The 57,671-nt window shown below is 35.0% G+C and carries 62 protein-coding genes (2 of these 62 cut by a window edge); 43 read left to right on the top strand and 19 right to left on the bottom strand.

Going from position 1 to position 57,671, the window contains the following annotated elements:
• A protein-coding gene (locus tag G7081_RS07240) for a hypothetical protein (protein WP_166008269.1) crosses the window boundary here: on the top strand, positions 1-220 show its end. Its footprint begins 236 nt before the window's first position; the window shows 220 of its 456 coding nt (coding positions 237-456); the start codon falls outside the window, past its left edge; its stop codon occupies positions 218-220.
• A gap of 343 nt (positions 221-563) precedes the next feature.
• Positions 564-3,170, top strand: coding sequence for an ATP-dependent chaperone ClpB (clpB, locus tag G7081_RS07235; RefSeq protein ID WP_166008268.1), 2,607 nt, complete (start codon positions 564-566; stop codon positions 3,168-3,170).
• A gap of 226 nt (positions 3,171-3,396) precedes the next feature.
• Here the strand turns inward: clpB and G7081_RS07230 are convergent, their stop codons facing one another.
• The 4 genes from G7081_RS07230 to G7081_RS07215 all read right to left on the bottom strand — a co-directional run bounded on the left by G7081_RS07230 (position 3,397) and on the right by G7081_RS07215 (position 5,724).
• Positions 3,397-3,486, bottom strand: coding sequence for a type I toxin-antitoxin system Fst family toxin (locus G7081_RS07230; RefSeq protein WP_166008267.1), 90 nt, complete (start codon positions 3,484-3,486; stop codon positions 3,397-3,399).
• Between the two features lie 347 nt (positions 3,487-3,833).
• The gene (locus G7081_RS07225; protein ID WP_166008266.1) at positions 3,834-3,932 is read right to left on the bottom strand and encodes a type I toxin-antitoxin system Fst family toxin; all 99 of its coding nucleotides are present in this window, start codon (positions 3,930-3,932) and stop codon (positions 3,834-3,836) included.
• A gap of 322 nt (positions 3,933-4,254) precedes the next feature.
• Complete coding sequence (locus tag G7081_RS07220) at positions 4,255-4,350, bottom strand: type I toxin-antitoxin system Fst family toxin (protein WP_166008265.1); 96 nt, start codon at positions 4,348-4,350, stop codon at positions 4,255-4,257.
• A gap of 150 nt (positions 4,351-4,500) precedes the next feature.
• Positions 4,501-5,724: a GNAT family N-acetyltransferase gene (locus G7081_RS07215; RefSeq protein WP_166008264.1), complete on the bottom strand. Its 1,224-nt coding sequence runs from the start codon at positions 5,722-5,724 to the stop codon at positions 4,501-4,503.
• 168 nt (positions 5,725-5,892) lie between these two features.
• Here G7081_RS07215 and lepA point away from each other — a divergent pair, with 168 nt between their 5' ends.
• The 9 genes from lepA to G7081_RS07170 all read left to right on the top strand — a co-directional run bounded on the left by lepA (position 5,893) and on the right by G7081_RS07170 (position 15,015).
• A complete protein-coding gene (gene lepA / locus G7081_RS07210; protein WP_166008263.1) occupies positions 5,893-7,728 on the top strand; it encodes a translation elongation factor 4 in 1,836 nt (611 codons plus the stop codon).
• Between the two features lie 257 nt (positions 7,729-7,985).
• Entirely contained in the window at positions 7,986-8,630 is a 645-nt protein-coding gene (locus G7081_RS07205) for a FusB/FusC family EF-G-binding protein (RefSeq protein WP_166008262.1), read from the top strand.
• Positions 8,631-8,746: 116 nt separating this feature from the next.
• Entirely contained in the window at positions 8,747-9,616 is an 870-nt protein-coding gene (locus G7081_RS07200) for a D-alanyl-D-alanine carboxypeptidase family protein (RefSeq protein WP_166008261.1), read from the top strand.
• 12 nt (positions 9,617-9,628) lie between these two features.
• The gene (locus G7081_RS07195) at positions 9,629-10,330 is read left to right on the top strand and encodes a response regulator transcription factor (RefSeq protein WP_166008260.1); all 702 of its coding nucleotides are present in this window, start codon (positions 9,629-9,631) and stop codon (positions 10,328-10,330) included.
• Positions 10,323-11,429 carry a sensor histidine kinase gene (locus G7081_RS07190; protein WP_166008259.1) on the top strand — a complete coding sequence of 369 codons (1,107 nt, stop codon included), beginning with the start codon at positions 10,323-10,325 and terminating at the stop codon, positions 11,427-11,429. Before G7081_RS07195 ends, G7081_RS07190 begins: the two co-directional genes overlap by 8 nt.
• A gap of 93 nt (positions 11,430-11,522) precedes the next feature.
• On the top strand, positions 11,523-12,128 hold the full coding sequence (locus G7081_RS07185) for a VanZ family protein (RefSeq protein WP_166008258.1): 606 nt from the start codon (positions 11,523-11,525) through the stop codon (positions 12,126-12,128).
• Positions 12,129-12,339: 211 nt separating this feature from the next.
• Positions 12,340-13,869 carry an LPXTG cell wall anchor domain-containing protein gene (locus G7081_RS07180; protein ID WP_166008257.1) on the top strand — a complete coding sequence of 510 codons (1,530 nt, stop codon included), beginning with the start codon at positions 12,340-12,342 and terminating at the stop codon, positions 13,867-13,869.
• Positions 13,870-13,941: 72 nt separating this feature from the next.
• On the top strand, positions 13,942-14,475 hold the full coding sequence (locus G7081_RS07175) for a GNAT family N-acetyltransferase (protein WP_166008256.1): 534 nt from the start codon (positions 13,942-13,944) through the stop codon (positions 14,473-14,475).
• A gap of 3 nt (positions 14,476-14,478) precedes the next feature.
• Positions 14,479-15,015 (top strand): GNAT family N-acetyltransferase, encoded by a 537-nt coding sequence (locus G7081_RS07170; RefSeq protein ID WP_166008255.1) that lies wholly within the window; start codon positions 14,479-14,481, stop codon positions 15,013-15,015.
• Between the two features lie 13 nt (positions 15,016-15,028).
• On the opposite strand, the gene G7081_RS07165 is transcribed toward G7081_RS07170, so the two are convergent.
• Positions 15,029-16,336 carry a helix-turn-helix domain-containing protein gene (locus G7081_RS07165; protein WP_166008254.1) on the bottom strand — a complete coding sequence of 436 codons (1,308 nt, stop codon included), beginning with the start codon at positions 16,334-16,336 and terminating at the stop codon, positions 15,029-15,031.
• A 201-nt stretch (positions 16,337-16,537) separates the two neighbouring features.
• On the opposite strand from G7081_RS07165, the gene G7081_RS07160 reads away from it, so the two are divergent.
• The 4 genes from G7081_RS07160 to G7081_RS07145 all read left to right on the top strand — a co-directional run bounded on the left by G7081_RS07160 (position 16,538) and on the right by G7081_RS07145 (position 19,097).
• A complete protein-coding gene (locus G7081_RS07160; protein ID WP_166008253.1) occupies positions 16,538-16,789 on the top strand; it encodes a hypothetical protein in 252 nt (83 codons plus the stop codon).
• 1 nt (position 16,790) lies between these two features.
• Positions 16,791-17,714: a LacI family DNA-binding transcriptional regulator gene (locus G7081_RS07155; RefSeq protein ID WP_166008252.1), complete on the top strand. Its 924-nt coding sequence runs from the start codon at positions 16,791-16,793 to the stop codon at positions 17,712-17,714.
• A 95-nt stretch (positions 17,715-17,809) separates the two neighbouring features.
• A complete protein-coding gene (locus G7081_RS07150) occupies positions 17,810-18,535 on the top strand; it encodes a MerR family transcriptional regulator (protein ID WP_166008251.1) in 726 nt (241 codons plus the stop codon).
• Positions 18,528-19,097, top strand: a complete 570-nt coding sequence (locus G7081_RS07145; RefSeq protein ID WP_166008250.1) for a GNAT family N-acetyltransferase — start codon at positions 18,528-18,530, stop codon at positions 19,095-19,097. Before G7081_RS07150 ends, G7081_RS07145 begins: the two co-directional genes overlap by 8 nt.
• A gap of 29 nt (positions 19,098-19,126) precedes the next feature.
• Here the strand turns inward: G7081_RS07145 and G7081_RS07140 are convergent, their stop codons facing one another.
• A complete protein-coding gene (locus G7081_RS07140) occupies positions 19,127-19,897 on the bottom strand; it encodes an SDR family oxidoreductase (protein WP_202982290.1) in 771 nt (256 codons plus the stop codon).
• A 35-nt stretch (positions 19,898-19,932) separates the two neighbouring features.
• On the opposite strand from G7081_RS07140, the gene G7081_RS07135 reads away from it, so the two are divergent.
• Entirely contained in the window at positions 19,933-20,397 is a 465-nt protein-coding gene (locus tag G7081_RS07135) for a MerR family transcriptional regulator (protein ID WP_166008248.1), read from the top strand.
• 8 nt (positions 20,398-20,405) lie between these two features.
• Here G7081_RS07135 and G7081_RS07130 read toward each other — a convergent pair whose 3' ends face one another.
• Positions 20,406-21,029, bottom strand: coding sequence for a GNAT family N-acetyltransferase (locus G7081_RS07130; protein ID WP_166008247.1), 624 nt, complete (start codon positions 21,027-21,029; stop codon positions 20,406-20,408).
• A 189-nt stretch (positions 21,030-21,218) separates the two neighbouring features.
• Between G7081_RS07130 and G7081_RS07125 the strand changes: the two genes are divergently transcribed.
• On the top strand, positions 21,219-21,695 hold the full coding sequence (locus tag G7081_RS07125; RefSeq protein WP_166008246.1) for a helix-turn-helix transcriptional regulator: 477 nt from the start codon (positions 21,219-21,221) through the stop codon (positions 21,693-21,695).
• Positions 21,696-21,719: 24 nt separating this feature from the next.
• Here G7081_RS07125 and G7081_RS07120 read toward each other — a convergent pair whose 3' ends face one another.
• Together G7081_RS07120 and G7081_RS07115 are read right to left on the bottom strand one after the other, a co-directional pair.
• On the bottom strand, positions 21,720-22,082 hold the full coding sequence (locus G7081_RS07120; protein ID WP_166008245.1) for a hypothetical protein: 363 nt from the start codon (positions 22,080-22,082) through the stop codon (positions 21,720-21,722).
• A gap of 66 nt (positions 22,083-22,148) precedes the next feature.
• Entirely contained in the window at positions 22,149-22,679 is a 531-nt protein-coding gene (locus G7081_RS07115) for a dihydrofolate reductase family protein (protein ID WP_166008244.1), read from the bottom strand.
• A 100-nt stretch (positions 22,680-22,779) separates the two neighbouring features.
• Between G7081_RS07115 and G7081_RS07110 the strand changes: the two genes are divergently transcribed.
• The 4 genes from G7081_RS07110 (at position 22,780) to G7081_RS07095 (ending at position 24,351) form a co-directional block, all read left to right on the top strand.
• Positions 22,780-23,289: a TetR/AcrR family transcriptional regulator gene (locus G7081_RS07110; protein ID WP_166008243.1), complete on the top strand. Its 510-nt coding sequence runs from the start codon at positions 22,780-22,782 to the stop codon at positions 23,287-23,289.
• Between the two features lie 119 nt (positions 23,290-23,408).
• Positions 23,409-23,696, top strand: coding sequence for a DUF2178 domain-containing protein (locus G7081_RS07105; protein WP_166008242.1), 288 nt, complete (start codon positions 23,409-23,411; stop codon positions 23,694-23,696).
• Complete coding sequence (locus G7081_RS07100; protein ID WP_166008241.1) at positions 23,697-23,891, top strand: helix-turn-helix transcriptional regulator; 195 nt, start codon at positions 23,697-23,699, stop codon at positions 23,889-23,891.
• 22 nt (positions 23,892-23,913) lie between these two features.
• Positions 23,914-24,351: a hypothetical protein gene (locus G7081_RS07095; RefSeq protein WP_166008240.1), complete on the top strand. Its 438-nt coding sequence runs from the start codon at positions 23,914-23,916 to the stop codon at positions 24,349-24,351.
• A gap of 25 nt (positions 24,352-24,376) precedes the next feature.
• Here the strand turns inward: G7081_RS07095 and G7081_RS07090 are convergent, their stop codons facing one another.
• Together G7081_RS07090 and G7081_RS07085 are read right to left on the bottom strand one after the other, a co-directional pair.
• Positions 24,377-24,925: a ClbS/DfsB family four-helix bundle protein gene (locus G7081_RS07090; RefSeq protein WP_166008239.1), complete on the bottom strand. Its 549-nt coding sequence runs from the start codon at positions 24,923-24,925 to the stop codon at positions 24,377-24,379.
• A gap of 20 nt (positions 24,926-24,945) precedes the next feature.
• Positions 24,946-25,305 (bottom strand): DUF3784 domain-containing protein, encoded by a 360-nt coding sequence (locus G7081_RS07085; RefSeq protein ID WP_166008238.1) that lies wholly within the window; start codon positions 25,303-25,305, stop codon positions 24,946-24,948.
• A gap of 295 nt (positions 25,306-25,600) precedes the next feature.
• On the opposite strand from G7081_RS07085, the gene G7081_RS07080 reads away from it, so the two are divergent.
• Positions 25,601-26,401 carry an LPXTG cell wall anchor domain-containing protein gene (locus G7081_RS07080; protein WP_166008237.1) on the top strand — a complete coding sequence of 267 codons (801 nt, stop codon included), beginning with the start codon at positions 25,601-25,603 and terminating at the stop codon, positions 26,399-26,401.
• 51 nt (positions 26,402-26,452) lie between these two features.
• On the opposite strand, the gene G7081_RS07075 is transcribed toward G7081_RS07080, so the two are convergent.
• Together G7081_RS07075 and G7081_RS07070 are read right to left on the bottom strand one after the other, a co-directional pair.
• Positions 26,453-27,973 (bottom strand): helix-turn-helix domain-containing protein, encoded by a 1,521-nt coding sequence (locus tag G7081_RS07075; protein WP_166008236.1) that lies wholly within the window; start codon positions 27,971-27,973, stop codon positions 26,453-26,455.
• A 100-nt stretch (positions 27,974-28,073) separates the two neighbouring features.
• On the bottom strand, positions 28,074-29,540 hold the full coding sequence (locus G7081_RS07070; RefSeq protein ID WP_166008235.1) for a helix-turn-helix domain-containing protein: 1,467 nt from the start codon (positions 29,538-29,540) through the stop codon (positions 28,074-28,076).
• A 169-nt stretch (positions 29,541-29,709) separates the two neighbouring features.
• Between G7081_RS07070 and G7081_RS07065 the strand changes: the two genes are divergently transcribed.
• Complete coding sequence (locus G7081_RS07065; protein ID WP_166008234.1) at positions 29,710-29,919, top strand: hypothetical protein; 210 nt, start codon at positions 29,710-29,712, stop codon at positions 29,917-29,919.
• A 35-nt stretch (positions 29,920-29,954) separates the two neighbouring features.
• Here G7081_RS07065 and G7081_RS07060 read toward each other — a convergent pair whose 3' ends face one another.
• Together G7081_RS07060 and G7081_RS07055 are read right to left on the bottom strand one after the other, a co-directional pair.
• Positions 29,955-30,314, bottom strand: a complete 360-nt coding sequence (locus tag G7081_RS07060; RefSeq protein ID WP_166008233.1) for a hypothetical protein — start codon at positions 30,312-30,314, stop codon at positions 29,955-29,957.
• A 257-nt stretch (positions 30,315-30,571) separates the two neighbouring features.
• Positions 30,572-31,876: a hypothetical protein gene (locus tag G7081_RS07055; protein WP_166008232.1), complete on the bottom strand. Its 1,305-nt coding sequence runs from the start codon at positions 31,874-31,876 to the stop codon at positions 30,572-30,574.
• 229 nt (positions 31,877-32,105) lie between these two features.
• Here G7081_RS07055 and G7081_RS07050 point away from each other — a divergent pair, with 229 nt between their 5' ends.
• Positions 32,106-33,770 carry a collagen-binding domain-containing protein gene (locus G7081_RS07050; protein ID WP_166008231.1) on the top strand — a complete coding sequence of 555 codons (1,665 nt, stop codon included), beginning with the start codon at positions 32,106-32,108 and terminating at the stop codon, positions 33,768-33,770.
• A 110-nt stretch (positions 33,771-33,880) separates the two neighbouring features.
• The gene (locus G7081_RS07045) at positions 33,881-34,864 is read left to right on the top strand and encodes an alpha/beta hydrolase family protein (RefSeq protein ID WP_166008230.1); all 984 of its coding nucleotides are present in this window, start codon (positions 33,881-33,883) and stop codon (positions 34,862-34,864) included.
• A gap of 30 nt (positions 34,865-34,894) precedes the next feature.
• Here G7081_RS07045 and G7081_RS07040 read toward each other — a convergent pair whose 3' ends face one another.
• Positions 34,895-35,767, bottom strand: coding sequence for a MurR/RpiR family transcriptional regulator (locus G7081_RS07040; RefSeq protein ID WP_166008229.1), 873 nt, complete (start codon positions 35,765-35,767; stop codon positions 34,895-34,897).
• Between the two features lie 173 nt (positions 35,768-35,940).
• On the opposite strand from G7081_RS07040, the gene G7081_RS07035 reads away from it, so the two are divergent.
• The 5 genes from G7081_RS07035 to G7081_RS07015 are packed head-to-tail and all read left to right on the top strand — an operon-like array spanning position 35,941 to position 40,216.
• A complete protein-coding gene (locus G7081_RS07035; protein WP_166008228.1) occupies positions 35,941-37,233 on the top strand; it encodes a PTS sugar transporter subunit IIC in 1,293 nt (430 codons plus the stop codon).
• A gap of 1 nt (position 37,234) precedes the next feature.
• On the top strand, positions 37,235-38,614 hold the full coding sequence (locus G7081_RS07030) for a 6-phospho-beta-glucosidase (RefSeq protein WP_166008227.1): 1,380 nt from the start codon (positions 37,235-37,237) through the stop codon (positions 38,612-38,614).
• Between the two features lie 14 nt (positions 38,615-38,628).
• The gene (locus G7081_RS07025; RefSeq protein ID WP_166008226.1) at positions 38,629-39,519 is read left to right on the top strand and encodes an ROK family protein; all 891 of its coding nucleotides are present in this window, start codon (positions 38,629-38,631) and stop codon (positions 39,517-39,519) included.
• 36 nt (positions 39,520-39,555) lie between these two features.
• A complete protein-coding gene (locus G7081_RS07020; RefSeq protein ID WP_166008225.1) occupies positions 39,556-39,876 on the top strand; it encodes a PTS sugar transporter subunit IIB in 321 nt (106 codons plus the stop codon).
• A 19-nt stretch (positions 39,877-39,895) separates the two neighbouring features.
• The gene (locus G7081_RS07015) at positions 39,896-40,216 is read left to right on the top strand and encodes a PTS lactose/cellobiose transporter subunit IIA (RefSeq protein ID WP_166008224.1); all 321 of its coding nucleotides are present in this window, start codon (positions 39,896-39,898) and stop codon (positions 40,214-40,216) included.
• Positions 40,217-40,241: 25 nt separating this feature from the next.
• Here G7081_RS07015 and G7081_RS07010 read toward each other — a convergent pair whose 3' ends face one another.
• The gene (locus G7081_RS07010; protein WP_166008223.1) at positions 40,242-40,418 is read right to left on the bottom strand and encodes a hypothetical protein; all 177 of its coding nucleotides are present in this window, start codon (positions 40,416-40,418) and stop codon (positions 40,242-40,244) included.
• A 134-nt stretch (positions 40,419-40,552) separates the two neighbouring features.
• On the opposite strand from G7081_RS07010, the gene G7081_RS07005 reads away from it, so the two are divergent.
• The 7 genes from G7081_RS07005 to G7081_RS06975 all read left to right on the top strand — a co-directional run bounded on the left by G7081_RS07005 (position 40,553) and on the right by G7081_RS06975 (position 48,869).
• The gene (locus tag G7081_RS07005; RefSeq protein WP_166008222.1) at positions 40,553-41,977 is read left to right on the top strand and encodes a HEPN domain-containing protein; all 1,425 of its coding nucleotides are present in this window, start codon (positions 40,553-40,555) and stop codon (positions 41,975-41,977) included.
• Positions 41,978-42,405: 428 nt separating this feature from the next.
• Positions 42,406-42,693: a PTS sugar transporter subunit IIA gene (locus G7081_RS07000; protein WP_420824514.1), complete on the top strand. Its 288-nt coding sequence runs from the start codon at positions 42,406-42,408 to the stop codon at positions 42,691-42,693.
• Between the two features lie 10 nt (positions 42,694-42,703).
• Positions 42,704-43,006, top strand: a complete 303-nt coding sequence (locus G7081_RS06995; RefSeq protein ID WP_166008220.1) for a PTS sugar transporter subunit IIB — start codon at positions 42,704-42,706, stop codon at positions 43,004-43,006.
• A 44-nt stretch (positions 43,007-43,050) separates the two neighbouring features.
• Positions 43,051-44,340 carry a PTS sugar transporter subunit IIC gene (locus G7081_RS06990; protein ID WP_166008219.1) on the top strand — a complete coding sequence of 430 codons (1,290 nt, stop codon included), beginning with the start codon at positions 43,051-43,053 and terminating at the stop codon, positions 44,338-44,340.
• A 222-nt stretch (positions 44,341-44,562) separates the two neighbouring features.
• Entirely contained in the window at positions 44,563-45,408 is an 846-nt protein-coding gene (licT, locus tag G7081_RS06985; protein ID WP_166008218.1) for a BglG family transcription antiterminator LicT, read from the top strand.
• A gap of 142 nt (positions 45,409-45,550) precedes the next feature.
• Positions 45,551-47,389 carry a beta-glucoside-specific PTS transporter subunit IIABC gene (locus tag G7081_RS06980; RefSeq protein ID WP_166008217.1) on the top strand — a complete coding sequence of 613 codons (1,839 nt, stop codon included), beginning with the start codon at positions 45,551-45,553 and terminating at the stop codon, positions 47,387-47,389.
• Between the two features lie 43 nt (positions 47,390-47,432).
• The gene (locus G7081_RS06975; protein ID WP_420824500.1) at positions 47,433-48,869 is read left to right on the top strand and encodes a glycoside hydrolase family 1 protein; all 1,437 of its coding nucleotides are present in this window, start codon (positions 47,433-47,435) and stop codon (positions 48,867-48,869) included.
• A gap of 36 nt (positions 48,870-48,905) precedes the next feature.
• Here the strand turns inward: G7081_RS06975 and G7081_RS06970 are convergent, their stop codons facing one another.
• Positions 48,906-49,781: a MurR/RpiR family transcriptional regulator gene (locus G7081_RS06970; protein WP_166008215.1), complete on the bottom strand. Its 876-nt coding sequence runs from the start codon at positions 49,779-49,781 to the stop codon at positions 48,906-48,908.
• Positions 49,782-50,018: 237 nt separating this feature from the next.
• Here G7081_RS06970 and G7081_RS06965 point away from each other — a divergent pair, with 237 nt between their 5' ends.
• Both G7081_RS06965 and G7081_RS06960 read left to right on the top strand, forming a co-directional pair.
• On the top strand, positions 50,019-51,407 hold the full coding sequence (locus G7081_RS06965) for a 6-phospho-beta-glucosidase (RefSeq protein WP_166008214.1): 1,389 nt from the start codon (positions 50,019-50,021) through the stop codon (positions 51,405-51,407).
• Between the two features lie 372 nt (positions 51,408-51,779).
• Complete coding sequence (locus G7081_RS06960; protein WP_275115408.1) at positions 51,780-53,288, top strand: thiol-activated cytolysin family protein; 1,509 nt, start codon at positions 51,780-51,782, stop codon at positions 53,286-53,288.
• 209 nt (positions 53,289-53,497) lie between these two features.
• Here G7081_RS06960 and G7081_RS06955 read toward each other — a convergent pair whose 3' ends face one another.
• Positions 53,498-54,268: a DeoR/GlpR family DNA-binding transcription regulator gene (locus G7081_RS06955; protein WP_166008213.1), complete on the bottom strand. Its 771-nt coding sequence runs from the start codon at positions 54,266-54,268 to the stop codon at positions 53,498-53,500.
• 180 nt (positions 54,269-54,448) lie between these two features.
• Between G7081_RS06955 and ulaG the strand changes: the two genes are divergently transcribed.
• The 4 genes in view from ulaG to G7081_RS06935 are tightly spaced (at most 17 nt apart) and all read left to right on the top strand, a layout consistent with a single transcriptional unit that may run on beyond the window.
• On the top strand, positions 54,449-55,477 hold the full coding sequence (gene ulaG / locus G7081_RS06950) for an L-ascorbate 6-phosphate lactonase (RefSeq protein WP_238786676.1): 1,029 nt from the start codon (positions 54,449-54,451) through the stop codon (positions 55,475-55,477).
• Between the two features lie 12 nt (positions 55,478-55,489).
• Positions 55,490-55,933 (top strand): PTS sugar transporter subunit IIA, encoded by a 444-nt coding sequence (locus G7081_RS06945; protein WP_166008211.1) that lies wholly within the window; start codon positions 55,490-55,492, stop codon positions 55,931-55,933.
• Positions 55,934-55,946: 13 nt separating this feature from the next.
• Positions 55,947-57,440: a PTS ascorbate transporter subunit IIC gene (locus tag G7081_RS06940; protein ID WP_420824499.1), complete on the top strand. Its 1,494-nt coding sequence runs from the start codon at positions 55,947-55,949 to the stop codon at positions 57,438-57,440.
• 17 nt (positions 57,441-57,457) lie between these two features.
• Positions 57,458-57,671, top strand: partial view of a PTS sugar transporter subunit IIB gene (locus G7081_RS06935; protein WP_166008210.1) — the 5' portion only. It continues 89 nt past the right edge of the window; 214 of the gene's 303 nt are visible here — the first part of the coding sequence; the start codon lies at positions 57,458-57,460; the stop codon falls past the right edge of the window.

The following is a 57,671-nucleotide window of genomic DNA, read 5'->3' as shown; positions in this document are numbered from 1 at the left end:
TATTGAAAAAGTGAACCTAGCTTTAGAATTCTTACGTCTAACAGAAGATGGTTTTCCTGAAGGATACGAAGAAGAGTGGCGTGACAATCATGGAGATGAATTGACTTTACGTTACCAAAACTACATGTGGGTTGTGGTGATGACAAGTGGAGCTGTGGAAGCAGTCTTCAAAACAAAGCAACAAGCAGAAGGTTATTTAATGGATGAAGGTTTTGAATAAAACGCTGGCTAGCGTTTTATTTTTTTTTGATTAATTTATTAATTTTAGAATAATGAGCTGTTTTAAAAATATGCTATTATAATACATAGGTTAAGGGGGTCAACTCCTTGCTGTTTACAGAAACTGAATAGGGGACATCAGTAACTGTCCGGAAAACTGGAAAGAAGTTAAAGTATAAAATGTGTTATTGGGATAATACTTTAAGACAGTTTTATATAATCAAACCGCTAATGTGATTAGTGGTTTTTTTTTGTTATTTCAAATGATCAAAAAATGCAAACATATTCTTTGACCTATTTTGACCAAAGTTATATAATAAGGATATAGTTAAGGAGGCGATAGGATGAATATCGAGAAAATGACAACAACGCTGCAAGAAGCAATTAGTGCAGCACAACAAGTGGCAATGACTCGCATGCATCAAGAAATCGACGTCTGCCATTTATGGAAAATCTTTTTACAACCGGATCATTTTGCTTATCAATTTTATAAAGATGCAGGTGTACCTGTAGATGAGATGATTCAAGAAGTGGACCAAGAGTTAGATGCCATTTCAGTTGTATCGGGAAGTAACGTCCAATACGGACAAGGCCTTAGCCAAAATTTATTTAATCTATTAAACGAAGCAGATAAAATCCGTGAAAGTTTTGAAGATGAGTTCTTAGCAACAGAAGTCGTCCTATTAGCTTTAATGGAGTTGAAAAATTACCCGCTAGCAAAATTCTTAAGCACAAGAGGTTTTACCGCTAAGAGTTTACGCCAAGCTGTGGAAGATTTGAGAGGAGGAGATCGTGTGACATCACAAAATCAAGAAGAACAATATAAAGCATTAGAAAAATACGGGACCGACTTAAATCAATTAGTGAAGAGCGGTAAACAAGATCCAATCATTGGTCGTGACGATGAAATTCGTGATGTGATTCGTATCTTATCTCGTAAAACAAAAAATAACCCAGTCTTAATTGGGGAACCTGGTGTTGGTAAAACCGCCATCATCGAGGGACTAGCACAACGTATTGTCCGCAAAGATGTGCCAGAAAACTTAAAAAATAAAACAATCTTTTCATTAGACATGGGTGCTTTGATCGCAGGTGCTAAATACCGTGGTGAATTCGAAGAACGTTTGAAAGCCGTTCTGAAAGAAGTGAAGAAAAGTGATGGTCAAATCATTCTCTTCATTGATGAGATTCATACCATCGTTGGTGCCGGTAAAACAGAAGGTAGTATGGACGCCGGTAACTTACTGAAACCAATGTTAGCTCGTGGTGAGTTGCACTGTATTGGTGCTACAACTTTAGATGAGTATCGTGAATATATGGAAACTGATAAAGCATTAGAACGTCGTTTCCAAAAAGTCCTAGTAAAAGAACCAACTGTTGAGGACACAATTAGTATTTTACGTGGATTGAAAGAACGTTTTGAAATTCACCATGGTGTTAATATTCATGACAACGCCTTAGTTGCGGCTGCAACATTATCAAACCGCTATATCACGGATCGTTATTTACCGGATAAAGCGATTGACTTAGTCGATGAAGCTTGTGCAACCATTCGTGTTGAAATGAATTCCATGCCAACGGAACTTGACCAAGTTATCCGTCGTTTGATGCAGTTAGAAATTGAAGAAGCTGCCTTGAAAAAAGAAACAGACGATGCAAGTAAAAAACGTTTAGAAATTCTGCGAGAAGAGTTAGCTGAATTGCGTGAAGAAACAAATCTTTTAAAAATGCGTTGGGAAACTGAAAAAGAAGAAGTCAACCAAGTCAGCAACAAACGTGAAGAATTAGATAAAGCTCGCCATGCTTTAGAAGAAGCTGAAACAAATTATGATTTAGAACAAGCAGCGGTCCTAAGACATGGCACAATTCCACAATTGGAAGAAGAGCTGAAAACATTAGAAGCTAAAAACTATGTCGAAAATGAAGGTCGCATGTTACAAGAAGCGGTAACGGAAGAAGAAATCTCGGTTGTCGTAGGTCGTCTAACAGGAATTCCTGTGACGAAATTAGTAGAAGGTGAACGTGAGAAAATCTTACGTTTAAACGAAACATTACATAACAGAGTCATTGGGCAAGACGAAGCTGTTGATGCCGTGTCAGACGCTGTTATACGCTCCCGTGCGGGCTTGCAAGATCCAAATCGTCCACTAGGGTCATTCTTGTTCTTAGGACCTACAGGGGTAGGTAAAACAGAATTAGCTAAAGCCTTAGCTGAAGAGTTATTTGATTCTGAAGAACACATGATTCGTATCGACATGAGTGAGTACATGGAAAAACATAGTGTCTCTCGTTTAGTCGGGGCCCCTCCAGGATATGTAGGTCATGAAGAAGGCGGACAACTAACGGAAGCCGTTCGTCGTAGTCCCTATACAATTGTCTTACTAGATGAGATTGAAAAAGCCCATCCTGATGTGTTCAACGTCTTACTTCAAGTTTTAGATGATGGTCGTTTGACAGACTCGAAAGGTCGCACAGTTGATTTCAAAAACACTGTGATGATTATGACAAGTAATATTGGTTCGCAAACCATGCTTGAAGGTGTGGATGAGGAAGGTCAACTATCAAAAGAAACAAAAGATAGTGTTATGAATCAATTACAAATGCACTTTAAACCTGAGTTCTTAAACCGAATTGATGATACGATTATGTTCACACCGTTAACACTTAATAATGTGAAATCAATCATTGATAAGATGACAGTCAACTTAGGATTAAGACTAGCAGAACAAGGTATTCAACTTGAACTATCAACGGAAGCAAAAGACTGGATTGCTGAAAGTGCGTATGATCCAATCTATGGTGCAAGACCATTGAAACGTTTCTTAACGAAAGAAGTGGAAACACCATTAGCGCGAGAAATCGTAGCAGGTAAAGTCGGCCCGAACACAAAAGTGACGGTGACATTACGAGATGAGCAATTAGCATTTGAAAGCGAAACAATTGCAGAATAATAAAAAGACCTTAGCCGAAATGCTAGGGTCTTTTTTATTTTATTTTGGAATTAAATAATTTTATTGAATGGGATAAGCATCTTGAAGTGCTAGTTTTTTAGCTGTATACTAAAACTATAAAAGAGAGAAGTGTCATTCGATACACAAAAAGACCAACCTACTGGAATAGGTTGGTCTTTTTACTTATCAAGATAGATAAGTAGTGGTTAGTTAGCAACTTCCTGTCCTAGTCTTTCCCGTCTAACCAGTGAGAAAAACATTTTAGAACGATACCTGTGATGATTGGAAATATCAAAAGCGAGAAAAAAAGTGTCATACGAATACACCTCCTTATGAGGCAGTTGCCGAGGTGAGTGTAGCACTAATTTTTTAACAATAAAATTTCAATAACAAGAAATGAATGTAAATATGACTAATGGCGCGTTATGTAAAAACAAACAAAGAAATCAGTTGCTGATATTATTTATTACAAAATAAAATAATGTAATATAATATAGCATGGCTGTTCCCGTTGTTTGTAGGGATGTCGGGTGGTATAATTGATTTATAAAGTTAATAAGAATTTAAGCATGAAAACACGAAACCCCAACCTATTACAGTAGGTTGGGGTTTTCTTTTTACTTATCAAAATATTGGTAAGCACGTGTGCTAGTTAGCAACTGATTAGTCTTTATCCCGTTCATCTAGCCAATGAGAAAAAATGGATAAAGTCATTCCTATAACAAGTGGAGCAATGAAAAAAGTTAATAAAAAAATAGACATGAAAACACCTCCTTTTGAGGCAGTCGCCGTGGTGAGTGTAGCACTATTTTTTTGAGAATAAAATTTCAATAACATGCTCTGTATGTAGAGATGACTAATGGCGTGTTATGTAAGAATAAACAAAGAAGTCAGTTGTTAATATTATTTATTACAAAATAAAATAATTTTCAAAAGGCTTGAGTTTACATTGTGATAAGCTATTGAAAATGCTATAATAAAGGCAAGAAAACTGTAATCATTATATCACCAAAAAAACCAACCTATAGGAGTAGGTTGGTTTTTTCTTATCTTTAAAAAGATAAGAGGGGTCAGATGGCAGCTTTCATTGTTTATCCTTCTCATCTAACCAGTGAGAAAACAACTGTAAAACAATGCCAACAAGTATTGGGTTGATTAAAGCAAAGAATACTGTAATCATAAATATCACCTCCTTTTGAGGCAGTTGCCGAGGTGAGTGTAGCACTATTTTTTTGAGAATAAAATTTCAATAACAGAGAATGTGCGTAAATAAAATTAATGCATGTTATATATGAAAAACAAAAAGAGCCCCTCAGAGGCTCTTTTTGTTTTAGAAATAATCACTAAAGTAGGCATTTTGGTTTGGAATGATGCGTTCTAATGAACGGAGTGTTTTACGATCGGTTGTCAGAGCATCAATCCCCATTAAGTAAGTCGGACGTTTGTAGCTCATTAACATCGTTGTGAGGGTTTGGATATTTAAGTGGACCGGTTGTCCTACCGCTTCACTAGTGACATGAACAGTTTCATCTTCATCCCAAGTTAAACCAAAGATGCCATTATTCCATTCCGCTTCGGTATCTTCAACCACAAAGTGGAAAGGTTCCACCGCGCTGTCGAAAGGAAACTCAGCTAGAAATTTTTCGACGTCAACAATTCGTGCCATAAAGAATGGCGCAATGGTTTCTTTAATATCACTATCATCAAATAGGAAAGCAATCGGTTCATCTTTATAAGTAGCGCCTTCAACGTGGTTAATCATTGAGAAGTGAGCAGAGATGAAGTTCCACAACCCTTTACGAGCTTCTTGGTTTAAGTAAACCATTTCTTTAATATGGAAAACTTCTTCCGCAATCCAGTAGAAACAGAAACCAGTTGGTTGGTCATCAGCATCGTAGTATACCGCTGCGGTGCGTTCTTCTTCATTTTCCCAACGCCAGTATTCATCCCAGTTTAATTCAGTTCGAATCATGGCACCATGTGTTTTGTGTGAGAACTGATCGTAGACTTTAATCACATCAGGATCATCATAAGCTAGACGTTCCACATTACCAGGAACATTAACGGGTTTAGGAAGTTGCGTATCTTTTATTTTAAAGGTCATGGTATCAGAAATAATTTCCCAACCTTTACGACGGTAGTAAGGGATGTTGTAAGGGTATAAGTAAGAAATGTACTGACCACGTTCACGCATATTTGTTAAAGCTAATTGGATTAAATCTTTCATTAGTCCTAGGCTAGCGTATTCAGGATAGGTTCCTACACCCGTCACGCCACCCATGTCATAAATATGACCGTGAATGTTAACTTGGCAGGGATAGACAGCTAGTTGTGAGACTAGGGTATCTTTCTCATCGAACCATCCAATAACGTCAGCTTCTTTTAAGACAGGACGTTTAGCTCGTGTTATTTCATTGGCATCTTCATAGCCACTTTCCTCAATATCTGAGTCTGTGACTTGGAAAACGTAGCGTAGTAATTCATTAAATTGTTTTAAGTGTTTGAGTTCCACTGGTTTGATTTCTAGACTTTGACGGAGTTCTTCCCGGTTCATAACTATAACCTCTTTCTTTTTCTTCTCCCATAGTATAACAAATCACCCAGTGATAAGACAAAAAATGTGAACAGAGTAATTTGAGTAGGCTAGCGAAAAGACTTTTCTTTAGGGCTTAAGCTTGTTATAATCAAAGGTGCTGATAAAAGGAAAGTAGGAATATAAATCATGAACATGGAAGAGATGAAACAACGCCAAGAGAAGATTCGTAACTTCTCAATTATTGCCCATATTGACCACGGAAAGTCGACATTAGCTGACCGTATCTTACAACACACAGAAACAGTATCTGACCGTGAGATGCAAGATCAATTGTTAGACTCAATGGACTTAGAACGTGAACGTGGGATTACGATTAAACTAAATGCGGTTGAATTAAGTTACACGGCCAAAGATGGGGAAGACTATATCTTCCACTTAATCGACACACCGGGACACGTGGATTTCACTTATGAAGTCTCACGTAGTTTAGCTGCCTGTGAAGGGGCTATTTTAGTGGTGGATGCGGCGCAAGGGATTGAAGCCCAAACATTGGCTAACGTTTACTTAGCTCTTGATAATGATTTAGAAATCCTACCTGTTATTAATAAAATTGATTTACCAGCCGCCGATCCAGAACGCGTTCGTCAAGAAATTGAAGACGTTGTCGGGATTGATGCAAGTGAAGCAGTCCTTGCAAGTGCCAAAGCTGGTATTGGAATTCAAGATATCTTAGAACAAATCGTTGAGTACGTGCCTGCGCCTGCTGGTGATTTAGAAGCGCCTTTAAAAGCCTTGATCTTCGATTCAGTTTACGATAGTTACCGTGGTGTTATCCTAAATGTCCGTGTGACAGATGGGGTGGTAAAACCTGGTGATGAAATCATGATGATGCAAAGTGGTAAGAAGTTTGAAGTTATCGAAGTAGGTATCTTTTCACCAAAACCAATTCCGCGTGATTTCCTTATGACAGGTGATGTTGGTTACATTACTGCCGGCATTAAAACGGTGAAAGATACACAAGTGGGAGATACAATTACCCTTGCTAACAATCCTGCGGAAGAAGCCTTAGATGGTTACCGTAAGATGAACCCAATGGTGTACTGTGGTTTATACCCAATCGATACCTCACGTTACAATGACTTACGTGAAGCATTAGAAAAATTACAATTAAATGATGCGGCCTTAGATTTTGAACCAGAAACATCACAAGCATTAGGTTTCGGTTTCCGTTGTGGTTTCTTAGGATTACTACACATGGACGTGGTTCAAGAACGTTTAGAGCGTGAGTTTAACTTAGAGTTAATCACAACAGCACCATCGGTAATTTACAACGTCAATCAAACTGACGGCTCTAAAATCGTGGTGGATAACCCATCAGATTTCCCAGAACCTGTTAAGATTGATTCAGTTGAAGAACCTTATGTGAAAGCGTCTATTATGGTACCAAACGAATATGTTGGAGCTGTGATGGAATTATCACAACGCAAACGTGGGGACTTCTTAACAATGGATTACTTAGATGATTACCGTGTTAACGTGGTTTATGAATTACCACTATCAGAAATCGTCTTTGACTTCTTTGATAAATTAAAATCAAGTACAAAAGGTTATGCCTCACTTGATTATGAAATCATTGGCTACAAAACAAGCCGCCTAGTGAAGATGGACATCTTACTAAACGGCGAGACAGTCGATGCTTTGAGCTTTATCGTTCACAGAGACTTTGCCTTTGAACGTGGTAAAGCTATCGTAGAGAAACTGAAAAAACTGATTCCTCGTCAACAATTCGAGGTGCCAATTCAAGCAGCGATTGGCCAAAAAATTGTCGCTCGTAGTGACATTAAAGCTTTACGTAAAAACGTATTGGCGAAATGTTATGGTGGAGATATCTCACGTAAGAGAAAACTTCTTGAGAAACAAAAAGATGGTAAAAAACGTATGAAACAAATCGGATCAGTTGAAGTCCCACAAGACGCCTTCATGGCCGTTCTTAAAATGGACGATGACGAACCGAAGAAATAGATCTAAAAAACCAGCTACTCATTGAGTAGCTGGTTTTTATTTAGATTTAAAAATTAGTGCGAGAATATGCAAGATCTTTCTGTATTTATGTTAAACTAAAAGTATTATTTTTAGGTGGTGATCGCAGATGCCGAATAACATGCATCGTTCAATACGCAATATCACGATTGGTATTGCTGAATAATTAAATAGGAAACGACTAATTTTGTGATACCGATCTTAGTTTATTTGTTTTATAACTAAAGGAGGAATCAGACATGGATAAATTTATTAAACCATTTCAATATAACATCATCGAAGAACAGGCGACGATTGTCGTTCAAACGCAACGCTCAGTTAATGATCGACACACAGTTGACACGTTAAAATTATTAGCACTAGAAAAGATTGAGGCTAGTTTTCCAACTGCTTCAGCAGAAGAATTAGAGTTGCTACGGGAAAGTATTCAATTAGGAAAAACTCAACGAGAATTAGACAAGTACTTGGAAAAAGTCAAGCCAATGATTATTCCTTTTAAACAACCAAGTGATAAAGGTTTGCAAAAAGTTTTTGCTAAAACCAAGAAATTAAAAGTTCCTGAATGGGAAGAAGTCGCGTTAGATAGACAAACCTTTTATGGTTGGAATGATGTTGCTAAGCAAAGAAAATATATTATCGCTTATCAATCTGATGAGTTAATTGGCTTGGAAGGAACCATTTCACCGACTATTAAAAAAGGTCTCTGTGCTATTTGCCAAACCATTTCAGAGGTTAGTATGTTTGAAGCCAAAGGGAAGGTCTCTAAAGAAGGCAATTACTTATTAAAAGGGAATTATATTTGTCATGATAGTGATAAATGTAACCGACAAATTAAATCAGAAGATGATTTGTTTAACTTTGTAAAACATGTGAAACCTAAATAAAAACAGTCACTCAAAGGAGTGGCTGTTTTTTCTTAATAAATTATTAATTTATTATTCAGTAATATTATATTTTTTAAGTCGCTTATCTTGGTTAACTAATGGTAGGGGGCGAGAAAATGAAAACATCAGTTAAATTATTATTAATCAGTCTGTTACTTGCAAGTATTGGGTTAGGCTATTATACCTATCAAAAAAATGTTTCATTAGGTAGTGAAGTCTTGAAGATAGACGCCAATCAGACATTGAATATTTATAGTAAACAAGCTATGCTACAGAAAGTTAATGGTGAGACTATTTTTGAAAAGGGTGCAGATGAAAAAATCAAACCAGCCTCATTAGCCAAAATAATGACAGCTATCTTAGCTATTGAAAACTTACCTGATTTACAGCAAGAAATGATGACAGACGGTGAACGAATCAATTGGCTTTATTCAGAAGAAGCATCTGTTGCAGGATTCTTACCTAATGTCCCTGTGACAGTGGAAGAACTTTTATTTGGTTTGATGTTACCGTCAGGAGCAGATGCAGCCGTGTCCTTGTCAAAAGCAGTATCAGGTTCTGATGAAGCTTTTACAGAGGTGATGAATCAAAAAGCTAAAGAGTTAAATATGACACAGACGCATTTTACTAATTCATACGGCACAGAATCAGCGGAACAGTATTCAACGGTCAGTGATTTAGCTAAGTTATTACAGCATGCCTTACAAAATGATACATTTTATCGAGTCTTTACAACACCTTATTACAACGGCAAAAACTACTCTTTTGAAAGTAGTTTATTTAAAAAACTCGGCTCACCAGATTTGAAAAAAGGCCGGATTGTAGGTGGAAAAACAGGCTATACTGATGAGGCAGGGTTATGTTTAGCAACCATTGCCGAAATTGATGGTAAAGAGTATCTTTTAATTACAGTTGGAGCAAAGGGAAATCATGATAGCAAGCAGTTTAATATGATTGACGCTAAAAACATATATAATAGTCTTTAAGGACGTGAGAAGATGACAGTTAAAATTTTAGTAGTAGAAGATGAAAAAGAAATCTCTGATTTGATCGAGATGTATTTGCTTAATGAAGGGTTTGAAGTGATTATGTCAGAAACAGGCGAAGCTGCCTTAACTAGTTTAAATGACCAAACAATTAATCTAGCTATTTTAGACGTGATGTTACCAGACTACAACGGCTTTGACTTATGTGCTGACATTCGCAAAAAATATTTATTTCCGATTATCATGCTAACTGCTAAAAATACTGAAATGGACAAAATTCATGGTTTAACCGTGGGGGCAGATGATTATGTCACTAAGCCATTTCAACCATTGGAATTAATGGCGCGTGTCAAAGCTCAGTTAAGACGCGATGGTAGTTATAATTCCCAACAAGATAAAGAGGCAGGTAGCGATGATTTTGAGAGCCGTGGCTTAAAGCTACAATATGCTAATCACCAATGTTTTGTGAACGGTCATGAAGTTAATTTAACGCCGAAAGAGTTTGCTATCATAGCTTATTTAACCCAACACCAAGGTCAAGTCATATCGTCAGAAGCCTTGTTTCAAAATGTCTGGGGCGAGAGTTATTATGAAGCATCAACTAACACAATTATGGTTCATATTCGTCATATACGCGATAAAATAAAAGCACATAGTCCAGGGATTGAATACATTAAAACCGTTTGGGGAGTGGGGTATAAGTTTGATGAATAATGGTAAATTTTCAATGTTAAAAAAGAAATTACTCGTAGATTTATTGAAATATATCATAGTCACAGCAGTGGGATTAGTTTTATTAAGTTCCTTATTTAGCGGAAAAATTGCTGATGGTATTTTAGAGCTGTTGCAATATCAATTTCCATTAGATTATGACAGTGCCTTTATGATCTATCATATTAGTATTCGCCAAAATAAAATGCTTATTATTTCAATCTTTATGCTAGTGGCCATTTACTTTATTTTTAGAAAGTTGATTAACACGGTGATGACGTATTTTGATGAAATTGATAATAACCTAAATGAAGTGGTGTCAGATAGTGATGTATTAACAGAATTATCACCTGAGTTAGCCAGTATTGAAATGAAAATCAATCAGAGTAAACAGCTATTAAAAAGTCGTGAACTTGCCTTAAAAGATTCTGAAATGAAGAAGAATGACTTAGTTGTCTATCTTGCTCATGATATTAAAACACCTTTAACATCGATTATTGGCTATTTGAGTTTTCTAGTAGAAACCAATGAAATTGATGAAGAAACACGACAAAAATATTTGAAGTTGGTTTTAACTAAAGCCAATGATTTAGAAGGATTAATCAATGAGTTTTTCGATATTACCCGTTTCAATATGCAGGATATTGTCTTAACAAAACAGCGATTTAACTTAGGCACAATGTTACAACAAATTTGTGATGAACGTCATTTAGATGCCCGTGAAAAAAATCAGAAAATTTTGGTTGATTCACCGGATATTGAAATGGTGGCAGATGCTGAGAAACTGGCACGAGTATTTAATAATATTATCAAAAATGCTTGTCTATATGGTGAAGCTGACAGTCCTATTTCAGTTATGGTCAAAGAAACAGCTTTATCAGTTGAAATAGAAATAGCCAATCAAGGCGATACCTTGACAGAAGAAGCGATGTCAGAAATGTTTGATAAATTCATTCGTTTAAATCGTGCGCGAACAACTCAAAATGCGGGGTCTGGCTTAGGATTAGCCATTGCAAAAGACATCGTTAATGCTCACAATGGGGATATTACGGTTCATAGTAATCGTGGTTTAACGACTTTCAAAATTGTTTTACCTAAATAAAGACAGATACCTTTATAGATAAATCAGCCCATAGAATGATTTTTACTTTGGCAGTCTTTGCTATACTGGTTAAAAGTGCTTGGGAGGTTTAGGATGGATAGTTTATTATTTTTAGGATATGAATTTCTGGCAGTGCTAGCACCATTGTGTCTCATTTATTTGATTCGTCATGGGCTTGATCGCTCATTTGGTTGGCTGTTAATCTTTGGTATTTACTTGATGATGATGTTTAAAGTGACAGGTGCAGGAACGCTATATGATATCTCAATGTATGGCTTTCAATGGCGTGGGGAGCAAGTCAATTTCATTCCTTTTGAGGGTGAAGCTTCGTTAATCAATAATCTTTTAAATGTGATTATGTTAATGCCTTTTGGATTTATGGCAGCCAGCTTCTTTCAAGGAAAAGCTAAAACTACCAAAGTAATAAGCAGTGGCTTTTCATTGATTCTCTTGATTGAATTAAGCCAACTATTAAATAATAGACGGACAGATATCGATGATGTCATCATGAATGGTGCAGGGTTGATAATTGGCTTAATCATCTGGAAAACTTGTTCCTTAATCAATAGTAGATTATCACTGTTTAATATCAAATCACCGATTAAGTTCCAAGTCATTACAGTCGTCTTGATAGTCTTTCTATCACGTTTCTTTCTATTAAATGACTATGGCTTAGCGAAAATAATCTATAACTTCTAAAAACACCTTTAACAAGGTGTTTTTTTAGTGTCTTGTTAATTAACGTTGTTGAATGGATCATTTTAAAACCATTATTCTTTTTTTTGAAAATTTCGAAAAACTAAATAGACAAGTTTGGGAATAATTCATATATAATAAAGCGCAAGTGTTAAGATAAGTTGTAAGTTATGTACATATATGTCAGTTATGATGAATGAAAAGGGGAATAATCATGAGAAAAAAAGTATTTAATGTAGTAATAACAACGTTACTTTTGTTTGGAACAGTTGTGGGGAGTATCACAGCTTTTGCAGTAACGAATCACCCAGATTTTGGAGGGAAGACGGAGTTATTACACCAAGATGAAAACGGGAATTGGGTGCCGGTGAAATCAGGTGAAACCATAGGTATTAATGAAACAACTAAAGTTCATTATGATTGGTCAATTCCTGATAATGTGGTTATCGAAGAAGGTGATACGATGACGTTCCCATTTCCAAAAGAATTAATATCAACAGCCTCTGCTGAATTTGATATTACGAACGAAAATGGTGAGGTTTTAGGTCATGCAGTGGTTGATCCAGAAAATGGACAAGTTATTGTAACGTTTACTGATTATTATCAAAACAATCCTGAAATTAACCGTGGGGGAACAATTGAGTTTACAACAACGTGGAATAACGTTGAAGAAGGTGAAGAAATCACTATCAACATCAGTGATGAAGGGGAAATCACGATAAATGTTGGCGGGGCAGGAGGAATTGAAGAAAACTCTGAATTAACTAAATTTGGAGATTATGTTCCAGGTGAACAAGGTGTCGAAAATGGCAAAGATTATGCTGATTGGGTTGTTCAAATCAATGCTAAAGCACTTCAAATCAAGGAAGCCGTTTATAAAGATGAGCTAGGACCAAACCAAAAAATAATCCCAGATTCAATTTTTGGTTATTATGGTCATGTTGAAAATGGACAATTTGTTAAAGCAGAGCCTGAGAGAATGATTGATGCAAGTAAAATAACATTAACGGAGAATGGTTTTGAAGTTTCCTTGGGTGACTTAACAGATCCAGATCCAGTTGTTGAAATTTATTACCACGCAGAAATCACAGATGGTGGTGCAGCAGGAACGTATTCTAATAAAGGTGAGTTAACAGGAAAAGACTATAATGGTAGCAATGTTGAAAGCCAAACGCCAGAAGTCAGTGGTGGTGGTCAAGGTCAGGGAGAAGAAGTTGGTAAAATTGAAGTAATTAAATTTGATTCAACGAATAAAGAAAAATTACTTTCAGGTGCAGAGTTTGATGTTTATAACCATGCAGGAATGGTAGTAGATCATATTATCATTGCTGAAAATGGACATGGTACCACAACGAAATCACATCCATTTGGTGAATATAAATTAATTGAAACAAAAGCACCAGATGGATATGAGCTTGATAAGAAAGAAATTCCTGTCACAATCAAAGCAGGGATAAATCAGAATGTAGCAATAGTTGAAGTTGGAAACAAGCCAATTATTCCAACCAAACCGGAAGACCCAAAAGATCCAAAAGAACCGAATGATCCAAAAGATCCAAAAGATCCAAAAGATCCAAAAGATCCAAAAGATCCAAAAGATCCGGAAGAACCAAAAGAACCGACAAAATTTCCAAAGCAGCAATTACCACAAACAGGCGAATCACGTAATATGATTTTGTCAGTGGTTGGTGTGCTTGTTATTGCTTTAGTTGGATTGTTAGGATATAAAAAAATTAAAAAATAATCACTTAAAGTCTTCGCAATTGCGAAGGCTTTTTATGTTAAACTAGTTTTAATAAATTGAGAGAGGGTGTTGATGATGAGATTAGAAACTGAACGATTAGTATTGAGGCCTTTTGAATCATCCGATGCACCTTCATTATATCGTTATGCAAGTAACCCTAAGATTGGCCCTAGTGCTGGTTGGCCAGCACATACTAGTGAAGAGGAAAGTGCTGAAATTATTCAAACTGTTTTGACTGGTGAATTAATTTTTGCGATTACACTTAAAGAGAACCAATCTGAAGTCATTGGTTGTATTGACCTCAACATCGGTAAGCGTGCTTTTATGTCCGACGCTGAAGGTGAGATTGGTTATTGGGTAGCGGAAGAGCATTGGGGTAAAGGATTAATACCGGAAGCAACTAAAGCAGTATTAAAGCAAGGCTTCAACGTCATTGGCTTAGATGCTATCTGGTGTGCCGCTTCAACAGTTAATGAGAAGTCATTACGTGTCCAAGAGAAAGTTGGCTTCAAGTATGTTAAGACATTAAAAAACGTGGAGATGCCTTTGTTGAATAGAGTAGAAGACCAACATCTCAGTCGCATCTTAAGAGAGGAATGGGTGTAAATCATGACAGAGAAAATGATTGAAACAGAACGCTTGATTATTCGTGTAATGGTAGAGAGTGATCTAGAGAATATTGTTAAACTAAATGCTGATGAACAGGTGATGACCTATTTCCCATCAGTCATGTCAAAAGAAGAATCGGTTGAATTTTTGACTAAAGTTTTAGCCCATCAAGGAGAACATGGTTATTCATTTTATGCCGTTGAATTGAAAGGTACGAATCAGTTTATCGGGATTGTCAGCCTAGTGACCGTCGGCTTTGAATCAGATATTCAAGGTCAAGTGGAAATCGGTTGGCGTTTCTTACCAGAGTATTGGGGCAAAGGCTATGCCCAAGAAGCAGCCCAAGCCACACTGAATTACGGTCATGAACATTTCGGAATCGAAATAATCTATGCCTTTACTGCAACAATTAATCAACCATCAGAAAACTTGATGAAACGTCTTGGTATGAAAAAAGTTGGAGAGTTTGCTCACCCTAAAATGAATGACGACTCGCCATTAAAACAACATGTCTTATACTGTAATCAAAAAAGATAATCCCATGTTGGGATTATCTTTTTACTTTTGTCATAATAAAGTTTAAATGTTTTTTTGAAGCTAATTCTTGAAAGAAGTTTTGGAAATAATAAATATTTTGAATCGGATAGTCATAAGAAAAGACCGTAAAGTCATTACACAAAATAATATCGGACTCTTGAGGCGTATCAACGAATTGAACTAAGCCTTCTTTAAAATAGGCAAGGATAGATCGTTTTAATAAATCGTAAGAAAAATCTGTTTCAAGTAATACCAAATGAATATGTAGCGTTTCAGGTATTAAGGTAGAGTTTAACAATGAAATGAAATAGTCAAAAAATTGCATTGCTTGCTCAGTATGTTCCTCTAAAAATAAGGGTTGTAATTGTGAGCTAATATGTGAATAAGATGCTAACTCGTATGGAGTGAGGGCTTTTTTTGTTGGGGTATCAGAGTAAAAATATTCTTGTGGCGGGTAATACTTGATACTTTCAGTTTGAAAAACAAAAAAATTATAAAGCATGTATAGTTCATAAATATATAAGGGATAACGCTCACTTGTAAGTTGAGGATAATATTCTTCAAAAATTTTTAAAACTTTTAAAGCTGTTTCAGTGAAATGGTTCGATTGATTGGCTAGTAAGAGTTCGCCAACATATTCTCTTTGAGAAGTTGGTAAACACGGATTGTAGTGGCTAGTAAAAATTTCGATGAGTTTTTCTTTTTCAGTCAGTTCTGGATAAAGTAAGGCTGTTAACTCATGGTATAGCTCACTGCCACTAAAGATAAGATCTGTAGGGATATTAATATCAAGTAAAGATTTAAAATCATCAGCGGGATTTGATAATACATATTTACTGAAGTACAGAATGAAAAATGCAATTGCCAGATGAGTACCTGAAATATGAATTTTTCCATCAGTCAAATCAAGAGTCAGATTGTTATCCTTAAAAAAAGAAGTATCATTAATCTTATTCTTTAAATTGTAGATGTAAGGAATCGAAATGAAAGTTTCCTCTGAAACCTCTTGAATGGTTGAATTCGGATGCGTAATGATATAACTAAGGAGTCGGATAGGAGTGGACTCTTGTCGGTATTTCTTTTCTAGTTCAAGAATAGACTTATTTTTAATTTGTGCCACATTTTCAACGGTATTTTCAAAACTAATATAGGTGTTGAAGCAGCGAATAGGTGAATTTATAGATTGTAAGTCTTGGTTTAGAGAAGAAATATCACTAGTAGTGTACGAAATATTACTTTCGTGGAGATTTTCAGTTAATAAGATATCTTTAGCTAGTTTAATAAGGCGTTGCTTTTTGGGTTGTAATAATTCTGAAAACATTTTATTCACTCCTATATTGAACGTGTCTATAAGTAAATCTTATCATAGGTAATCCTATAACAAAATGTCTAAATTAAGTTATTTAGGGTAATTTAATGTACTTTTTTAGAAATATACAACTAATAACTGGAATAAAGCTTGCTATGAAACTCGTTTCATAAATTATACTCAACTTATTAAACGATGAGAGGGGTAATAGTAATGGAAACTTACATTAAAATGGCTGGTTGTTATCTGAGTGCGCGCCTATATTTTGATAAAGAAGGATTAACCATTTATCCTTATGGCCACAAGAAACAACGAATTGATTTAGACAGTATTTTTTATTTAGCATCACATTCAGTTTTAGGCGGACAACAAATCAGATTTGTCGCTAGCAATCAGGAATATATCTTGTATACTCAAGGTGAGGGAATGAAAGACTATTTTGAAAAAGGGTTAGGAGTGTGTTAGTTTGGCAACGATTCGTGATATCGCAAAAATAACAGGATATTCGGTGACCACCGTGTCGCGCGTGATTAACAATCATCCTTATGTAACCAAAGAGAAGAAAGACCATATTAATCAGGTCATTAAGGAAATGAATTATGTGCCCAATCAAACGGCCCGTAATTTAAGTAGTGGAAAATCACAAAATATCGGTGTCTTAGTCCCGTTTATTAACCAACCCTACTATGATCAAATGTTAAAAGGGATTAACAAAGCAGCTTTTGAAAATGATTATCGAGTGACCTTGTTACCCACAGATTTTGATCCGGAAATTGAAATGGGGTATTTAGAAGAGTTTTCGGCGAAAGGCTTTGATGGTTTAATCGTGGTAACACGTGCCAATCATCTTGAAGTCTTTGATGACTATCGTCAATATGGCCCAATTGTCTTTTGTGAAGAAGCCGATGGTAGTCATTGTGGCGCAGCTTATCCAGATATTACAGGATCAATGATGAAAGTCTTATCATACTTTAAAGATAAAGGGATTAAACGAGTAGGATTAACACTAGGTCGGGATAATCGTTTAAGCTGCAACTCAAAAACGGCAATCGCTCTCTGCCAAGAGTACTTTCCGGAGTTTACCACAGATGATATAATGTGGAATTGTCATGACTTAACCAAAGGTAAAGCTGCGGCAGCTTTCTTTAAAGAACGTGGTGTTGATGCGATATTAGCAAATGGGGATGAGATTGCTGCGATTATTTTAAAAGAGTATGAAGGTGGAAAAGCGCCGCTGATTGTGGGTCGTGATAATTTATTAGTCGGCGAGATGTTAGGCTTACCAACGGTAGACCACCAATTGATTCAATGTGGAGAAACAGCTTTTAACTTATTTTATGAGGAAAGCAGTGAAAAAATAAAACAACCCTTTGAATTTATTAAGAGATAACAAAAAAGCCTCCGCGTTTGCGGGGCTTTTTATTTTAAGTAAAATGATTGACCTTAGACTAACCCAAAGGTTTATAATGTAAGTGAGGTGAGAAGATGACAGAAAAATTAATCACAATTTCCCAATTAGCTAATTTATTTAACGTGAGCCACCATACGCTGAGACACTATGAGGACAAGGGATTATTAGAACCTAAAGAAATAAGTAGTAATGGCTACCGTAAGTACGGTATGTCGGAAGCTTACCAGTTATCATTTATTTTATTTTTAAAAGAGTTAGGCTTAAACTTAGCTGAAATAAAAGAGATGCTACATGATGACACTAAAAGTGATTACACCGATGTGCTGCTTCAAAAAAAGTCTGCGGTTACAGAGGAAATCACGCGTTTAGAACAGTTATCGAAATTAATTGATGAACAAATTGTCGTCAATCAAAAAGCCAAAGAAGTTGTCTATCGAATTGAACAACCCATTTATCTTAAAGTTCTAAAGGAACTCCCAACTGAACAAGCCTTTGATTTATCAATTGTGGAAGAAATAGATTGGGATCCGGATTTTCTAATGCGGAAACTCTATTACATCATCGATGACCTGACTTATCTAATTTGTATTGAATCAGACGAACCGACAGCTATTTTGGTGGATTCAGGAAATTATCAAGTTACTACTATTGAATCTGGCAGTGAAGAAGAATTTGATCAACATCTTGAATACTTAATGATGAACCAAGAATTACCATTGACTGTCATTGAAGATGGGGGACGTTTCTTATCATCGGGTAAACGGATTGCTGTGAAAGTGTTAGGTGAGAAGATTGATTAAAATCGAAGAGATTATAAGCTTAAAAGAAGCAGAGTTGTTATTACTATTTGAAGCCTTCCAAGCAAAATGGCAACGTCTGATTAAGCCATTGGACTTTTCAAGGTTTTGTCAGTTATATGGAACGTTAGATTCAAAAGAGCAGTTGTATCGTGTTACTGACGAAGGAAAGTTAGCGGGTATTTTTGGTTTGTCGGGAAAATTTTCTGATCGAAAAGTAACGTATACAGGTAAGAAACAGTTGAAAAATTGGCGATGGTATCTAGGGGCTAGATTGCTAGATGATCAAATAAAACCCAATGAGTGTTATTTATCATTCATTACAGTGGCAAAAGATTATCGTGGAAAAGGTGTAGGGACAATGTGTTTAAATTACATTGAGACGTATGCCAAGTCGATTGTAGATGTGGACTGTGTCACATTGTTTGTGGCAACAAGCAATGAACAAGCCACTAAACTTTATCAATCAAAAGGGTATCAAATTATAAATGAAGTATCATCTTTATTAACAGGCCATTTTGTGGGTGAAAGATGTTGGAAGAAAATGAAAAAGAAGATAAAATAAAAAGCCTCGCAAATGCGGAGGCTTTTTTGTTAACCGTCTTGTTGGGTTGCGGCAATATCAATTTCTCTAATGTTGACTGCTTGTGGCATATCATAAATAAATTTAACCGCTTGCGCTACATGTACAGGGTCAAGTGTGATACCGCCCATTGTGTCTTTCCAAGCATTGTAGTTCGTGACAGCTTCTTGATCTGTTGTATGTGATAGTAACTCGGTTTCAGCAGCACCAGGTGCGACTAATGAGATACGGACATTATGTGCTGCCACTTCTTGGCGAATTGTTTCCGTGGCACCGTGAACACCAAACTTAGAAGCAACATAGGCAGCATGATTAGTAAAGGCTTTGAAACCAGCGATGGAAGACATGTTGATAATGGTTCCACGGTGGGCTTGTTTCATATTTTCTAGAACAATGCTCATCCCGTTAAGAACACCTAAGACATTTGTATTTAACATCGTTTCCCATTCTTTAGGTGATTGCTTTTCAATATTACCTAAAAGCATAACACCCGCATTATTAACGAGTAAATCTGTTTGCCCATAAATAGCTTCAGCTTCTGTGATTGCCATAGAGAAGCTAGCTAGATCTGTTACATCAACTTGTTTAATCATAACGTTATCAAAATTTAGCGGTAATTCTTTTATCTTGTCGATACGGCGGCCCAGTAAAAGTAGTGGGAAACCTTCCGCATTAAATAGTTTTGCCATTTCAGCTCCAAATCCTGAGCTTGCTCCAGTGATAACGATTAGTGGTTGTTTAGTCATTATGATTCCTCTTTTCTTTATGATAGAATAAAGCATATCACTTGGAGTTAACTCCAAGTCAAGGAGGAACTATGAAAAAATATACCATTGGTGAAATTGCCGAAAAGTATCAGATTTCAACGGATACATTGCGGTATTATGATAAAGAAAATGTGATACCATTTGTTAAAAAAGATGAAGCAAATCGACGTTATTTTGTGGAAACTGATTTTCAATACTTAGATACTATTGTATGTTTAAAACGTGTTGGGATTGAAGTGAAAGAAATTGCTCGCTTTATGGCAATGTGTTTGGCAGGAGACCGAACGCTAGAATCTCGTTACGAATTTATTCAAGAACAAGAAAGCCTCTTAGTAGAAAAGATGGCTCTTTTATCGGAAAGTTTGGATTATTTACGATGGAAGAAATGGTATTATTCAGAAGCCACACAGGCTAAAACAGAAACCATCTTCTTTAAAGAGGGGACGACACAAGTAGATCCAAAACATTATGAAGACTATCTGTTAAAACAGGAAAATAAAAAGCTCACGCAATAGCGTGGGCTTTAGTTGATTATTGCTTCATACATATAAAAAATAGTATCGCTTTGTTTTTTACCAGCAGTTGGCAGATGTTGGATTTCTTCGATTCGATTCATGCCAATGTGGTCATAGAAACCGAAGTTACATTGCGTATCTGTGAAGAGATAGAAGGACTCAACACCTTGTGCCTTGAAATAGGCTAGAGCATCTAAATATAGTTTTTTACCAATACCAAGCCCTTGATGTTTATCGTTCATTAAGAAGAATGCTAGTTCACCATCATAGGCTTTATTTGTTTTGATATACATCTCATGATAAAGACCTTCGACTTTGTCAAAAGAGTTAAAGGCAGTCCGACCAGCTTCTGTCTGATCAAGGCGCTCGAGAACGGCTTCCCATTTTTTCTGATAAGTTGGGTTGGGATGATGGTTCTTTTTATCATTGACTAAAATAACGCCAACAGTTTCACCTTCTAGCACAGCTACTTCTGAAAAAGTGAAGTTATTAAGACAACCAGCTAAATACATTTCAGCACAATCTTTGGCAAGCTGTTCGTCATAGTAGGTATCATAATTCCACGTATCGCGGATAATTTGTTCAAGTGGGGCGAAGTCTTTTTCTTCAATCGGTCTATAAATTATATTCATGGAAACTCCTTTAACTAATTGTTTGATTTTATTATAACAAACAGTTCTTTAAAGTAGGTAGTGATATCAAGTAAGACAATCAGTTATAATAGGAAAATAAGTTTAATCCAGGTCATAGTTGCGCAATTAGCATGTTAATTGCTAGAAATAAGTTGTTTGATTTTGGATAATAGTTTCAGGAGGTAAGGAATGGAACACAATGTTGGCAAGATAATTTCAGATAAACGTAAAGAAAAAGGATTCACCCAAGAACAATTAGCAGAAGAATTACACGTGACACGTCAAGCTGTTTCTAATTGGGAACGGAATGTCACAGTACCCGATCGACCGATGGTAGAACAGTTGGCAAATATAATTGGAGCCAATATCGATGGCTACATCAGGGTAAATAAAAAAGTAAAAGGTAGTGAAGAAAAATTGAATGAGAAAAAAGAGAAAGAACAATTAGACTATAACGACATGATGCCGAATAAATACGATACAGCTATCGGCTTATTTTATGGCGTCTCATTATTTATTGGCTTGGCTAGTTCAGGTTTAATGATTTATTTTGGAAACTTTAGTACCGTATCAATCCTGCTTTCAATTGGCACAGGCTTAGTGGTGTTTTTAATTTTAGGATTATTAATTCATGGGATTATTACGTTGGTAAGAAAAGATCAATAAAAAGCCTCCGCGTTTGCGAGGCTTTTATTTTTTTGTCATAAAGTGAATGAATAGAAAGTAAATTAGAACGGCCAATAGGATACTAAAGGCGTACATAGTATAGGTTGAAATATCAAAGCTGGTCATTATCACGACTAAAGCCATGAAAGCGGAAATGATTGCTAATACTTTCAAGTGGTTATAGGTATAACTGATAGGCATCATCACGAGTGCCAGTAACCAGAGCATTGAAACAATGCTAGCAACAGCCCAGATTTGAGTCGTAAGTGAATGATCGAAAAAGCCAGTATCCAGTCCCATCACAACATTTAGAAAGATCATAAATGAGATAAAGACAAAGAATAGTTTGAATAACGACGTGATACTAAGCGTTAGGATTTTTTTCATAATAAAACCTCCCTATAATTTTAGTATAGAGAGGTTAAGAGGATTGTACAATCAATTTAAGAAAACTTATTTAACCGTATAGTGGGTGTGAATCATTCCGTTAATAGCAGTTTGTGATTGTAAATTAAGTTGTAATTCTTTGGTTTTAGGTGAGAAGAGTGGAATCCCTTCGCCTAAAAGATAGGGAGCTAAACTAATGTGATAATCATCAATTAAGTTTGCTTCAATTAGTGGATTAATAATTGAGGCACCGCCAACTAACCAGATATCACCACCAGGTTGTTCTTTTAATTCAGTGATTAAGTCAGTGACAGGTTTATTTAAGACCGTGACATTCTCTTTTAAAGGTATGTCTGTTTGATGACTTAAGATGTAACTTGTCATATCAGCATAAGGGTAAACATCAGGTGATAAGTCATTGATGACTTGTAAGTAGGTAGTGCTACCTAAAATCACGGTATCAATGGATTCGATAAAGGTTTCATAAGTGGTATCCAGCTCATCTTGGGAAATCGTATTTAGAAAGTCGATTTGACCTTCAGGGTTGGCAATGTAGCCATCTAAACTTGTGGCAATAAATAACTTGATTCTACGCATAAGGGTTCCGCCTTTCTATCTGTTGCTACTATTAGTATAATAGGTTTATCAAAAAGATTCATCCGACAAGTTCGGGTGACTGTCGGGAAGGTTTCGTACGATGAAAGAAAAGCAATGGCAAGAGTTGTTTAAGATGCTGACAGAAGATAAAGTCAAGTATTCAGATGTTAGCATTAGACAACTCTGCGAGCGACTAGGTATCCACCACACAACTTTTTATTATCACTTTGAGGATAAAGAGATGTTATTAAAAAATGGCGTTGAGCTGTTATTAAAGGATTATTTTAAAATTGATCGAGATGAGCGCTTTACTAAGCCGTTTAGCTCGTCAGATATATTTTATCAAGGATCAGATTTATTAACATTAATTGAAGGCCAACGCTATGATGATGCCTGTTCAAATCTTATTAGCAAATGGTCAAAAGATTTGATGACGAGAGATGCAGAAGTATTTATCAAGGAAAATGATTTTGAAAGTCGAGAAGGTCTTACTGCTAGACAACTAGTTGAAACTATCTTCACTATTAGTGACTGGAATGAGACCGCTAATAAGACAGTGGAAGAGTTAGATACTATTTATTCAGACTATACGAAAATGATTATAAAATAAAAAGCCTCCGCGCAAGCGGGGCTTTTATTTTTTATTATAATGTCAAAAGTATTTGACATTACTTTGATGTTAAATTAAACTGTAGATGTAAAAAGAATTTGACATTTTGGAGGGTATATATGGATATGATGTTTTATGGATGGGTGTTAGTATTATTTGTTTTACCCTTAATATTTTTAATTTATACGTTGTTTTCGTTATCAAGTCTCGGAGATGAGATGGCAGAATATATAAAAAATAAAGCAGCAAAGTGGACGCTGTTAGTTGCGGTTATTCAATTAAGTATGGAAGTTGTGAGGATGTTTGTTAAGGGTGAAAATAATGCCAACCCGTTTACTATGTTAGTTGTGATTGTCATCATGTATTGTGGCTCATTAGTTTATTACAAGAGAAAGATGTTGAAATAAATGAAGAACATAATAAAGGAACGACGCAAACCACTTAACATTTCCCAAGATGATTTGGCCAAGAAATGTCAGGTAAGTCGTCAAACGATTAATGCCATTGAAAATGATAAGTACGATCCAACCTTGTCATTAGCATTTAAGTTAGCCGAAGTTTTAGAAACGACAGTAGATGATTTATTTGATTTTAAAAATTAAAAGCGAATAGTGAGGGACTGGAATGGAAGAGATGCGTGCAGACAAGTTTATGTTACTCGTGATGGTTAGTAATTGTGTGGATATTTTATTCATTGGAACGACGGCAATAACGGCAATAGGATTTAACGATAATAAAGCAGAAGCTATTTATTGGGTATTCAATATCATCACTGTAATTGCGATGATTAAATTACATAAAAAAACTGGTGGTAGACGTTGGAATGAATTTCAAAGCAAAGATGAATTAGAGCGCTCAATCACATTAGCGGCAGCTAAACGAACATTGATAGCTTTTCAAATGACACTAGTGATGTTATTAATTGGACTAATCATGTTATTGGAATTAGGCCAACATGATAAGTTTCCCATGGTGACATTACTTGCCATCCCTGGTGTTTTGATAGCGATGCAGATTTATTATAGTCTCACTTGGGTGAAAGAATATAAAGAAGTATTATAAAAAGCCTCCGCGCAAGCGGGGCTTTTTATTTATTATTTTGTGGTTTAATAGATTGTTTAATTTTTTTAATGGCCCACTCATAATGACTAGATGTGGCAGAGACACAATAACTTCCAAAAGTAGTTGTATTGGTCCAGGGGAAGATATTTTTTTCAAACAATTCCTCATTAGAGTGTGCTTCAATTAATTCCATAACTGACTCATGACTTGATTTCAAAAGGCGTAGTGCTTCATCATAACTAGTATTTTGATGTTTTTCAAAGAACATCTGATTCATTTCACCATAGTTTTTCCAGTTATAAGGACTAGGTAGAAAGGGGACAACAGTATTTGAGCTATTATTTTTAACACAAGTCAATAATAACTGATGCCACTCGTAAAGATGAATCAACATATCGCGTTTGTTTTGATCACGCAACCAATGCTCGCCTTTTTGTTTTTCTAAAAATTCATCTGAAAAAGTAAAAGGAGCAATTAATTCTTCATTTGTAAAAGAGCTGAGTAAGAGTAATAGTTTATCAAACGTATCTTGACTAGTTAGTAATAATTCAGTTTTTGTTTTAGGTCTTGCCATAGTAACACCTCGTCCTGAATTTATATGTTTTTGTAGTATTTATTGTTATCGATCGCTGCATAAATGATGTAAGCACCGTAAACAATTGTCGGGATAATAATGCCTAAGATTCTGGCTACTGGAAATTCTGGAAAGTAATCATTTAACAAGATTTGTAAGGCAACAATCAAAACGATAATGTAAATACCAGACCAAAAAGCAGCGTGACTAGCTGACTTACAGATGGCATTAATATCAACTTTTTCTTTTTGATGCGGTCTTAAATCATTATAACCGGCTATCAGATAAGTCCATTCACCACGTTTAAATTGATAGGTTAAGACAAAACAAAAAATAGCTATAATGCCTAAAATAATAGTAATAATTGCTGTGTAAATCATGATAATTCTCCGTTCGTAAGACAAAAGCTGTCTGAAATTCTGTACCTTTTATTATATAGGCAAAGGGGAACAAAAGAAAGGGTAGAAAGAGATATGTGTAAATTTTCATGTGTAAAATTAATTTAACACCATGTATATTAAATGTGATTTTGGATGAAACATGTCATAAAGATTAATATTTACGATTTAAAAAATAATCAAAAAAAATCTTTTCAGTACAAAAAATGAAGCGAACTAATTTCATGATATTGTTAAAATTAAGTTGTAAATAAGAAAAGTAAAGGGGAAATGAAAGATGAAAAAATTATTGTTTATCACAGGGGTTGCATGCTCTTTAGGGTTACCTATAGTAAGTGATGCGCAAGAGGAATTATCAAATGAGGTTCAAGGAGATAATCCGCAAATTAGTATCGTAGAAGTTCAAAAAGATATTGGTACGGATGAGACATTTATCATGTCAACACCGAATGTATGGCCGGGAGTCGGAGCAAATCCAGAGAAACCAGATGTATGGCCGAGTGTCGATGGTGAGGTATGGCCAGTGAAACCAGAAGTATGGCCAGGAGCCGAAGCGAAACCAGAGAAGCCGGAAGTGTGGCCAGGAGTTGAAGGTGAAGAAACACCGGAACGACCAGAAGTGTGGCCGGGAGTTGAAGCAAAACCCGAGCAGCCAGAAGTATGGCCAGGAGTTGAAGGTGAAGAAGCACCGGAACGACCAGAAGTGTGGCCGGGAGTTGAAGCGAAACCCGAGCAGCCAGAAGTGTGGCCAGGAGTTGAAGTAAACCCAATAGAAAAACCATCTAATCCTGATAATCCGGTGGAAAAACCCGAGGTATTTGAAGCTAAACAAAACAAAAAAATTGCCACTTCAGAAACTGAAAATATTAAACTAGTTAAAGATAAAAAACAAGCGTTTAATATTTCAAAAGAAACTGAAAAGATTGATTCCAAAATTGAAAATGAAAGTAAACAAAATATGCAACAAAATAAATTACCTCAAACAGGTCAAGAAAACAACCTAGTTTTCACTATAATTGGTTTTACTGCTATTGCACTAGCGATGGTTAGAGGCGTATTAAATAGAAAAGTTTACTAGTGTAGTTTAAGTGTATGAGTAATTGAATAATATTTGTTATTAAAAAAGGTCTCACATTTGTGAGGCCTTTTCTTTATTAGATTCAACTGTCATAATTTTTGTTGTGTAGGTCCTTGTGATTAGGTTTAGTAATTTATTTAATGTTTCAGACGAGTTAGTATCAATAAAAGTAAATAAAGTTGTTTCTTTTGAGACACTAATAAAATGATCACTAATCATAATGTCAGCTTCATTTGAGTCAGCAACATACTCCAGCATGCTATCACCAAATATTTGACGCAACCTGTTTTGTAGAAAGAACTCAAATGATAGTCGGTAGATAAAATCAAAACTTACTTTAACAGTAGTTTTTCGGTAACTTCGGACAGCGGTATAACAAGAATCAATAAAGAGTGAGTTGTGATTTAAGATAACATCGCTTATCTCTTTATCTAAGTATAGAAAATTATCAGGTGTGTGGAAGTAATCAAGAATTTCAGCATAGATAGGTTGGTCTTCGTGACTAGCTTCTAAACGACTTAGTAAGTTCAGTTGGAACATGCCTTTATAGTTACATCCGAATAAACGAATATATGCGATGTGTAGTATCACCATATAGAAAAACTCTGCATACTCACGAGAGTTTTTTGTCATGTTTGGAATAAATTTTTCACAGATGGTATCAATGAACAAGACAATATTTTTAACAATAGGAGTATCTAATTCAATTAAGCGTCGCCCAATCTCTCTTTTTGTTTCAAGATCCTCTAGTTGTGAGGATGAAATGCGAGCCAATAGGTTAGTATATAGTCTCATATCACAATTGAAATCATCGATTGGAACGGTATCATCTAGTAAATCATAGTCACACATAGCTGCTTTCAAGACTTCTTTTAATTCAGAATCAGGAATTTTTATTAAATGAAGTTGTTTATAACGTTTTTTGAAGGTGTGGTGTAGTGTTTCCATTCTTTGTTTTTGGACATCATTTAAATCCGCAATCGTGTGATCTCGCACAACTTCCTCAATAGTTGGGAAACTATGAGTACAAATACAAGGAAGAGGTTCAATGGTTTCAAAATAGTGGCGCATTAAATATTCAAGGTAAATAATTTTGGCTTCGTCACCATCAAAAAAAATTTCTTTATTTCGTTGGGCGATGATGACACCAGTTGGTTCAATAAAAGTGTTCAACTGTTTAATCAACTTGTTAAAGTAACTTTGAGAAATATTTAGCTCTTCAATGAGTAGGGATGTTTGATGAGAATTTCTTAGAAGTAAAGACTTCAACATCCGGTACATATTAGACTCCATTAAATAATGATGAACTAACTTATTAAACAAATGATCAGGGGAATAATCGTGAGTATTTAATAGTGACAATTGGTCAGAATTGTTAATGATTTTAACGTCATAATTCGGAAATATCTCTTCTAAATCAAGATTTATATTCCGTAAATAACGAGAAAAAGTGGCTGGAGTGATGGCAAGATCAGCTTGAATAGCCTCTTTAGAGGCTTGCTCTTTATGATTGACTAGTCCTAAAATTAAAACTTGCTTATATTCATTTTTTTTAAGTAGTTGTTCAAGCATAGGAACCTCCATTTTCTTTGTATTAATAGTATAAAGAAAATGGAGTCTAACATCTGTCACTAAAATGAGTTGTCTATACCAAAAAAGGATAAAGTGTTCTTTATCCTTTTAGACGATCTGTATAAAGCTGAAGTAAAAGTTTTAATAATTCAGACATAGCGAAAGTTGAGTTAGTATCAACAAAGACAAAAGATGCCTGGTTCTCTGGGACTTCAATAAAAGAATCTGAAATAATAATATCTGCCTCAGAACTGTCTTTAACGAAGTGAATCATTTTATCGGAAAAGGTATCTCTTAGTCGTTTTTTTAAATAGCGATCAAAGGTTAAGCGGTATTTAAAATCAAGGATGACTTTAATTGAAGCTTCTTTGTATTCGCGGAAGGCAGTGTAGGTACCACTAATAAAATATTCTCTATTTTGATCGAAGACAGCATTATTTTCTGATTGTTTAAATGGAATCGTTTGATTAAACAACTCTCTTATTTTAAGAAATTCAGGTTGATTGTAGATATAAAAGTTATGAACGGCTGCGGTTCTTAAGGTTAAGATGTCTAAAAAATTGTGTTGTAAAAGATGAACAGACATAAAGGAAATCATGCCTTGGTAAATATGTTGATAATATTTTTCTGAGTCGTGTTCTTCGTAAGGCAAAATATGCTTTTCAATATAGGTAGAAAGCATTAAACCATCTAAGGACAGTTCCGTTGGATTTTGTAAGAATGATTTTGCTAAGGCAACACGGTCATCTGGGGAATCGAGTTGTGGGCATAGCATTCGACAGATATAGTTGATGAAAAGAATAGCATTCTCCGTCAATAATTCATTCGGTTGAGTTAAGTCACGGTATTGTGTCAATAACTGTAGGGATAGTCGCACGTCTTCATTTTTAAAACGAATGAAATCAAGGTTCTCTTGACGTTGGAAAATGACTTGTTCAATATGACCCAGACGCATCCGTTCTAAGTTGTTGAGCGGGGTAATTAAGTCAGCATCGATTATCCTAAAATTCGTATAGTCAGAGTTTATATAGTTATGATCGGCTGAATAATGCCATAACGAAATACGTAAAGAAATCAGGAGCGTGATAATATTTAACTCTGGTCCTTCAAAACGGATCATTTTATTTCGTTGGACAATCTTAATTGAGAGTTCTTCAAAGAAGTCATTTAATTCGCGGATGACCTTGTTTAAATAACTGTGAGAAACATTTAAATCTTCTAGTATGTGTTCGGATGACACTTCGTTTATTTGAGATAAAACCATCAGAAGTTTATAGCCTGTTGACTGGTTAATATAATGTTTTAGCAACTTGATAAAGATGTTTGGGGGTTGAATTTTATTGGGGTTTTCTAAAATTAAATGTTGTCCATCAGAAATGATTTTTAAAGTGGGAGAATAGAGCAGTGCCAACTCCTCATTGATATTAGCAACATAGCGGTTAAAGGTACTTTTAGTTATGTCTAATTGCTCTTGAAGTTCAGTAATTGATACTTTAGCTTTTGATAAGGGTGTCCCAGCAATGACTATTTGTTTGTACTCATTTTTCTTAACTAAGATATTCAACATCAGCTTAATTCCCCCTCTTTACATTACTAAGAAGTATACCAAAAATAACAAGTTTGATAAAAGAATAAGCTATTACCCTAATCTGATTATCATAGAGCATTTTTGTGTCAAACATCGCATGAATTATTCGATACAATAAATTAAAAGTTAAATGAAAAGAGGAAACCGTATGAACGTTTCAAAATACTGTGATGATTACTTATTATTCGATGTCCACTGTGAAATTAATCAGTTTCCTAATAATGTGGTGAGACAATATTTATTTCCAATTGGCTATACAGAAAAAGATGTTCAAAAAGCATTGTCTGATGAGAAATTCAATTTGAAAATTACTCATATTGAAGAGAGTGGTTACGCCTTAAAATTAAAAGACTTATAAAACAAAAAGCCTTCACATTAGTGAGGGCTTTTTGTTTAAATTAATTGGTAGACCGTATACAAGTAAACGGCCATGATGATCATAATAGACGTATATAAGAGAATGTAGATAATCTTAATAAAGAGTCTGGTACCTGAATCATTTGGATAAAAAGCATGAAGAATACTTTCTTTTGTAGAGATAATTAAGAAAACAAGAATTAGGGGAATCAATAATAAAATAAAATGGCTCCCAATCCCATCGACTTGACCTAAGACAGTCATGTGAGTTGGGATTATTTTTGGTCCGAAAATAAATAAAGCGATGGATGCGATACTGTATAAAATGCTTAGTCCAGCAAAGACTTTTGTAAAGATAGGATAAACCCGGTTGATAATAGCACTAAAATGAATCATATAAACCTCCTTGATGACAGGGACGGACAGTGTTTCACTATTGTCATAATACTCCTGGTTAAATGAAAAGACAAGAAGGTAGAATATAGGAGTAGATATATTTGATAGAAACAAAGTGAGTTATTGAAATTATTTGAAAGGCTGGCTGGCAAAGAAAAAATAATTTAAACACATCAATAGTCGTCATGTGAGTGAGGTTATTTTAGATTTGAAGTTGTAGTAGCAGTAATTAGCTATAAAGTAAGTATTTCATATTGCTAATTTGTTGTTTTAATCATTGTAGCAATAAATATTAAATAATCTCTATTTACAACTTCGTTAAAAAAATCTTTAGAAAAATAAATGCGATTATCGGACAGTGAATTATCAAAAACATCAGTACTACTACTTATTATTGCATCTGCTTCTATTATCGAATCAACAAAATGAACGGATTCGTTTCCAAATGTTTTCCTGATTGTTTTTTTGACAAAGAGTTCTAAGTAAGGCGGTTCAATGAGGTTGATGAAAAGATTAATTGACTCATGATCGGAACCAAACTCTAATAATCCACTGATATGATTGAAAAATAACAAACAGGTTAATCTTTGATCGGTAGGTATTATTGGTAATAAGTCATTTTTAAAAGTCGTGATTAAATTTCTATTATGAATCATTTCTTTGTCGCTATTGCCAATTGAGGATAGTAAAAATGAAGGATAATATTTGTGACTAAGTGAAAATAATAAATATGACAGAGTTAAGTTCCTAAAATATATTTGATGCGACTGATTGTTAAGGGTTGTGTAGTTATCTTTTAATAGATTAAAAGAGTTTTCGAAAAAAATAACATAAGGATTATGTTTATATTTAGTTAAATCTATTTCTCTTGAAATAGCATTCTGAGGTTGGTTGTAATACGTTTTTAAAAGTGAAATAAACATACTTTTATCTGTGGTTATCTCCTGTTTTTTAAAGAGAAGGGGGCCAACGCTATAAATGTCTCTTGGTATAGGAACCTGGTAGTTACTATGAATGTTTTGTTCTAATGCAACTTCATAAAGATCAGTATTAGTGGAATAAATTGATTTAAAAAAATCTAAAATAAAAAATCCTATAGTGGTAGGGTTCCCTTTTAAAAAAAGTTCATTATTGATAATGACTACTACTAGATTATTATTTTTTAAAACAGCCATATCATTAACTTTATTTTTTAGAAAATAAATATAAGGAAGCGACACAAAAATATATTCGGTCATTGCCTCAATGCTGCAACCTGGATGCAATAAAAGTTGTTTAATGAAATTTAGAGAAGTGGTGTTTTGATAATACTGTTCGCACAAGTTATAGTAAATTTTTTGTTTAGTTTGTTGCGTATTTGCAATCGACTCTGTAAACGTAAGCTCTCCGTTAATAACTTTAAAAGGGGATTGTAAGCTTGATAATTGATTGTTTATACACAAAATATCTTTTTTTGTAATGTGTTTATTTTTATCACTAGTATTAATTTTTTCATCAAATAATAATGAATACGTAAGTTTGATTCGTCTACTATCTGCTTTTGAAAGAAACTCATTCCACATGAAACAATACCTCCGTAAATAATATGAATATTATAACGTAAGAAAAGGTCTCTGTTTCGATTATTAAAACAGATATTGTTTAAAAGCTACATAAACCAAGTATTTTTAAGGATAATGAGCATTATTATCATTAGCGTATTAAGATAAAAATATTATAAAAAAGCCTACCTTTTTTAAGCTATTCTTGTAAAGAAGTTTTAATTAAAGCTTCAGAAAAAGGAGGGATTAAATGGGGAAAAAATTAAATAAAATAATAGTTTCATTATTATCGGCATTTTTCATAATACCTATGTCAGCGTTGGTAAGTGCAGAGGAACTACGCGTTAATGAGATACCATCTGGTGGAAATGCGTATGACGACATGCCTGATGCTAATAATAGTATCTTAGGAATAGCCCCCAAGTTTCATATTTTTGCACGTGATGTAACATTGAGAAATCATACATCAGGAAATGTAGCTACACAGAATTTAAATGGGTCACAGGCAGTGATGGGGACAGTTGGATATTTAGAAAAAGAATATTATTATTTTGAAAATATCACATCATTAAATGGTTCATCAGGTATTCCTGGAGAAGGTCATAATAAGGTTGTAGTAGGTAAAGATGTTGTTGTTGATACAACTAATCCAGATAGACCGTCATTTAATGGCATTTCATTAGATAAGTGGAAAGCACAAGATATTTTTCAAGATCAAAATGATGAAAAATATATTGATTTTGATAATGAGTTTAATAATTTATTTGCTCAAAGTCAGCGTATCTCAAATTTACTACCAGACATGAATTTTAAAGCAAGTGACTTTGAAGATGTGAACACGAGAGTGATTGATGTTAGTAAAATTGATAAAAAAACAGTTGTTGTTAATTTAGCAAGTGATGTACTGCAATCGGGCACGCCTCTTACAATTAGTGGCTTAGAGAAGGGTGAAGATTGCGGAGTGACAAAGACTGTCTTTATAAATGTCGATGTAGAAGGTCAAAATCCATACCAAGTTACAAGTCAAATAAAATTAAAATACACAGACGGCACAGACCGTGGAAACCATGAAACAGGTGATTTTTCTGATAGTACATTATTGTGGAATTTTACAAATAATAAAGAAGTTTTTAAAGGTGATATTAACATCGGATTCCCTTGGCAAGGTAGTATTTTAGCCCCAGGAGTGACTTTAGATGGAGGGGGATCAAATATAGATGGTTCCATTATGGTTGATACATTTAAAGGTGCAGGTGAAACTCATAGATGGGACTGGCACGGTTGCATTATTGATGAAACAGAGTACGGAACAATTGAAGTCATTAAGCACGATGCTAAGGATAAAACTAAATTATTAGCAGGTGCAGAATTCGATGTCTTGGATCAATCTGGAAAACTGATTGATCATATTGTAGTAGGTGAAAATGGTCATGGGAAAACAACTATACCTTTGGAGTTTGGAGACTATACATTAGTTGAAACAAAAGCGCCAGACGGGTATGATTTAGATCCTACACCAATACCTGTTAAGGTTAATAAAAATGACAACAATAACGTTGTGATAATCGATGTTGATAATGAACCAACGAAACCAACAGAACCAACAGAACCAACAGAACCGACAGAACCAACAGAACCAACAGAACCAACAGAACCAACAGAACCAACAGAACCAACGGAACCAACAGAACCAACAGATCCAACAGATCCAACAGAGCCGACGGAGCCAACGGAGCCAATGGAACCAACAGATCCAACGAAGCCAACGGAGCCAACGGAACCAACAGATCCAACGAAACCAACGAAACCAACTTTGCCTCAAACAGGTGAGAAAAGTAGTATTATTTTAAGTGCTTTAGGATTAATAGTTATTTATTTTTCAGGATTAATGGGTTATAAGAAAATTAAAAATTAATAAAAAGCCTCCACAATAGTGGTGGCTTTTATTTTATTATCATAACTCTTTACCTTAGTGTAACCCTATGGTTTAAACTAGTGTTAGTTAATTAGAAAGAGGTTGTTTGCATGAAGAAATTTATCGTAATACTAGTATTAGTGCTACTAACTTTAGGTGGCATCATTTTATATAATAACCAGTTTGATATGAAAATTGAAACGGAACAAGTGAAAACAAGAACAGGGAGTTTAGCGGTTGAATATGCGATGCCAAAGAAGCAATCCGATAAACCTGGATTGGTGCTCTTTGTTCATGGAGATGGTCCGGCTAATAAAAATAGTGATACGGGGTATTATCCCGCCTGGGAAACTTTAGCTCAAGAGAACTATATTAGTATCAGTTGGGATAAAGCGGGTGTTGGTGAGTCAACGGGAAACTGGCTAAAACAAGATATGACCGATCGTGCTAAAGAGGTTGACGAGGTCTTAGAGTGGGCGTTAGCAAACCTTGATATTGATCCAGAAAAAGTCGGTGTGTGGGGAGCTAGTCAAGGCGGTTGGGTGATCAGTAAAGTCCTTAATCAAAATGAAGATGTTAAATTTGCCATTGGTGTGGCACCTGCTGTTAACTGGATGAGACAAGGTCGCTACAATGCCATAGCAGACATGACAGACCAAGGAGTGTCACAAGAAGACATTGATAAGGAACTGAATAGACAAGATAAGGTCAATGCTTTCCTAGAAACTAATGGCTACGATAGTTATCTAGCAAGTCACTTAGATGAAGATCCGCTTGCTAAAGATCGCTGGGATTTCATTTATAAAAACATGTCATTAGATAACAGTGATGAGTTAAAAGAAATCAGAAAGCCTTATTACTTAATTATCGGGGATCATGATATTAATGTGGATACAGAAGAAACTGAAAGAATCTATCAAGACTTGATTCCAGAGCAATACCTAACAGTCTTTAACATCAAGAACGCCACACACCGAATGGTTAAGCCAAGACATCAAAGAGATAACTTACTGACAGTTGTAGAGTCAATCTTCAACCCAAGAGAGATATTCGCACCTGAGTACTTTAAAGCACTGAAAGAGTGCGTTAGGTAAATAAGAAAACCTCCACAATAGTGGGGGCTTTTATTCTTTTAATATTTTACTCTTAGAAGATCGTGGATCATTCATTTTTGAAAGGTAGATAAGGTTATCTAAGTTATCCTTATAGTCTATTGAAAAGATACAACTATAAATAATATCTAGTAAGAAACAAATAGAAGTGTGACTCGAAAAGCTACCAATTTTTGAATATAACTTTTCTCTAGTCGAAATATACAGCACGTTATCTGTTTCTTTTACTAAAGAGTTATCACCGATACTAGTCAGCGCCAAAATAGGGACACCGGAGTGTTTTAAAAAGGGAACTAATTCTAAAATACGCTTTGTTTCTCCGCTATAAGAAATAATGATTGCGAGAGTCTTATTATCTAAATTTGCGGCTTCAAATAGTTGTTCACCATCAAGTTCTGAGACAGACACACGTCTTTTTATCCGCTTCATTTTATGGACAAAGTCTTGAACCAGCTGAATATTAATATTATTAGAAAAAATCACTATATCATCAGCATTATTAATTAAATTAATCACTGATTGAATTTGTTGAGCTTTTAATAAGGAAAGAGTATCCATTATTGTTTCTTGATGTAAAATTCCTAATTTGTTTGCAATTTCTAAGTGGGAATCATGTTGTTTAAAAGGGAAGTTGGCATCAACGTTGATAAAATTTTTTTCTAAATAATTAACTTCCTCAATGTAGTCTTTTTTTAAATCATTCCAACCAGCAAAACCGAGCTTTTTTGCAATTCGTATCATAATAGAAGGACTTGTGTAGGTTATGTCAGCAATCTCTTTGATAGTTTTGTGCTCAATAAGCTGTTTTTCAGTTAAAAGATAATTGACAACAATCCGTTCTGTTTCAGAAAAGGGGTAGGTGTCTAATTTTTCGGTCAACAACAATGTAAGCGCCTCCTTTTTCTAAAAGTATATCATAAATTATTGTAAATGAAATTCACAATATTTAGCGATTTAATGAGTATTTCTTTGGAACTCATTTTTTAAATCAAACGACATATTGACAGCGCTTACAACTAAAGTCAGAATAAGCTTGTCAAATAAAAAGGGGGAGACTTATGACAAAATTTATTGAAGGTTTTTTAAATGGGTTGGCTAAATTAGCAAACACCAAAGCATTACTAGCGTTGAAAGATGGTTTTGTGTTGACCATGCCGATTACATTAATTGGCTCGATCTTTATGTTAGTAGCTAATTTACCAATCACTGGCTACGGTGATTTCATGGCAAGTCAATTTGGGGTTGATTGGGCAGTAGGTTTAAATCAAGTTTCGGGAGCAACGTTTGATATTTTAGCAATCGTTTCAGTTTTAGGGATAGCCTACTTCTATGCCAAAAATGAAAAAGTCGATGGCATTTCTTGTGCCTTAATCGCCTTAGTGTCATTTACTATCTTAACTGCATCTACGGTGAGTAGTGAAAGTGGCGAGGTTGTTTCAGGTGTTATTCCAAAAGTTTGGACAGGTGGACAAGGAGTTATTACCGCAATTATTGTGGGGTTAGTTTCTTCTTATATATTCTGTTACTTTGTTAAGAAAAAAATTACGATTAAAATGCCTGAAGGGGTGCCTCAAGGTGTAAGTAATGCATTTGTGGCAGTTATTCCAGGTTTCGCTATTATTTTAGGAACAGCAATCATTTTCTATATTTTCAATCACTTTGGGACAACGTTAACAGAGTTTATCTTTACGTCTATGCAAAAACCAATGCAAAGTTTAACTGATACTTATGTTGGTGGCGTAATCATGGTTGTTCTGTGTGCGTTACTTTTTTGGATGGGCTTGCATGGACCGAATATTGTAATGGGGCCAATCTTACCGATTATAACAGCCAATTCAATTGCCAACTCTGAATTGTTGAAAGAGGGAGCATTATCGGTCAAAGAAGGTGCTTATATTATGACACCTCAAGTACTTGATTATTTTGTGAAAATTGGTGGAACTGGCGTTACGCTAGGTTTAATCATTGCCGTATTATTACGTGCGAAATCTAAACAATTTAAAGAAGTTTCAAAACTATCTTTATTACCAGGGATTTTCAATATTAATGAACCAATGATTTTTGGTTTACCAATTGTTTATAATCCAATTTTATTAATACCGTTTATCCTAGTACCAATCATTACTTTTACAATTATTTACTTATCAATTTTTATAGGGTTCTTAGATCCCTTTACTGCGGTTCAAGTGCCTTGGACAATGCCGCCAATTCTTTCAGGCTTCATTTTACAAGGGTTTAAAGGTGTCTTAGTTCAAGTAGTTATTATTGTAATGTCAACATTGGTTTACTATCCATTTATGGTAAAACAAGATAAATTATTTTTAAAAAATGAATTGAAAGGGAGCGAATAGTATGACAAAGAAAGGGATTAAAATAGCAACCATTGGTGGAGGATCAAGTTACACACCAGAGTTAATGGAAGGCTTTATTAAACGCTATGATGAATTACCGATTAGCGAAATTTGGTTAGTAGATATTGAAGCAGGAAAAGAAAAATTAGAAATCGTTGGGGCAATGGCTAAACGAATGTGGGAGGCCTCTCCTTATGATGTGGACGTTCACCTAACGCTCAATCGTGAAGAAGCATTAAAAGATGCTGATTTTGTGACGACACAGTTCCGAGTGGGCTTATTAGATGCTCGAGTTAAAGATGAGCGTATTCCTTTATCCTATGGCATGATGGGACAAGAAACGAACGGGGCAGGAGGAATGTTTAAAGCGTTTAGAACAATTCCTGTGATTTTAGATATTGTTGAGGATATGAAGCGTCTTTGTCCAAATGCTTGGTTGATTAACTTTACAAATCCTGCTGGAATGGTAACAGAAGCGATTGTTCGTTATGGTAAATGGGATAAAGTTATGGGGTTATGTAATGTACCTGTCAGTGCCATGATGAAAGAGCCGGGCATGTTAGATACGACTTTGGATAACCTTATCTATAAATTTGCTGGCTTAAACCATTTCCATTGGCATAAAGTAACAAAAGATACAGGTGAGGATGTTACGTTAGAAATTATCGACAAAATGTTTAGTCAAGATGCAGGAATTCCTGTCAACATTCATAATGTGCCATTCTTTAAAGATCAATTAGTTCAAATGAAAATGATTCCGTGTGGTTATCACAGATATTATTATCGTGAGCAAGAAATGTTAGAAAGTGCGATTAATGAATACAACACGATTGGAACGCGTGCGCAACAAGTAAAAGAAACCGAAGCAGAATTGTTCGAGTTATACAAAGATCCTAAATTAGATCATAAACCAGAGCAGTTAGCTAAACGTGGCGGGGCACATTATTCTGACGCTGCATGTGAGACAATTGCCTCTATCTATGCCAATAAAGGAACACACATTGTTGTTTCGACTAAGAATAATGGTGCAGTTCCAGATTTAGATCCAGATTGTGTTGTGGAAGTATCGGCATTTGTGGGGGCAGCAGGAGCCTTACCGATTGCTTATGGTTCTTTAGAACCAGCAGAACGTGGCTGGTTACAAGCGATGAAGAATATGGAGCTTGTGACAATTGAAGCAGCTGTTACTGGCAATTACGGCTTAGCGCTACAAGCTTTTACAATTAATCCACTAGTTAGAGCCGGGGAAGATGCGAAAAAAATAATGGATGAGTTATTCATTGCTCATAAAGACTACTTACCTAATTTTGCTGATACAATTGAACGGCTTGAAAAAGAAGGAGTAACTATAAAAGACGCTGTTGCTTCGGAATTAGCTTAACTAGGTAATAAGGAATGAAAAATTATTTAGGAATTGATATCGGTGGAACATTCATAAAATATGGGATTCTTGATGAGCAGTATCAGGTTATTAAGAAATGGAAAAAAAAGACACGGCTATGTCATAGTCAATCAGAGTTTTATGATTATCTGTGCAAAGGACTAGATGTTAGTAGTATTTCTTGTGTAGGTGTCTGTGCACCAGGAGTCATTTCTAAAGAGTCGAAAGTGATGTCAAAGGCATCAGAAAACTGTCGAATTATGATGGGGACTACCATAAATGATGAAGTTCAAAGTAGATTAAATCGCCCGGTTAGAGCATTAAATGATGGGCATGCAGCGGGATACTGTGAAATGAAGTTGGGGAATGGTGTAGGCTCAGAGTCAAGTGTTTATTGGCTGTTAGGAACAGGTGTTGGAGGGTGCTACTGTATAGGGGAAGATATTGTAGCAGGCAGAAATAACATCATTGGAGAATTTTCACATATTCCGATTGCGATTGAGCAAAATAAAACAGTGGGTTTAGGGAGAATTTGCTCAGTAAATGCTTTGATTCAGAGTTACAACAAGGGTGTTACGGTACAAGATAAGCAACACTCGGGAGCAAACATTTTAAAAAAATATGTAGCAAAAGATACCTATGCGATTCAAATCGTTAATGACTGGTGCCAAAATATTGTTCTTGGATTACGGATGGTGATCGCCTTTTATAATCCAGAAATAATTTGTATTGGTGGTGGCGTCAGCGAGGAAGATTGGTTGATTGAAAAGATCCGGAATCATCTTGATTTTGAGGTTGAGTCGCAGTTAAAAGCATTGGCACCAACTAAAATAATGCCGTGTAAATTTAAAAATGACTCTAATTTAATTGGAGCAGTGTTGTATGCGACGGATCAAATTAACTGACGTGACTGAGACACTTAATGAAAAGGAGAGAAAGATATGAAAAGAATTATGCTAGTATGTTCTGCTGGAATGAGTACAAGCTTATTAGTTTCAAAAATGGAACAGGCAGCTACTGAAAAAGGCATTCAAGCTGATATTTTTGCTGTAGCAGCTTCAGAAGCGGATGTGAAATTACAAGACGATTCTGAAAAAATTGATATTCTTTTGTTAGGTCCACAAGTTAGGTTTATGAAATCACAATTCGAGAAAAAAGTTGCAACTAAAGGGATTCCAGTAGAGGTTATCGAAATGAAAGATTATGGCATGATGAACGGTAGTAAAGTCTTAGAGGCAGCACTATCAGTCATTGAAAAATAAAAAAAGATAGGTGAGATAGATGGGGCAAGGAACACTTGAAATGATTATGGGGATCATTATAAATGCCGGAAATGCAAAAAGTGAAGCAATGGAGGCAATCCAAGCGGCTAAAGAAGGGGATTTTGAATCTTCGGAAAAGAAAATCAACTATGCGAATGATGCACTTGTCGAGGCGCATCATTCTCAAACGGGCTTGCTAACAGCAGAAGCGCAAGGATCAGCACCAGATATTTCACTGTTATTAATTCACAGTCAAGATCATTTAATGACTAGCATTGCTTTTTCGGATATTGCTAAAGAAGTTATTAGTTTATACAAAAGACTAGACGAGAAAGACTAAATTTAAAAATAAAAAAGCCACCACATTAGTGGGGGCTTTTTTTCATATACTTTTTAGTAGCTTTAGTTGTTGAGAAGCTATTTGTTGGTTTCTTCTGAGCGTGAACCGTGTGTCCAGTTTCAGTTGTAGCAGAACCAACGGGTGTCTTACCTTGCTTCTGAGCAATCAAACGCATGGCTTTTTCCTTTTGAGTTTCATTCATGTTAATCACATCCTTAAGGGTAGTATAGCATTTTTATGGGAGATTTATCATATAAAGAAATAAAATTAATGCGTATGTGGCGGTGTATGGAATAATGCGGTAGAATTTAAAATATTAAAGAGAAGAGGTGTATCATGAATAAAAAATTTTTAAAAACAGATTTACAGAGTGATATGTCAGTAAAAGGACTATTTTTTTTACCATCTCAAGTTGAAGATAATGAGGATTGGGCAAACGGTGTTGTTGAGTATAGTGATACAGGGATAGTTATTACTTTATTTGATGATTTTAATGTTGATACTCCATTAGATTTTGGGAAATTAAATCAATTTGATGTAGTTCACTGTCTTACTGAGTGTGGAGAGAGGCTCTCTTTTTTTGATGTATGTCAAAATCGATTTAGCAATCATAGTTCGGGTTTTAAAATATCGGAGTATCGTTCAAACTTGATGATTTCATCAAATTTAGAATATGTTTCATCATTAGATACATTAAGAACAAAAAAATGTAGTTTTTCATTTGTAGGGATGAATGATTGGATTGAAAAAGATTATTATTCAAATGTAGGCAAATCTGTGATGCCGAATTCAGACGTAAAAAATGAGATGACTGATATCAAAATAGAAAATAAAAACTATTTAATTTCAGAAAAGACACTTATTACAGAAAAATATCAATTGCCAGATGTATCCTTTATTATAAAAAATAGTTTGGAACTGTCTAATAATTCTAAAGAAGAGAGTTTATCAATAAGTGAATATAAAAAAGTAGTTTTTGAAATTAACCGTCTTCTTGCTTTAGTTTTAGGAAAATATCAACAGATTGAGTATCTAGAGTGTATTGAACCGGATAAAAACCCGCTGAAGATAAAAATATATAGATTATTTTTCATCCAACAGGGTGTGGAATCTTTAAAACAAATTAGAAGTCCATTGATTGATTATAAAGAGTATAGTAATAATTTCAATAAATTATATCAATGTTTTTTTGATCAAAGAGAAAAAATAGAACCAATAATTGAAAACTATATTAGCGATAAAATCTTACCTACTTTTGCTATAAAAAGTTTAGTAAATATCAGTAAAACACTAGAAATGTACCATAGAACTTATGTGTATACAGAACCTGAAGTGAATAAGGAATTTCTTTATAAAAAAAATAAAGTGTTGGAATTTATTGAAAAAGAATTTGAAGAGAATCCAGTTAAAGATGAATTGAAAAGCCAACTCTCTTTCGTTAAAGAAGAACCATCTTTTTCTGGAAAAATTTCTAAATTGTTAAAGAGTGTACCTGACGATCTCCGAAACCTCTTTAGAAATGGTAAAGAAATATCGAAAGTTTCAAAGAGAATTACGGAGACTAGAAATTATTTAACACATGGTGGGGATAAAAATAATTATCCTGATAGATATCAAGAAATCAGTGAGATTATTGATATAATAATTAAGTTACGATGTATAACTGATTATTACTTATTGAAAGAACTTGGTTTTCAAAGTGAGCTCATAATAGAGTCTCTAATGGATTATAATGGTCCTTACCAAAGATTATTTTATTAATTATCTAAGATTATTATAGGAATATTTTCCTTGACTGTTCGCCCTTTCTACCTATACAATGGCGGCAAGACGAATATAATTGCATAATAAAAAGGCACTCAATGGTAGGACGGCAATCCCACCAGTGAGCCTGAAGTAGATACACTAGTTGTCTACCTCAGTTGCCATACTAGAAATGTATCATTTGACGGGATAATTGTAAATGGATTGCGTACCATTTTCGCGTACAAGTTACGCTTAACGCTTAGTCGGGTGGTAGCTTATTTAGATATGTCAAAGAGGTTGGACACTACTGTCCAGCCTCTTTTTTGTTTGCTTGAAACGTAGACAGTAAGCTTTGGATTATATTCGTCGTTTTATTGTTGCTTTCTAATTTGAGAAAGGGTGAGGAAAGATTGGTTGAAAACTCAACAAGTGAACGGTTTGCGATGAAGTTGATTGCAAATTCTGGTGATGGTAGGTCTTACGCATTTGGTGCCCTTAAACGAGTGAAGAATCGTCAATTCGAGGAAGCTGATGAATTGATGGAAAAATCTAATGAAGCCATTGATGTCGCACATAACACTCAAACGGAACTCTTAATAAAAGAAGCAAGTGGTGAAGAACAAGATATTAGCTTGTTAATGATTCATGCTCAAGATCACTTCATGACAAGTCTTTTAGCAAATGAACTAATTAAGGAAATTATTTTGTTGTATCGTGATCGTCAAAACTAGGAGGTAGCTTATGAAAATATTATTAGTCTGTGCAGGTGGTATGTCCACAAGCTTATTAGTTAAAAAGATGGAAGAGTATTGGTCAGAAGAAGGGATTCCTTTAGCTGTTAAGGCGGTTGGTTTAGGTCAGTATAAAGAGCAAGCAAACGATTATGACATGATCTTATTAGGCCCTCAAGTTAGATATAGATTGAATGAAATCAAAACTTTAACAAAGATGCCATGTGCCACAATTGATTCAATGGCATACGCGATGGGCGATTGTCCCGTCATCATGAAACTTGCTCAAAAATTATTAGCCGAGATGGAATAAAAAAGTGTCAGTCCTAATGAGTCAACAGAGAGAGGATGTTGTCAGTGGATAAATTTATGAATCAGGTTGAAAAAAGATTAGTGCCTATTGCGATGAAACTTGATAGTAATCGCTACTTAGCTGCTATTAAAGATGGTTTTTTTGTAGTTATGCCTTTATTAATTATTGGTTCTATTTTCTTATTAATCACCCAATTGCCGTTTGATCCTTATCTTAATTTCATGCAGAAAATACTAGGTGACGATTGGACTAGTTACTTCTTAACTGTTAATAACATGTCGATGAACTTAATGACAATCTTTGTTGTTTTAGGGATTTCTAAAAGTTTATCAAAACATTATGAGCTAGATACTGGTGGAGCACAAGTTGTTTCGCTATTCGCTTTCTTTATCCTGACACCTTTAGTAAAAGATACAAATGGCTTAGATGGTTTACCCGTTGGGAACTTTGGTGCGGCGGGGTTGTTTATTGGAATGATTGCTGCCATATTAGCGGTAGAAATTTTTAATGTAGTCATTAAACGTGGGTGGGAGATTAAGATGCCAGATTCAGTTCCACCTAATGTTGCGAACTCATTTTCAGCACTTATCCCAGCGCTTTTTGTGGGTATTATTTTTAACTTCATTAGAATAGGGTTTGCCTTAACTCCTTTTTTAACAGCCCATGATTTTATCTTCCAAGTCTTGCAAAAACCATTGTTATCTCTAGGAAGTTCGCTACCTGCGGTAATTATATTACTATTTTTTGAATCGTTGTTATGGTGTTTTGGTATTCATGGTTCCAATATTATGTTGGCGGTTATGACTCCAATTTGGACAGCATTATCTGTTGAGAATGCTGAAGCTTTTGCAACGGGTGGGGTCTTACCTAATATTGTCAATCTTCAATTTTATAGTAATTTTATTAAACTTGGGGGAACGTCTGGAACAATTGGCTTAGCTATCGTTTGTTTTTGGTTTGCGAAGTCACGGCAATATAAAACATTAGGTAAATTAGGATTTGGACCAGCTTTATTTAACATAAATGAACCGTTAATTTTTGGTGTGCCAATTGTTTTAAATCCGATTATGATGATTCCATTTATCTTAACGCCACAAGTTTTGGGAATTTTAACATACATTGTGATGAAGCTAAACATTGTCCCAATTACGAATGGTATTTTAGTTCCGTGGACGATGCCCCCAATTTTTTCAGGGTTTGTCTTGTCAGGGTGGAGAGGATCTGTATTCCAAATTTTAGAAATTATACTATCCGTCGCCATTTATTACCCATTCTTTAAAATGCAAGATAACAAAGCGTTACAATTGGAAAACAGCCCCAAAGCAATTGATTAAAAAGAGCAGGCATCTGAAGCTATAGAGGCACAGAATTTCTTGTTCAAAAAAATTTGGAAAAATAAAATGTAAGGGTTTACATGGATAGGTGTTTTATGTCATAATGACGACATGGATAGTTATTGCGATCGGGTAAGCTACACCTATTTATAGTATATTTAGCAGTTCTTTAGCTATTTATTCTATAGATAGGTGTTTTTATTTTCTGAGGGAGGAATACGAATGTTAATTGAAAGAGTAGTCAATAATAATGTTGTATTTTCTAGAGATGCTGAAGGACAAGAAATTATCGTATCAGGTAGAGGAATATCCTTTAATAAAAAAGTGGGGCTGGAAATTGATCCTGATAGAGTTGAAAAAATATTTGTAACCAAAGACTTTGAAAACGATAGTCGCATGGAAGCAATCCTAAAAGAAATCCCTATTGATTATTTTGAGATTAGTAATAGTATCATTTCCTTCGCAGAAGAGTCCTTAAATAAAAAGCTTCATGAAAGCATTTATCTGTCATTGAGTGATCACATTTACACGACAGTCAGTCGTTTTAAAGAAGGTTTATGTTTGAAAAATCCGATGCTTTGGGATATTAAACGATTTTATCCAGAAGAATTTAAAGTCGGTAAAGAGGCATTGGCGATTATTTATAAAAAGTTAGCGATATCTTTACCAATTGATGAAGCAGGTTTTATTAGTCTTCATTTAGTAAATGCCAGTATGGATGAAGATTTGGAAACAGTTTATGAGTTAACGAATTTGATGCAAGAAATATCAAATATCGTCAAGTATCATTTTCAGATGGACTTTGATATGGAGTCCATCTACTATCATCGGTTTGTAACGCATTTAAAGTTCTTTGCTTTGAGATTAACAACGAACAAAAAAGCAGCTGCTAATAATGAAAGTGAGTTACTAGAAATTATTAAATGTAAGTATATTAATGCCTATGCTTGTGTTGAGAAGATTAGTGAGTACTTACAAAATAACTATCACTATACTGTGTCAGATGATGAAAAATTATATTTGACGATTCATATTGAAAGATTGATTTATAAGACTGAATTAGATTAATACATCAGAAATGGTGTCTTATATAACTTTTAAACAAAGGAGGGCTGAGGTAAACAATTGGATAAAACTGGATGGTTACATTAAGTTGGCCACACCTTCAGACTATTTTTAATCAAAATTAAAAGTGATGGAGGAATTTGAAGTGAGAAAATATGAAGAATTAGCGATTGAGATTGTTAAACAGGTTGGTGGAAAAGAAAATATTATTTCATTAGGCCACTGTGTAACTCGGTTACGCTTTAATTTAAAAGATGAGTCTTTAGCTAATGATGATGTCCTAAAAAATATGGATGGTGTTGTAACAGTCATGAAAGCCGGAGGACAATATCAAGTTGTTATTGGAAATCATGTTCCTGATGTTTACAAATTGGTGAATGAAGTCGCTGGAATTTCAGCTGATTCAGCACCAGCTGAAAATAATAAGAAGATGAGTTTCCAAGATAAGTTTTTTGATATTGTTTCAGGAATTATGATGCCGTCCATTGCTATTCTGTCTGCGTCAGGGATTATAAAAGGTTTAAATACCTTATTAGTAATCTTCGGTGCATACGCGATGGACAGTTCTTATTACGTACTTGTCAATGCAATTGGCGACGGGATGTTCTTTTTCTTCCCAGTAATTTTGGGTTATAACACAGCTAATAAGCTGAAGGCTAATCCATTCTTAGGTATGGTTATCGGAGCAATATTATGTCATCCCTCAATAAATGGTGTTGACTTAACATTCTTTGGCCATACGATGAATGTTACATATACGACAAGTGTTTTACCAGTTATTTTAATTGTTGCCTTAGCAGCTCCGTTAGAGCGCTTCTTTAATAAAATTGTTCCAGATGTAGTAAAAACATTTATTGTACCGATGCTTGTTTTATTAATTGTTGTCCCAATTGGGTTCACCTTAATTGGACCAGCCGCTAATATGATTGGTACGGTTATTGGCCAAGCAATTAACGCTATTATTGTATTCAGTCCAGTTTTAGCAGGTATTGTTGTTGGCGGACTTTGGCAAGTCTTTGTTTTATTTGGAGTACATATGGTGATTTTAATTCCATCATTAATGAATTTATTATCAGGTAAGCCCGATTTGTTCATGGCATTAATTACAGGTGTATCGTTTGCACAAACAGCAGTTGTGTTTGCTATTTGGATGAAAACAAAAAATCGCAAGCTTAAAAATATTGCTTTTCCCGCTTGGATTTCAGGTGTCTTTGGTGTAACTGAACCTGCTATTTACGGGGTAACGTTACCACGTATTAAAATGTTTATTATTTCGTGTATTGGTGGGGCAGTTTATTCTGCAATTATTGGGTTCTTCGGAACGCAAATGTTCACAATGGCTGGTATGGGAATCTTTGCTTTACCTGGTATGATGGATCCTGTGAAAAATTCAGCTTCTGGTGTAATAGAAGCTGGAATTGCAATTGTTGCAGCAATGGTTGTAAGTTTCGTATTAGCCTACGCTATGTTTAAAGATGACAAAGTTGATGAAGTAAATGCAGTTAAAACAAATGAAAAAATTGAAGTGAAAAAAGATATGTTAGTAGCCCCCATTAAAGGTGATGTTATCCCTTTAAGTGAAGTATCAGATTCAGCATTTTCGCAAGGGATTATTGGTAATGGTATTGCAATTAATCCAAAGGAAGGAAAAGTATTTTCTCCTTGTGATGGAACAGTTTTAACGGTGTTCCCAACTAAACATGCGATAGGGTTGATTTCTGATAACGGTAGTGAAATTTTGATTCATATCGGAATGGACACAGTCAAACTAGAAGGTGAACATTTTGTCACTCATGTTGAAGAGGGTCAAAAAATCAAAAAAGGTCAATTATTAGTTGAGTTTGATATCGATGCGATTAAAGGAAAAGGGTACTCTTTAGAAACACCAGTGATTGTTACAAATACTGCTGATTTCTTAGATATTATTCCAATGGAAACAAAACAAACAACAGTTGGTGATGAATTATTGACCTTATTGACTTAGTAAGAATCAAATAAAATGTCTTTATTATGAAAGGATGATTGAAGTGGTATTTTCAGATAAATTTTTATGGGGTGGCGCAGTAGCAGCTAACCAATGTGAAGGTGCATGGGATGTTGATGGCAAAGGGCCAAGTATCTGCGATCATTTACGTGGTGGCAGTTTAACGAAAAAGAGAAGTTTTGATCGTAAAATTTTAGAGGGTGAATATTACCCAAGTCATGAAGCTGTTGATTTTTACCATCGTTATGAAGAAGATATTGCTCTGTTTGCTGAGATGGGTTTTAAAGTATTTAGACTATCAATCGCTTGGAGCAGAATCTTTCCAAATGGTGATGACCAAGAACCGAATGAAGCAGGCTTAGAATTTTATGATAAGGTGTTTGATGAGTGTATAAAACACGGTATTGAACCTCTGGTTACGCTTAGCCATTTTGAAATTCCTTATGCCCTAGTCGAAAAATATAATGGTTTTTCTGATCGACGCGTAGTGGACTTCTTTGTTAACTATGCAACAACTGTTATGACACGTTATAAAGATAAGGTGAAATACTGGTTAACGTTTAATGAAATTAATTTTGCGACGTTACCATTCGGTGCGTTAAATGTTCTAGGGATGTTAAACGAAGATACAGTGGATACTCATGATCCAGTTGATAATTTACAAGAACGTTATCAAGCGTTGCACCATGTTTTTGTGGCAAGTGCTAAGACTGTTATTGAAGGGCATAAAATCAATCCTGAATTTGAAATTGGTTGTATGTTGGCGCACATGACATTCTATCCGCTAAATCCAAAACCAACAGATATGATGTTGGTACAACATTGGGATAATCATATGAATAATTTTTGTGGAGATATCCATGTGAAAGGTGAGTACCCATATTTTATTAAAAATTATTTCGCTGAAAATGATGTAGAGATTAAGTTTGAAGAAAATGATCAAGAGATTTTATCAGCAGGAACAGTTGATTTTTATTCATTCTCTTACTATTCAACAAACTGTGCAAGTACTGACCAAGGAACGGAATTAACAGCAGGTAATTTAATGGGTGGGGTTAGAAATCCCTATTTAGAAGCAAGTGATTGGGGTTGGCAAATTGATCCAATCGGCTTACGTTATACATTAAATAAATTATATGACCGTTACCAAATTCCATTAATGGTCGTTGAAAATGGTTTAGGTGCTGTAGATGAAATTAATGAAGATGGGAACATCATTGATGATTATCGAATTGATTATTTAAGAGAGCACGTTGTGACAATGTCCGATGCCATTGATGATGGTGTGGAATTGATGGGTTACACAATGTGGGGCTGTATTGATTTAATTTCTGCCGGAACTGGTGAAATGAAAAAACGTTATGGCTTTATCTATGTAGATAAAGATAATGATGGCAACGGGACATTAGATCGTAAAAAGAAAAAATCATTTGATTGGTATAAAAAAGTCATCGCCACAAATGGTCAAGATTTGGCCTAAATTAAAAAGGATACCTGACATCAGGTATCCTTTTGTTTAGTCTTCTTTTAGAGCATCTAAATGTGAAAATCGTGGATCGTTTAATTGTGAAACAGTCAGATTTTGTTTAAAATTCTCTTCATAATTAAGAGAAAATAGAGCAGAATAAAGTGTATCTAGCAGAAAACAGATCGAATAGTGGCTGCTAAAACCAGCTATTTTTGAATAGAGTTTTTCGCGTGTCGAGATTTTTAAGGTACAGTCGGAAAATTTAGAAATAGTGTTGTCACCCATATTGGTTAAAGCCAAAGTTTTCACTTTATTTTTTTTGAAGATAGGCAAGAGATGGGTGATTGACTGTGTTTCACCGCTATAAGAAATAAGAATAGCTAAAACAGACGAATCAGCATGAGAGGCTTCCCAAACTTTTTCCCCGTCAAGACTAATGATAGAAACATTTTTATTGATGCGATTCATTTTATGACAAAAGTCTTGGGCTAAATAAATATTAATGTTACTAGTAAAGATTTTAATTTGTGGAGCCTCTTCTAATAGACGAACGGCAGCTGATAAATCATCATGATTCAATAAAGTTAAAGTGTCATTGATAGTTTCTTGTACAAGACTGCCAAGTTTGCCTGATATTTTAGTAAAGCCATCATTTTGTTTGAAAGGAAAGTTTGCATCAATACTTTGGAAATGGTTATCTAAATAATCAAGTTCATGAAGTAATTCTTGTTTAAATGCTTTCCAACCATCAAATCCCATTTTATGAGAAATTCTGATAAGGGTAGAAGGACTTGTGAATGTGGCTTTTGAAATATCTTTGATGGTTTGCTGGCTAAGTAATAAACGTTGTTCTAATAAGTAATCAATGACAACGCATTCTGTTTTAGAAAATATTGGGTTCTGTAATTTTTCAGTTAGTAGCATATAGACTCCTTTCAAACAGAGATGAAACAATTGTGATAACGCTTTCTTTTAGTTTAGCGTATTATGTCAGAATTGTCATTTCTATGGCTAAAAAATACCTAAAAATTTACAAAAGAGAGGCTTTATTTCGACTTTTTTGAGAATTAATTTTCTTTCGCAAAAAATCAAATGAAATCGCACCTAGGCTTTCGTAAACTATCAGTGTAAGTAAAACTAATTAAGGAGTGTGTAAAGATAATGACTGATAAAAAAGGAATTAAGATTGCCACAATTGGTGGGGGATCAAGTTATACGCCAGAATTAATGGAAGGTTTTATTAAACGTTACGATGAACTACCAATTCGTGAGATTTGGTTAGTAGATATCAAAGCTGGGAAAGAAAAATTAGAAATCGTTGGTGCTATGGCTAAACGGATGTGGGATGCTTCACCATACGATGTTGAAGTTCACTTAACATTAGACCGTGAAGAAGCATTAAAAGATGCTGATTTCGTGACAACACAATTCCGTGTTGGTTTATTAGATGCACGGGTGAAAGACGAACGGATTCCTGCTTACTATGGCATGGTTGGACAAGAAACTAATGGTGCAGGTGGAATGTTTAAAGCATTTAGAACGATTCCAGTTATCTTAGAGATCGTAGAAGATATGAAACGTTTGTGTCCAGATGCTTGGTTGATTAACTTTACGAATCCGGCAGGTATGGTGACAGAAGCGATCGTACGTCATGGTAAATGGGATAAAGTTATCGGATTATGTAACGTTCCTGTAGGCGCTATGATGATGGAACCAAAAATGTTAGATAAAACAATCGATGATTTAGTTTATAAATTTGCAGGTTTGAACCATTTCCATTGGCACCGGGTTTCTGATAACACAGGTAAAGATGTGACGATGGATATCATTGATAAAATGTATAGTGAGGATTCAGGTATTCCGGCTAATATTTTTGCAATGGCTTTTTTCAGAGAACAGCTTGATGCAATGAGGATGATTCCATGTGGCTATCACCGTTATTATTACCGTGAAGAAGAGATGCTTGAACATGCTTTAGAAGAGTACAAGACAATTGGAACGCGTGCGCAACAAGTCAAACAAACAGAAGCAGAGTTATTCGAGTTATACAAAGATCCAGAGTTAGACCACAAACCAGAACAACTATCTAAACGTGGGGGAGCACATTATTCAGATGCAGCCTGCGAAACAATTGCTTCAATCTATGCTAATAAAGGGACACACATTGTGGTATCAACTAAAAATAATGGGGCTGTACCAGATTTAGAACCTGATTGTGTTGTCGAAGTTTCAGCGTTCGTCGGTGCTGCTGGAGCGTTACCGATTGCTTTTGGAACATTACCACCAGCAGAAAAAGGTTGGTTGCAAGTTATGAAGAACATGGAACTTGTGACGATTGAAGCAGCCATCACAGGTGACTATGGTTTAGCTTTACAAGCCTTCACAATTAATCCGTTAGTCCGTTCAGGAGAAACAGCTAAACGTATCTTAGATGAACTATTAATCGCCCACAAAGAATTCCTACCAAACTTCTCAGAAGCTATTGCTAAAGTCGAAGCAGCCGGAATCGAAGTGCAAGACGAAGTCGTTAAAGAGATGTTGAGCAAGTAAACCATTTGTTAACAAATCATAGATTTCAACAGACCTATAAATTATAATTATAGGTCTGTTTTTTGTTATTAAATAAACTGGTTTAACAAGAAGCTCACAAATTTGTTAGTCAATCAGCTGGCAGCAAGTTTGAAAATCAAGATCAAAAGATGAAATAAATATTAATTTTCTTTTGTTCACTAAGTCTAATCTTCTAAATAGAAAATAGAAATCCCCCACCATTTGAGGCTTTTTTAATAGGTTTTTAACAACTTAAAAGACTTAAAAAAAAATTGCTAAATAGCCACTCATAGCATAAGATATGCATACATCATGATGGTTTATAAATTAGGAGAGGGGAGAGCTTATTCTTAAGAGCAAGCCAAAATTGCAATGAAAACAAATTTAATGAAAATAACTACTGGTGTTGTATTAGGATTTAGTTCTTTAGGATTTAATGCTAGCTTAGGGGTTGAAGCAAGCGAACAAGGCAAGCAGTCAGCCGATGATTATATTTCGAGTTTAGATTATGATAACCGAGAAATATTAGCGCATAACGGAGAGTTGGTTGAAAATGTTTTGCCAACATCAAGCTATCGTAAAAATGGTTCGTTCATTGTTTTACAACGTGAAAAAAAACAATTATCGAATGGTTCAGCCGATATTTCAGTAATTAATTCTACAAGTAATAAGGTATTCCCAGGAGCATTGTTGAAGGCTGATTCTGGACTTCTTGAAAATAAACCAACAATTATTTCGGGTAAAAGAGCCCCATTGACACTGAGCGTTGATTTACCAGGAATGAAAGATGGTGATAATCAAATTAAAGTTGAGAATCCAAAAGAAAGTACGGTTCAAAGCTCAGTTAATAATTTATTAAGTACGTGGAATGAAAAGTATGCAGGAGATTATCCAAACGTTGCGGCACGTATTGAATACAGCGACAGTATGGCTTACAGTATGGAACAACTGAAAGCAAAATTTGGCTTATCATTTGAAAAGCTGAAAGTGCCATTAAATTTAGATTTTTCAACTGTGACCAGTGGGGAGAAACAGGTCCAAATTGTTAACTTTAAACAAATTTATTACACAGTGAATATGGATACGCCAGAAAACCCTGGTGATGTTTTTGATAGTAGTATAACAACTGACTATTTAGTTAAAAAGGGAGTGAACTCGCAAACGCCACCTGTTTATGTTTCAAATGTGGCTTATGGTCGTTCAATGTACGTTAAGTTGGAAACGAGCAGTAAAAGTAATGAGGTTCAAAATGCCTTTGCGGCAGCCATAAAAGGGGTAGACATTAGTCAAAATACAGAATATCAAAGTATTCTAAATAATAGCTCCTTTACAGCGGTTATTCTAGGTGGAGATGCGGGACAAGCTTCTAAAGTCGTGAGCGGTAAAATCGAAGACTTAAAAGAGATTATTCAAGAAGGAAGTCGCTATGGTAAATTAAATCCATCCGTTCCAATTTCTTATACAACATCATTTTTAAAAGATAACTCTGCTGCAACAATTAGTAATCAAACAGAGTATGTTGAAACAAAAATTAATGAATATAAAGATGGGGCGGTAACCTTAGATCATTCAGGGGCCTATGTCATAAAGTATCATCTATATTGGGATGAGCTAAGTTACGATGAAGAAGGCAATGAAGTTTTAACACCTCGTTCATGGGAAAGAAATGATGATAATTTAACAGCACATTTCGCAACGACTATTCAGCTGAAAGGAAATGTCAGAAATCTAAGAATTAAAGCTGAAGAGTGTACGGGATTAGCTTGGGAATGGTGGCGGACAATTTACGATAAGTCGGATATTCCGCTAGTTAAACACCGTATCATTAGTAATTGGGGAACAACATTATCACCCAAGGTTTCAGATGAAGTAACAGATTAAGCAAAATGATATAGACATATAAAATGAATTTTTATTATGACAAAGATCAGCATGTGGAATCTTTTTTTAGTGGTTGTTTCTGACCGCCAACTAAATAGATTTTACATGTTTTTTTATAAAATAATTTCAGTCCAGTAAACAAAATAAAAGTGTAATATATTGTATATTACACTTGATTAATCACATTATATTAAGTTGTTATGTTAGCATTACAATCTAACCTGTATCAACTGAACCCCACATTTTTCAATTTGTTGGATGTAAATATTAGGTAGGAAAGAATCGGTAATGATGTAGTCAAAGTTAGAGATGTTAGCAAAGTGTTCTTCTGATTCTTTATTAAACTTCCGGTAATCAGCAAGTAAGACTTTTACACCACGCGTGTGTTTGACCATCATTTGATTAATTTGACTTTCATTAGTTGAAGATGAAAAGACATGTCCCGTTTCTAAAGATATACCATAGCAGCCCATAACACAGATATCTGCATACTTGTCTCTCAGAAGACTAAGTGCATCTATCCCTGTTAGGGCTCTTTTTGTGTTTCTTAGTTCGCCCCCAGTTAGGACTACGTGGCAAGTGCTGGGGAGAGTGAGTGTTGATATATTTAAGTTATTCGTGATAATTGTATTATTTTGATAATTGATGAAGTTTAGCGTTTGCAGCGCAGTCGTACTACTATTAATAAAAATAGTATCGAATTTTTTAATCAGTGAAGAGGTTTGTTTAGCTATCGCTTCTTTTATTTTACGTGGACCGAATTGATCAACATTAGGTGAATATTCAGGATTTAACAACACATAACCATGCTTTTTAATAATTTTATCTTGTTCTTCTAGAAAGTTTAAGTCCCGTCTAATTGTGTTAATAGAGCAGTCCATCAATCGTGCTATATCGGTGACGAGGGCTGATTCACTTTGCTTTAATAAATTAATTATTTTTTCGTGTCGATCAAAGATAATTTTTTTTGAATTTTTCATCGGATCACCTTTCATTTCAAAGAGTCATAAAAAAACCATAAAACAATCATGTATATCGAAAAAAAAGAGAAAAAAACCTTATATCGTGAAATCGCTTACAGGAGGATTGTATCATAATAAGGATATACAAGAAAGGAGTTGTCAGATTTGAAAGTGACAGATGTGAGCAAAGAAAATTGGATGAATTCAGTTTTTCCAGAATGGGGTACATGGTTAAATGAAGAAATTTCAGAAGCAGTTGTTCCAGAGGGGAACGTTAGAATGTGGTGGTTAGGCTGTACGGGTATTTGGATTAAGAGTGAAGCTAGTACGAATATTTTATGTGATCTGTGGACAGGGACAGGTAAACGGTCACATGGTGCAGGAAAAATGAAAAAAGGGCATCAAATGATGCGGATGAGTGGTGTTGAAGAATTACAACCTAACTTACGTGTCCAACCATTTGTGATTGATCCGTTTGAAATTAAAGATGTAGATGCTTTAGTTGTGACACATATTCACTCAGATCATTTAGATGTGAATACGGCTGCTTGTGTTCATAATAATTGTCCAGAGGCTAAATTCATTGGACCGCAACAAGTTGTTGATACTTGGATTGAATGGGGAATTCCTGCGGAGAAAACAATTGTTGTTCATCCAGAAGATGAGGTAGCGGTAAAAGACATTACGATTAAAGCCTTGGAAGCATTTGATAGAACATGTCTAGTGACCTGTCCCGATCCGGAAGTTGTGTTAAAAGGGAAAGTTCCAATGGACATGGATGAAATGGCAGTGAACTATTTATTCCAAACAACTGGTGGGAATATTTATCATGCTGGTGATTCTCATTATTCTAATCGCTTTGCTAAACATGGTAATGAATATGACATCGATGTTGCGTTAGGAGCATTTGGGGAAAATCCTCGAGGCATTACGGATAAATTAACATCGGTTGATATTTTAAGAATGGCAGAGTCGTTAAATACAAAAGTTGTCATCCCAGTTCATCATGATATTTGGGCTAATTTTATGGCTGACCCAAATGAAATTGTTATATTGTGGGAGTTTAAAAAAGCTCGCTTGAACTACCAATTTAATCCGTTTATTTGGCAAGTAGGAGGATCATTTACTTACCCACAAGATAAAGGTGTGATTCATTATCACCATTACCGTGGTTTTAGAGATGCTTTTAGTGTTGATAACGATACACCGTTCCCATCATTCTTATAAGGAGTTGTTGATATGTTGCAATCGTTTTTAGAAAAAGATTTAGTGCGGTTTGAATCGCTGTCAGAAAACACGTGGCAAAACGCCATTAAAGTCAGTTGTCAGTCATTGGAGGATCAAGGAATTGTTGATTCTGAATATGCTGATGAATTGATTGGCTGTGTGAATGAGTTTGGTCCATATATTGTGATTATTCCAGGTGTGGCAATGCCTCATAGTTCTCAAGGAAGTAACCATATTAATGGGACAGCAATCAATCTGACAATTTTTGACCAGGAAGTTGTGTTTGATGAAGAGAAAAAAGCTAAAGTATTCTTTACTTTAGCTGCTCAAAACCCAGAAGAGCATATGGAAAACATTTCTAGTTTATCTGAACTATTAATGGAAGATGGATTAGTAGATGAGTTACAAAAGTTAACAAATATCGATGAGTACCAGGCACTTATAACTAATTATTAAATGGAGGTTTAATATGGAGAAGATTTTAGATGTATTATTTACGATTTGGTCATATTTTGCAGATAATATTTTGACGCAGCCAGCTTTTCTAATTGGGTTTATTGTTTTAATCGGCTACATCTTATTAAAACGCCCTTGGTATGACTGTTTAGCTGGGTTCCTAAAAGCAACAGTCGGTTACTTAATTTTAGCTGTGGGTTCTGGCGGTTTAGTCAATAACTTCCGTCCGATTTTGACAGGATTAAAAGATCGTTTTAATTTAGATGCCATGGTTATTGACCCATATTTTGGACAAAACGCGGTTGATAACGGTTTGATGGAAACCTTTGGTCGGACCTTCGGGGATGTTATGTTACTTCTTTTAATTGCCTTTGTTATGAATATTTTATTAGTTAGATTCCAAAAATATACGAAACTACGGGCGGTATTTACAACTGGTAATGTTCAAATTCAACAAGCTGCGACAGCCTTTTGGATTTTACTATTTTGTTTCCCTGACTTAGGAAGAATCCCAGTACTACTAATTATGGGACTTATCTTAGGTTTATATTGGGCAGTTGGTTCAAACTTAACAGTAAATATGACACAAGATTTAACAGAAGGGGCAGGGTTTGCAATTGCCCATCAACAAATGTTTGGTGTTTATTTAGCCGGACGTATTGCTGAAAACATGCGTAAACGTGAGCTTAAAAAAGGTAAAGTGACAGAAAGTAAAAAAATTGAAGATATTAAACTGCCAGGTTTCTTATCAATCTTTAACGAGAACATGGTCGCAACATCTATCTTGATGTTATTATTCTTCGGCATTATTTTAGTTGTATTAGGACAAGATTATTTAGTTGCTGGTGAATTTATGAAACCAGACCAAAGCTTCTTCTTCTATATTTTAACAACTGCATTAAACTTTGCGGTTTACCTAGCTATTTTACAATTAGGTGTTAGAACATTCGTATCTGAATTAACAGAAAGTTTCCAAGGGATTTCAAACACAATCTTACCTGGTGCGGTTCCTGGTATCGATGTAGCAGCAACATTCGGTTTTGGATCACCTAATGCTGTCACGCTTGGTTTCTTATTTGGCTCGCTAGGTCAATTCCTAACAATCGGTTTATTAATTTTATTCAATTCACCAACAGTTGTTATTGCCGGATTTATTCCACTGTTCTTTGACAATGCTGTTATTGCGGTTTATGCAAATAATCGTGGCGGTTTAAAAGCGGCCTGTATTTTACCTTTCTTATCAGGGATTATTCAAGTGCTTGGGTCTGCAATATTTGCAACATGGATTGGTTTATCACCATTTGGCGGTTACCTAGGAATGTTTGACTGGGCAACAGTTTGGCCAGCCTTCACTGTGATTATGAAAGTATTAGGCTATGCCGGTATTGTAGTGGTCGTTCTACTATTAGTTATTATCCCTCAATTACAATACAAACGTGATCCAGAAAATTACTTCTTAATTGTTAATGATTACGACAAATACAGTGAAAATAAAGAAAATAACTAATCAGAGGAGAGTTTAAGATGAGAGTATTAGTATCGTGTGCGAATGGTTCAGGAACAAGTTTAATGATGAAAAAAACAGTTGAAAAAGCGTTGGTAAAAATGGGCTTTAACATTACACAAATTCATCACTGTCCAATTTCAGAAGGGAAAAGTACCGCAGCATCTTATGACGTGGTATTCACACCATTGAACTTTGTTGAGATGTTTAAAAATGCTGAGAAAAAAGGCATTG

This window comes from Vagococcus coleopterorum, assembly GCF_011303955.1.
Classification (GTDB): domain Bacteria; phylum Bacillota; class Bacilli; order Lactobacillales; family Vagococcaceae; genus Vagococcus_D; species Vagococcus_D coleopterorum.
This window is presented reverse-complemented; position numbering and strand designations above follow the sequence as displayed.

Bases quoted from the DNA above. Each gene is read 5' to 3' on its own strand.
- clpB (WP_166008268.1), top strand. From the start codon at position 564: ATGAATATCGAGAAAATGACAACAACGCTGCAAGAAGCAATTAGTGCA.
- G7081_RS07230 (WP_166008267.1), bottom strand. From the start codon at position 3,486: ATGACACTTTTTTTCTCGCTTTTGATATTTCCAATCATCACAGGTATC.
- G7081_RS07225 (WP_166008266.1), bottom strand. From the start codon at position 3,932: ATGTCTATTTTTTTATTAACTTTTTTCATTGCTCCACTTGTTATAGGA.
- G7081_RS07220 (WP_166008265.1), bottom strand. From the start codon at position 4,350: ATGATTACAGTATTCTTTGCTTTAATCAACCCAATACTTGTTGGCATT.
- G7081_RS07215 (WP_166008264.1), bottom strand. From the start codon at position 5,724: ATGAACCGGGAAGAACTCCGTCAAAGTCTAGAAATCAAACCAGTGGAA.
- lepA (WP_166008263.1), top strand. From the start codon at position 5,893: ATGAACATGGAAGAGATGAAACAACGCCAAGAGAAGATTCGTAACTTC.
- G7081_RS07205 (WP_166008262.1), top strand. From the start codon at position 7,986: ATGGATAAATTTATTAAACCATTTCAATATAACATCATCGAAGAACAG.
- G7081_RS07200 (WP_166008261.1), top strand. From the start codon at position 8,747: ATGAAAACATCAGTTAAATTATTATTAATCAGTCTGTTACTTGCAAGT.
- G7081_RS07195 (WP_166008260.1), top strand. From the start codon at position 9,629: ATGACAGTTAAAATTTTAGTAGTAGAAGATGAAAAAGAAATCTCTGAT.
- G7081_RS07190 (WP_166008259.1), top strand. From the start codon at position 10,323: ATGAATAATGGTAAATTTTCAATGTTAAAAAAGAAATTACTCGTAGAT.
- G7081_RS07185 (WP_166008258.1), top strand. From the start codon at position 11,523: ATGGATAGTTTATTATTTTTAGGATATGAATTTCTGGCAGTGCTAGCA.
- G7081_RS07180 (WP_166008257.1), top strand. From the start codon at position 12,340: ATGAGAAAAAAAGTATTTAATGTAGTAATAACAACGTTACTTTTGTTT.
- G7081_RS07175 (WP_166008256.1), top strand. From the start codon at position 13,942: ATGATGAGATTAGAAACTGAACGATTAGTATTGAGGCCTTTTGAATCA.
- G7081_RS07170 (WP_166008255.1), top strand. From the start codon at position 14,479: ATGACAGAGAAAATGATTGAAACAGAACGCTTGATTATTCGTGTAATG.
- G7081_RS07165 (WP_166008254.1), bottom strand. From the start codon at position 16,336: ATGTTTTCAGAATTATTACAACCCAAAAAGCAACGCCTTATTAAACTA.
- G7081_RS07160 (WP_166008253.1), top strand. From the start codon at position 16,538: ATGGAAACTTACATTAAAATGGCTGGTTGTTATCTGAGTGCGCGCCTA.
- G7081_RS07150 (WP_166008251.1), top strand. From the start codon at position 17,810: ATGACAGAAAAATTAATCACAATTTCCCAATTAGCTAATTTATTTAAC.
- G7081_RS07140 (WP_202982290.1), bottom strand. From the start codon at position 19,897: ATGCTTTATTCTATCATAAAGAAAAGAGGAATCATAATGACTAAACAA.
- G7081_RS07135 (WP_166008248.1), top strand. From the start codon at position 19,933: ATGAAAAAATATACCATTGGTGAAATTGCCGAAAAGTATCAGATTTCA.
- G7081_RS07130 (WP_166008247.1), bottom strand. From the start codon at position 21,029: ATGAATATAATTTATAGACCGATTGAAGAAAAAGACTTCGCCCCACTT.
- G7081_RS07125 (WP_166008246.1), top strand. From the start codon at position 21,219: ATGGAACACAATGTTGGCAAGATAATTTCAGATAAACGTAAAGAAAAA.
- G7081_RS07120 (WP_166008245.1), bottom strand. From the start codon at position 22,082: ATGAAAAAAATCCTAACGCTTAGTATCACGTCGTTATTCAAACTATTC.
- G7081_RS07115 (WP_166008244.1), bottom strand. From the start codon at position 22,679: ATGCGTAGAATCAAGTTATTTATTGCCACAAGTTTAGATGGCTACATT.
- G7081_RS07110 (WP_166008243.1), top strand. From the start codon at position 22,780: ATGAAAGAAAAGCAATGGCAAGAGTTGTTTAAGATGCTGACAGAAGAT.
- G7081_RS07105 (WP_166008242.1), top strand. From the start codon at position 23,409: ATGGATATGATGTTTTATGGATGGGTGTTAGTATTATTTGTTTTACCC.
- G7081_RS07100 (WP_166008241.1), top strand. From the start codon at position 23,697: ATGAAGAACATAATAAAGGAACGACGCAAACCACTTAACATTTCCCAA.
- G7081_RS07095 (WP_166008240.1), top strand. From the start codon at position 23,914: ATGGAAGAGATGCGTGCAGACAAGTTTATGTTACTCGTGATGGTTAGT.
- G7081_RS07090 (WP_166008239.1), bottom strand. From the start codon at position 24,925: ATGGCAAGACCTAAAACAAAAACTGAATTATTACTAACTAGTCAAGAT.
- G7081_RS07085 (WP_166008238.1), bottom strand. From the start codon at position 25,305: ATGATTTACACAGCAATTATTACTATTATTTTAGGCATTATAGCTATT.
- G7081_RS07080 (WP_166008237.1), top strand. From the start codon at position 25,601: ATGAAAAAATTATTGTTTATCACAGGGGTTGCATGCTCTTTAGGGTTA.
- G7081_RS07075 (WP_166008236.1), bottom strand. From the start codon at position 27,973: ATGCTTGAACAACTACTTAAAAAAAATGAATATAAGCAAGTTTTAATT.
- G7081_RS07070 (WP_166008235.1), bottom strand. From the start codon at position 29,540: ATGTTGAATATCTTAGTTAAGAAAAATGAGTACAAACAAATAGTCATT.
- G7081_RS07065 (WP_166008234.1), top strand. From the start codon at position 29,710: ATGAACGTTTCAAAATACTGTGATGATTACTTATTATTCGATGTCCAC.
- G7081_RS07060 (WP_166008233.1), bottom strand. From the start codon at position 30,314: ATGATTCATTTTAGTGCTATTATCAACCGGGTTTATCCTATCTTTACA.
- G7081_RS07055 (WP_166008232.1), bottom strand. From the start codon at position 31,876: ATGTGGAATGAGTTTCTTTCAAAAGCAGATAGTAGACGAATCAAACTT.
- G7081_RS07050 (WP_166008231.1), top strand. From the start codon at position 32,106: ATGGGGAAAAAATTAAATAAAATAATAGTTTCATTATTATCGGCATTT.
- G7081_RS07045 (WP_166008230.1), top strand. From the start codon at position 33,881: ATGAAGAAATTTATCGTAATACTAGTATTAGTGCTACTAACTTTAGGT.
- G7081_RS07035 (WP_166008228.1), top strand. From the start codon at position 35,941: ATGACAAAATTTATTGAAGGTTTTTTAAATGGGTTGGCTAAATTAGCA.
- G7081_RS07030 (WP_166008227.1), top strand. From the start codon at position 37,235: ATGACAAAGAAAGGGATTAAAATAGCAACCATTGGTGGAGGATCAAGT.
- G7081_RS07025 (WP_166008226.1), top strand. From the start codon at position 38,629: ATGAAAAATTATTTAGGAATTGATATCGGTGGAACATTCATAAAATAT.
- G7081_RS07020 (WP_166008225.1), top strand. From the start codon at position 39,556: ATGAAAAGAATTATGCTAGTATGTTCTGCTGGAATGAGTACAAGCTTA.
- G7081_RS07015 (WP_166008224.1), top strand. From the start codon at position 39,896: ATGGGGCAAGGAACACTTGAAATGATTATGGGGATCATTATAAATGCC.
- G7081_RS07010 (WP_166008223.1), bottom strand. From the start codon at position 40,418: ATGAATGAAACTCAAAAGGAAAAAGCCATGCGTTTGATTGCTCAGAAG.
- G7081_RS07005 (WP_166008222.1), top strand. From the start codon at position 40,553: ATGAATAAAAAATTTTTAAAAACAGATTTACAGAGTGATATGTCAGTA.
- G7081_RS07000 (WP_420824514.1), top strand. From the start codon at position 42,406: ATGAAGTTGATTGCAAATTCTGGTGATGGTAGGTCTTACGCATTTGGT.
- G7081_RS06995 (WP_166008220.1), top strand. From the start codon at position 42,704: ATGAAAATATTATTAGTCTGTGCAGGTGGTATGTCCACAAGCTTATTA.
- licT (WP_166008218.1), top strand. From the start codon at position 44,563: ATGTTAATTGAAAGAGTAGTCAATAATAATGTTGTATTTTCTAGAGAT.
- G7081_RS06970 (WP_166008215.1), bottom strand. From the start codon at position 49,781: ATGCTACTAACTGAAAAATTACAGAACCCAATATTTTCTAAAACAGAA.
- G7081_RS06965 (WP_166008214.1), top strand. From the start codon at position 50,019: ATGACTGATAAAAAAGGAATTAAGATTGCCACAATTGGTGGGGGATCA.
- G7081_RS06960 (WP_275115408.1), top strand. From the start codon at position 51,780: ATGAAAACAAATTTAATGAAAATAACTACTGGTGTTGTATTAGGATTT.
- G7081_RS06955 (WP_166008213.1), bottom strand. From the start codon at position 54,268: ATGAAAAATTCAAAAAAAATTATCTTTGATCGACACGAAAAAATAATT.
- ulaG (WP_238786676.1), top strand. From the start codon at position 54,449: ATGAATTCAGTTTTTCCAGAATGGGGTACATGGTTAAATGAAGAAATT.
- G7081_RS06945 (WP_166008211.1), top strand. From the start codon at position 55,490: ATGTTGCAATCGTTTTTAGAAAAAGATTTAGTGCGGTTTGAATCGCTG.
- G7081_RS06940 (WP_420824499.1), top strand. From the start codon at position 55,947: ATGGAGAAGATTTTAGATGTATTATTTACGATTTGGTCATATTTTGCA.